Below are 56328 nucleotides of genomic sequence, written 5' to 3' on the forward strand. Positions count from 1 at the left end.
ACTCGTTCGAAAGCTATCGTTGGTAAGCTCTTCAACGACCTGGGCAAGCGTTACGCTACCCGTGAGGGTGGCTACCTGCGCATCCTCAAGTGCGGTTTCCGCACTGGCGACAACGCGCCTATGGCGTACGTCGAGTTGGTTGATCGTGCTACTGCTGGCGAAGCTGTATCCGCCGAGTAAGACGTCAGTCTGAAACAAAGAACCGGGCCTAGTGCCCGGTTTTTTGTGTCTGCAAGAAAATGCGCTGTTCGTACAAGCTTCTGACCCTGTTCTGTTGTCACTATGTGCTGGGAAACATAATTAGTAATTTTCTATCGATACGCACAAGTTAATGAATTTGTGGCTGTCACATTGATGATCAATACTTCCCATCAAGCCGATTAGCCGGCAGTTTCAAGACTGACAGAGGAAGAAGACCGTATGAGCCAGATCAAAACGCTTACGACCGCCAGTGGCGCACCTGTCGCTGATAATCAGAATTCTCGCTCCGCCGGCCCGCGTGGCCCGTTGCTTCTCGACGATTTCCATCTGCTTGAGAAGCTCGCACACTTCAACCGTGAAAATATTCCAGAGCGTCGCGTACACGCCAAAGGCTCGGGCGCTTACGGCACGTTTACCGTCACTCGTGATATCACCGATTACACCAGCGCCAAGCTGTTCGAATCGGTTGGCAAGCAAACCCCGACGTTCCTGCGCTTTTCCACCGTGGGTGGCGAGCGTGGTTCGGCCGATACCGAGCGCGACCCTCGCGGTTTTGCCCTCAAGTTCTACACCGAGGAAGGTAACTGGGACATTGTTGGCAACAACACGCCGGTCTTCTTCATTCGTGATCCGCTGAAATTCCCTGATTTCATCCACACGCAAAAGCGTCTGCCGCAGAGCAACCTGAAAAGTGCGCAAATGATGTGGGACTTCTGGTCGCATTCGCCTGAAGCGCTGCATCAGGTGACCATCCTCTTCTCCGATCGTGGCATTCCTGACGGTTACCGTCACATGCACGGCTTTGGCAGCCACACTTACAGCCTGATCAGCGCTCAAGGCGAGCGTCACTGGGTGAAGTGGCACTACAAGACCAAACAGGGCATCAAGAACCTCGCACCAGCGGATGCTGCTCGTATTGCTGGCACCGATCCGGATTACGCCCAACGTGACCTGTTTGAAGCGGTCGAGCGCGGTGATTTCCCGAAATGGCGCGTGTGCATCCAGATCATGACCGAGGCTCAAGCGGCGGCACACTACGAGAACCCTTTCGACGTAACCAAAACCTGGTCGCAGAAAGAATTCCCGTTGATCGAAGTCGGCGAACTGGAACTGAACCGCAACCCGCAGAACTACTTCGCTGAAGTCGAGCAGGCAGCGTTTGGCCCGAGCAACATGGTGCCAGGTGTAGGTCTGTCGCCAGACCGCATGCTGCAAGGTCGCGTATTCGCTTACGCTGACGCCCATCGCTACCGCGTCGGCACCAATCACCAGCAATTGCCGGTGAACGCGCCACGTAGCCCGGTAAACACTTACCAGCGCGACGGTTCAATGGCATTCGGCAGTAATGGCGGCGCAGCACCGAACTATGAGCCGAACAGCTACATAGAAACGCCGAAACAAACTCCGCACTACGCTGAGCCTGCGCTGGCTCTAAGCGGTGCGGCCGATCGCTACGATCACCGCGAAGACACCGATTACTACAGCCATGCCGGTGCGCTGTTTCGGTTGATGAGCGACGAACAGAAAGCTTTGCTGGTGAGCAACATCGCCGGTGCAATGGCAGGTGTTTCCAGTGATGTAGTCGACCGCCAATTGCAGCATTTCTACAAAGCCGATCCGGCGTATGGAGAAGCAATCGCAAAGCTGCTCAACGTACAGCTTAACGAAGTCTAAACGAGAAGCAGAACCGCCCTCATTTGGGCGGTTTTTGCGTTATTTAGGCTGCTTTTCTAAGAATATCTTCGCTTTTATTGCGCGTAACGGGTGACCTTCCAGTCAGCTTGGTTCAAACTACAGACTTTCAAGTAGGGAGATGTAGGGCGATGCAAGGCCACCCAGACGTAATCGATTACCTCAACACGTTGCTGACCGGCGAACTGGCCGCGCGTGACCAATATTTCGTTCATTCGCGGATGTATGAGGACTGGGGGTTCACCAAGCTCTACGAGCGAATCAACCACGAGATGGAAGAAGAAGCGGGTCACGCTGATGCGTTGATGCGCCGGATTCTGATGCTTGAAGGCACGCCACGCATGCGTCCGGATGACCTCGACGTCGGCACCACGGTGCCGGAGATGCTCGAAGCAGATCTGCGCCTCGAGTACAAAGTTCGCGCCGCGCTGTGCAAAGGCATTGAGTTGTGCGAGCAGCACAAAGACTACGTCAGCCGCGAGATCCTGCGGGTTCAGCTCAATGATACCGAAGAAGATCACACCTACTGGCTGGAAAAGCAGTTGGGCCTGATCAAGCTGATAGGTCTCGAGAACTACCTGCAATCCCACACGTCCTGATTGCAGCAGATACAAAAAAGCCCCTGTCACTGTTGAAGTGACAGGGGCTTTTTCATGCTCGCCGTTTAAGCCCGATCACGGATCAGCAGTGGCTTGAGGTAGTGGCCGGTGTGAGATTGCTTCATCTCGGCCACTTCTTCCGGCGTACCGGTGGCAATGATCTGGCCACCCTTGGAGCCACCCTCCGGCCCGAGGTCGACCAGCCAGTCGGCCGTCTTGATAACGTCGAGATTGTGCTCGATCACCACCACCGTGTTGCCGTGGTCACGCAGACGATGCAGTACATCGAGCAACTGCTGAATATCCGCGAAGTGCAAACCGGTGGTCGGCTCATCGAGGATGTACAGGGTCTTGCCGGTGTCACGCTTGGACAGCTCGCGAGACAGCTTGACTCGCTGTGCCTCACCACCCGACAACGTGGTCGCCGACTGACCGAGCTTGATGTACGACAGACCAACATCCATCAAGGTCTGCAGTTTGCGCGCCAGTGCCGGCACCGCGTCGAAGAATACCCGGGCTTCCTCGATGGTCATTTCGAGGGTTTCGTGGATGCTCTTGCCCTTGTATTTGATCTCAAGGGTTTCGCGGTTGTAGCGCTTGCTCTTGCACACGTCGCACGGCACGTAGATGTCCGGCAGGAAGTGCATTTCCACCTTGATCAGGCCATCGCCCTGGCACGCTTCGCAGCGACCACCCTTGACGTTGAACGAGAAGCGCCCCGGGCCATAACCGCGGGAGCGCGACTCGGGCACACCAGCGAACAGTTCACGGATCGGCGTAAACAGCCCGGTATAAGTTGCCGGGTTGGAGCGCGGTGTACGACCGATCGGGCTCTGGTCGATGTCGACGACTTTGTCGAGATGCTCAAGGCCTTTGATGCTGTCGTGCGCGGCCGCTTCCAGAGTGGTTGCGCCGTTGAGAGCCGTGGCGCTCAGCGGGAACAGCGTGTTGTTGATCAGCGTCGATTTGCCCGAGCCGGACACGCCGGTCACGCAAGTCAGCAAGCCGATAGGAATGTCCAGATCAACATTGCGCAGGTTATTGCCGCGCGCGCCTTTAAGCGACAGATTGAGCTTCTTGTTGCGTGGCGTGCGTTTGGCCGGCACTTCAATCTTCACCCGGCCCGACAGGTATTTGCCGGTCAGGGAATCCGGGTGCGCCATGACTTCTGCCGGTGTGCCTTCGGCAACTATTTGCCCACCATGCACGCCTGCGCCCGGGCCGATATCCACAACGTAATCGGCCAGGCGAATTGCATCCTCGTCGTGCTCGACCACGATTACCGTGTTGCCGATATCGCGAAGATGCTTGAGCGTGCCGAGAAGTCGGTCGTTGTCGCGTTGGTGCAAACCAATCGACGGTTCATCGAGAATGTACAGAACGCCGACCAGACCCGCGCCGATCTGACTGGCCAGACGAATCCGCTGCGCCTCGCCACCCGACAGCGTGTCAGCACTGCGATCCAGCGACAGGTAGTCGAGACCGACGTTGACCAGAAACTGCAGACGCTCGCGGATTTCCTTGAGGATCTTGTCGGCGATTTCGCCGCGTCGACCAGTCATCTTCAGCTGGCCGAAATACTCGCAAGCGTCACCGATCGGCAGGTTGGTCACTGCTGGCAGTGTCTTCTCGCCAACCCACACATGCCGCGCTTCACGACGCAAACGGGTACCACGGCAATCCGGGCACGACTGAGTGCTGAGGAACTTGGCGAGCTCTTCGCGCACGCTCGCCGACTCGGTCTCGCGGTAGCGACGTTCCAGGTTTGGCACGATGCCTTCGAACGGGTGCGAGCGTTTGACGATATCGCCACGGTCGTTCAGGTATTTGAAGTCGACGTTCTGCGAGCCGCTGCCGTGCAGGATGGACTTCTGCTGATCGGCCGGCAGATCGTTGAACGGCACTTCCAGGCTAAAACCATAATGCGAAGCCAGTGACCCCAACATCTGGAAGTAATAGACGTTGCGCCGGTCCCAGCCGCGAATCGCGCCTTCGGCCAGCGTCAGCTCGCCGTTGACCAGTCGTTTGATGTCGAAGAACTGCTTCACCCCCAGGCCATCGCACGTCGGGCAGGCGCCGGCCGGGTTGTTGAAGGAAAACAGCTTGGGTTCCAGTTCGCTGATCGCGTGGCCGCAGATCGGGCAGGCGAAGCGCGCGGAGAAGATCATCTCTTCGCCCGGTTCATCGTCCATCGGTGCGACCAGGGCGATGCCGTCCGCCAGTTTCAGCGCGGTCTCGAAAGACTCGGCCAGACGTTGCTGCAGGTCTGCGCGCACCTTGAAGCGGTCGACGATCACATCGATCGAATGCTTCTTTTGCTTATCCAGTTTCGGCAGTTCGTCGAGTTCGCAGATCCGGCCGTTGACCCGTGCGCGGACGAAACCTTGGGCGCGCAGCTCTTCGAAGACCGACAGGTGTTCACCTTTGCGCTCGCGGATCACCGGCGCCAGCAGCATCAGTTTGCTGCCTTCCGGTTGCGCCAGCACCAGGTCAACCATCTGACTGACCGTTTGCGCTTCCAGCGGAATATCGTGATCCGGGCAGCGCGGCGTACCCACGCGTGCATAGAGCAGGCGCAGGTAGTCGTAGATTTCGGTGATGGTGCCGACCGTGGAGCGCGGGTTGTGCGAGGTCGACTTCTGTTCGATGGAGATCGCCGGCGACAGGCCTTCGATGGTGTCGACGTCGGGTTTTTCCATCATCGACAGGAACTGGCGGGCGTAGGCCGACAGCGATTCGACATAGCGGCGCTGACCTTCGGCGTACAGTGTGTCGAAGGCCAGGGACGACTTGCCGGATCCGGACAGGCCGGTGATGACGATCAGCTTGTCCCGTGGCAGGGTCAGGTCGATGTTCTTCAGGTTGTGGGTACGGGCCCCACGTATCAGGATCTTGTCCAAAGTGGCCTCGCTCGGCGGGCGTCGAAAACGTAGGAGTATACGGCCAAATACTGGATGGATGCACACTATCAAACGAAGGGTTTTTTACCCTGGATGAAGAGAGTTTCATCTATACGCGTCAAAGCGTCGCGATCTACCCCGTCTTTCGATGGGACTGGTAGAATCGCCGCCGGTTCACACGAGGTTTTTCCATGCACGATCCCCACAGCGAACGCATGAGTGGCAGCGAGACCCGCGCGGCGAGCGGTCTGGCCCTGGTGTTCGCCTTCCGTATGCTTGGCATGTTCATGGTGTTGCCGGTACTGGCGACCTACGGCATGGATCTGGCGGGTGCGACCCCAGCCCTGATCGGTTTGGCCATCGGCGCCTACGGCCTGACCCAGGCAATTTTCCAGATTCCGTTCGGGATCATTTCTGACCGCATCGGCCGTCGCCCGGTGATTTACCTCGGGCTGATCGTCTTCGCCCTCGGTAGCGTCCTCGCGTCGCAAGCCGATTCGATCTGGGGCGTGATTGCCGGACGAATCCTGCAAGGTGCCGGCGCCATTTCTGCTGCAGTCATGGCCTTGCTTTCCGACCTTACCCGCGAACAACACCGCACCAAAGCCATGGCGATGATCGGCATGACAATTGGTCTGTCGTTCGCCGTGGCCATGGTCGTCGGGCCTTTGCTGACCCGCGCGTTCGGCTTGTCCGGGTTGTTCCTGGCCACCGGTGGCATGGCATTGGTGGGGATCGTCATCGTCATGTTCATGGTGCCGAAATCCACAGGGCCGCTGACGCATCGCGAGTCCGGTGTGGCGCGTCAGGCGTTGATGCCGACGCTCAAGCATCCAGACCTGCTGAGACTCGATCTGGGCATCTTTGTGTTACATGCCATGTTGATGTCGAGCTTCGTCGCACTGCCTCTGGCGCTGGTGGAAAAAGCCGGTTTGCCCAAGGAGCAGCACTGGTGGGTCTACCTCACCGCGTTGCTGATTTCGTTCTTCGCCATGATCCCTTTCATCATCTATGGCGAGAAGAAACGCAAGATGAAACGAGTTTTGCTCGGCGCCGTCCTGACGCTGATGCTGACTGAGCTATTCTTCTGGCAGTTCGGCGACAGCCTGCGGGCTCTGGTGATCGGCACGGTGGTGTTTTTCACCGCGTTCAATCTGCTGGAGGCTTCATTGCCGTCGCTGATCAGCAAGGTTTCACCGGCGGGTGGCAAGGGCACGGCCATGGGCGTGTATTCCACCAGTCAGTTCCTCGGTTCGGCACTCGGCGGGATACTCGGCGGCTGGTTGTTTCAGCATGGCGGTCTGTCGGTTGTGTTCCTTGGATGCGCGGGTCTGGCTGCCATCTGGCTGGCCTTTGCTGTTACCATGCGTGAACCTCCCTACGTGACGAGCCTGCGCTTGCCGTTGTCGCCCGAGGCGATCCGCGAAGCGGGTCTGGTCGAGCGCCTCAAGGCCCTTGTAGGGGTAACCGATGCAGTGATAGTTGCTGACGAAGCGGCTGTTTACATCAAACTGGACAAAGAATTAGTGGATCGCGACACCCTCGAACGCCTGGTGAACAACCCGGCCGAGGCTGCTTGCGAAGCCTAGGAGAACGTTATGGCCCGTGGGGTTAACAAAGTCATATTGGTCGGCACTTGCGGCCAGGATCCCGAAGTTCGCTACCTGCCTAACGGTAACGCCGTGACCAACCTGAGTCTGGCAACCAGCGAACAGTGGACCGACAAGCAAACCGGTCAGAAGGTCGAGAAGACCGAGTGGCACCGTGTTTCGATGTTCGGCAAGGTTGCGGAAATCGCCGGCGAATACCTGCGTAAAGGTTCGCAGGTCTACATCGAAGGCAAGTTGCAGACCCGCGAGTGGGAAAAAGACGGTATCAAGCGTTACACCACCGAAATCGTGGTCGACATGCAAGGCACCATGCAACTGCTCGGCGGCCGTCCACAACAGGGCGACCAACAAGGTGGCGGCAACAACTACCAGCAGTCCGCACCGGCTCCACGCCAGCAGGCTCCGCGTCCGCAGCAGTCGGCTCCGCAACAGCGTTCGGCCCCGGCTCCACAGCAGGCCGCACCGCAGCCAGCTCCGGATTTCGACAGCTTTGATGACGATATTCCGTTCTGATCCGATGTTGTAACCGCTGCAAATAAAAAGGCCCGTCGCATCAAGCGACGGGCCTTTTTTGTGCCTGCATAAAACACGCGCCCTGTAGGAGCTGCGGCACGCTGCGATCTTTTGATCTTAAAAACAAAGTCAAAAGATCGCAGCGTGCCGCAGCTCCTACACGGAGGGCGTTTCAGTCAAGAATCAGGTGCGGCAGGAAGCGGCTGGAGTCCTTGGTGATCAAACTGTTGTCTTCCCGCACACCAATCCCCGCCGCCTGATCGCCAATCACCCACGAGCCGATCAGCGTGTAGCTGTCGCCAAACTTTGGCAGCGGCGCAAACTCCTGCAGGATAAATGGCGCATCGGTGTACGGCCCGTCCTCTTTGACGATCAGACCGTCAGCCGTCTGCAGTTCAATGTTGGCGCCTTCGCGGGAAAAGTACGGCTTGCGTACCCAGCCCTTGGGCACAGCACTGGCCGGATCTGGATCAAGATGCGCGGCCAGCAGGTTCGGATGGCCCTTGTGCATTTCCCACAGCAACGGCAATACGCCTTTGTTCGACAGGATCGCCTTCCATGCCGGTTCGAAAAACTGCGTGTCGCACTCGGCAATCGCCGCACCGAACGGCTCCTGGAAGATGAATTCCCAGGCGTGCAGCTTGAACAGGTGCGGGATCCAGCGATCTTGCAGATCAACAAAGCGACCTTCAGCCGTCAGGCCGATGTCTTCGATGTCGATGTGCCGCGATTCGATACCGACTTTCTCGGCGATCAATCGCAGGTAATCGGTGGTGCCTTTGTCCTCGACCGAGTCCCGCATCGACGCAAAGTAGAACGGCCGCTTCAGTTGCAACTCGGCAAAAGCCTGATGCAGTTTGGTGTCGATGCTGTTGAACTGGTCGGCATGGCGCGGCAGCGTACCGCGTTCGATACTTTGCTCAAGCCAGCCCCACTGGAACGCCGCCGCTTCGTAGAGGCTGGTCGGCGTGTCGTAGTTGAGCTCCAGCAGTTTCGCCGGGCCGTTACCGCTATAGGAAAAGTCCATGCGCCCGTACAGATGCGGATGACCTTCCAGCCAGGAGGTGCGGATCATGTCGTAGTACGACGGCGGGATGCTCAAGCGGTCGAGCAACTCTTCGCTGCGCACGACGCGGTCGACCAGGTCCATGCACATCTCGTGCAGTTCGGTGGTCGGATCCTCGAGATCGTTTTCGATCTGCGCCAGCGAGAACTGGTAGTAGGCGCTTTCGTCCCAGTACGGTTCGTCGTCGATGGTATGGAACATGAAGCCGAGGCTCTCGGCGGTCTGTTTCCAGTCGGGGCGCTCGGCGCAGTGGATCTTTTTCATGATCAGCTGCTCGAACGACCGGAACTGCTGCCCCAGCCACCCCAACCGCTACGGGCACTGGACTGACTGCCGAAACCACCACGGGAAGTCGAGGACGCGACGTTCACCGGCTTGCTCTTGCTGCTCTCGTAGTCAGGCTGGCTGCGCGTGACCGGTGCCGATTCGACTTTGCGGTACTGCGTCGAGGTGTTGTAGGTCTGGCGTGTGTCGCGATCGCGATAAACCGTGCGATTGGAATTGTTACTCATCGCATTGCCGATCAGCCATCCGGTGAGCAGGCCGCTGGTCGAACTGCCGGAAGAGTGGCTCGTGGCCTGTGCAGCCTGTGCGGCGTTGGCGTCACCGGCGGGCATTTGCGCATCGGCAAGCGCATCAAGATTCTGCGGCGCTTCAGCGTTCTGGCGGATCTTGAAGCCGCCCAGTTTCGGCACGAATTTGCCGGACGAGTTTTTCTGGCACCAGTCGGCGGCAAAGTCGGCGTCGCACTCGGCCTTGTCATCGTACGCCGGGGCGATGCGCCGGTGTTCGGTCAGGGCGGCGACGTAGGCGTTCGAGCAGACATCGGCGGCGACTTCGGCATCGACACACTGCTCGACACTCTGGAAGCTGCGTGGCTGATCGATTGCTGCCGCTTCGCCGGAAATGGCCAGGGCCACCGAAGCGGCGAGGGACAACTGAACGTATTTACTGCGTTTCATCGAGGGCTTCCTGCCGGTCAGTTGGACGGTGTCATGCACGCGGCATTGAGCATGCCGACGCTGATCGCCACCGCAGCGACGTAAATGCCGGAAGCCACTTCACCGTTGGCGATGCGTTGCGAAGTGCCTTTGAGGACCAGGCCTGTGGCGAGAAACGCCAGCAGTTGTACAACCGCCGCGATCACCGCCCAAAGCACGAAGTCGACGACGTTGACCGAAAAGGCGATCACGTTACTGGCCGGAATCGCAAAACCGATGATCGCACCAGATAAAGCAATTGCGGCGGCGCTGTTGCCGGCGCGGATCAGCTCGAATTCCTTGTGCGGGGTGATGCGCGTGTAGACGAATTGAAACAGCATGAACAGCAAGACGGCGCCGATCAGGTAGACGACGAAACCGACCAATGCGGTCTTGTTGAGGGAAACGGCCAGCACTTCCAGCATGAAAAACTTCCTTTTTAAATGGTGCCGATATCAGTCGTGTACAGCGAGATGCCCAGTGAGGTGCTCAGGCTGACGGTGCCTTCTTCGTCCTGTTCGACGGAGAACAGCAGCAATTCGCGGCGATCGGTCAGGCCGGTGTCGCGGGCGTAAAGCATCGAATGATGTTCGATGGTGTAGCTCTCGTCCGGATTGATCACTTGTTCGGTCATCGGTACGAGTTCTGTCTGGTCTTGTTCAGTGCCCCATTCACGGGTGTACTCGACACCTTCGTGGCTGTAGGTCGGCAGGCCGATCGGGCTGCTTGGGCCGGCGAGGCGCTGCAGTTCGGCGTCACTGTTGACGGTCACGTAGCTGAGGTAGTTGAACAGGGTGACCGACTCGATCTGGTCGTCACCGGTGACGTGGATCTGAACCCAGAAATCCTCGTCGTTCATGTAATAGCGGTGCAGTTTGTTGGACTGGCCAAGGTCGACCCAGCCGGCGCTCCAGATCGCCTGGTCGAAGGGCACGCGCACCGAGGTCGAACCGTCGAGCAGCAGCGCCAGAGTCGTATCGAACCTGACGGCTTTGCCCTGGGCCATCCCGAGTGGGCCACTGGCAACGGTTGGCGTTGGCGCAGCGGTCTGCCAGTTACTGGTGCCCAGCAAATCTTTAAACCATCCCATGGGTACGTTCCTTGAAGCGGGTGGAGGTGTTCGTCGGCAAAAAAACGTCGCTAGTGTACCGGGCCGGGACCCCATGTAGGAGCTGCCGAAGGCTGCGATCTTTTGATTTTGTTTTTAAAGACAAGATCAAAAGATCGCAGCCTTCGGCGGCTCCTACACAGGGTAGGTTGCGTTGTTACTGAGCGGACTTCTGCTTCAGGCGCTCAAGAATCGCGTTGGCGCTGCCTTCGTTCGGCGTGATGCCGGCGTCGCGCAGTTTGCGATCGAGGTCGTTGCCGGACGATGCATCCGCCAGCTCGTCGGCCGCACTCAGCTCGGCAGCGCGTTGCTGCTGCTTGGCTTGCAGGCGGTTGAGGGTGCCCACCGCGGTTTCCAGTTTGCCGTTGGCGCCGCCGCTGGCAATCGATGCACTGACCTGGGCTTTCTGCACGCTTTCACGCGCCTTGGCCATGTCCACTTGCTGGCGCAGGCTCTTGATACGGGCTTCGGCCTTGTTGATGTCTTTGCGCATGTTCTCGGCGTAGGTGCCGAACTCATCGCTTTGTTTTTTCTCGGCATCGAGGTCGTTGGTCAGCGTCGAGATCGCTTCGGCCACTTCCAGCGCCAGGTCTTCGCGACCGGCACTCAGGGCTGCGACAGCCTTGGCTTCGAGATCCTTGATCTTGGCGTCGTACTCGCTCACGCGGTCGGCGGCCAGTTTGTGCTTGGCCATGATCGTGACCAGTTCACGGCGGGCATTCGACAGCGCGGTGTCGGCGTCGCGAATTTCCTGATCGAGGATACGCAGGGCCTGCTGGTCGACGATGGCTTCGCCGACTTCATTGGCGCCGCCGCGCAGTGCGGTGAACAACTTGCTCCAGATGGACTGAGTCATTGGATATTCCCTGTTGATTACTTGAAGAAGTGTTCGAAAGCTTCACTCGCGCGCTGCACGTTGTCGACCAGGGTTTTCACCTCGGTCACCACGTTGGTCAGGCTCGAGTCGGCGCTGAGGGCGCCAAACATGTTGTAAACGGTCTGCCCGTTCGGCATCGACTCGATACCGATCGACGACAGCGGGAACATTTCCCGGCTGCGCAGCACGGCGTCGTTGAAGGCGCGCACGTCAGTGATCGAATCGATGTCCACCAGCACGGTGTCGACGATGATCTGCTGGCCGGCCACGGCGATGTGAATCGGCAGACCGCCGAATTCATTCATTTCCAGCTTGATGCTGGGTTCGGAACTCTGGATCAGCGACAGCGTGATTTCTTGCGAAGCCACCTCGTCCAGGGCCTTTAGGGCGTTGAAGAGGCTATCGATATTCCAGTTGTTGCCTGCGCTCATGTAATTCTCCGACATGAAAGAGCCAGCCAGAATCGGTTGGCGTAGCTGTTGCTCCATTTGCTTGAGCAAGCTTCGGTTTTCGGGAAGCACCCAAGTTTCGTGTTTCACATAACCGGCGGCGGCCAGGCCCGCGCGCATCTGCTTCATATAGAAGCTCGATGGTTTCTTCGCGGACACTTTTGCGCGCTCTCCCTTGGGGCTTTCCGATTTCGATGTGGGAGAACGGCTTTTCATGGCATTGACTCGGTTATGAATATCTCACGCGTGAGCCACACTACAACCAAATCAAAGTGCCATCAATGGCTCACGCGTGAGATTTTTAAGGCAAACGAAAAAAGGCCCGCAACCAGGCGGGCCAAGACATTTAACAAAGTGTGTCTTAATGGCTGGAGGCCAGAAACTCATCAGTCGAGACCACACTGGCATAGGCAAAACCCAGCGCCGACATGAAAGCGGCGTGTACCTGCGCGGCAGGCACGGTCATGCCGTTGAACTCCAGGTCGCGGCTGGCGCAGGCATCGTGAATTACCGTGACGGTGTAGCCGAGGTCAGCCGCCGCACGGGTGATGCCGTCGACGCACATGTGGCTCATGCTGCCAACCACCACCAGCTCCTTGATGCCTTGTTCATCGAGGATCGCTTGCAGTTCGGTTTCGCGAAACGAATTGACGAAGTGCTTGAGCACGACGGGCTCGTCGGCGCGGTTGAGCACTTTCGGATGCAGCTTGGCGCCCTCCGATCCGGGAATGAAAAACGGCGCATCGTTCGATGTGAACTCGTGACGGATGTGCACCACTGAATCACCCGTCTCGCGGAACGCTGCAAGCAGTCGCGCGGCGTTGTCAGCAGCGGCGTCGGCACCGGCCAACGGCCACTTGCCTTGGGGGAAGTAGTCGTTCTGGATATCGACTACGATGAGCGCTTGCTTGGCCATGGGTGTGTCCTCGATGGATTGGCTGGAAGTGGCTTCAGTATTGGCGACGGCCGACGATTCGGGGATTGGCCGCACCGACAATAGACAGGGGAAAACTGACAATGGGCGCAGAAAGGGCCGCTGTCGCTGAAATGGGCATCTTGATTTACCCCGGTGCGCAGATGGCGGCGGTGCATGGCCTGACGGATCTGTTTGCGGTGGCCAACCGGATTGCTGACGAGCATCAGGCTGCGCAACTGCCGCTGCTGCGGGTCAGTCATTGGCAGGTCGAAGGTGACCAGCCGCCGCAGCGGGTTCACGACAGTTATCCGCAGGCTAACAGTGCTTTGCTGGCGGTGCTGATTCCGCCGTCCATCGGTGGTTTTAGCGCGGGGCAAATGTCCCCCGCCCTGGCGCAATGGCTGCGCGCTCAGCACGCTCGCGGCGCCACGCTGGGCGGCGTCTGCGTGGGTTCGCTGCTGCTGGCGGAAAGCGGTCTGCTTGATGGCCGCAGCGCTACCACCCACTGGACGTCGGCCAAGGCTTTCGCCGAGCGTTATCCGAAAATCAAACTCAAGGCAGATACACCGATTGTCGATGACGGCGACCTGATAACCACGGCCGGGTTAATGGCCTGGTCGGAGTTGGGGCTGCGCCTGGTTGATCGTCTGCTCGGGCCGAGTATCGCTTCAAGTACGGCACGATTTCTGGTGGTCGAACACAGCGACAGTGCCAGTGAATGCGGCAGTAATTTTGCGCCGATCCTCAGTCACGGCGACGCCGCGATTCTCAAGGTTCAGCATTGGTTGCAAAGTACCGGCGCCACCGAGGTTTCGCTCACGACCATGGCCGAGCGTGCGGGGCTTGAGGAGCGCACCTTCCTGCGCCGCTTTCGTGCGGCGACCGGGTTGAAGCCAACGGAGTATTGCCAGCATCTGCGGGTGGGCAAAGCTCGCGAGATGCTTGAGTTCAGCAACGGCACCATCGATCACATCGCGTGGACGGTGGGTTATCAGGATCCGGGGGCGTTTCGCGCGATCTTCAGAAAAATCACCGGGTTGGCGCCGAGTGATTATCGGGCACGGTTCGGCGTAACCCCGAACCCGAAAGCCACAACGTTTTAATGTAGGAGTGCCGTCCGGGATCGTGCAATTTGCCGGGGTTTAGCGCATGGTCGTGCAGATTGAAACAGGCGTGATGCCAGCACGATTCCGGCAAGTTTCTGATTAACCAAGGATTTCCATAGAGCAGCGGTTGGCCTGATCTCTGCACCTCTCACCGCTACAGTCATCGAACCGATGGAAGGGGGACGCATGACCCCGACACCCCGCAGAAAAACCGTCGTCGCCCATTCGGTACGCGCCGACGCGCCGCAACATGAAGTGCAAACCAACAAGGCGCTGGCCCGCTGGCTGGCGCAAATTCTCGGATTGAAGTTCGGTGGCAGCTACGACCCGGAAAAACACCGTGGTCGTGATCTGTATCTGTTGCCAACGCAAACCATCGTCGGCGCCGGGCACGCTCAGGCGCTGGGGATCAACGGTCCGGATGATCTATGGGGCGGGTTTGTCGAACACGATTTCATCTGCACCAAAGCCATCAGCCACGGCCTGCGCAGTCATCTCGCGCATGCGCCCCAAGGCTGGTCGCCGCTGTTCAGCGAACGCACGCGTAACGTGGTGCTCGATGGTTTGAGTGTGTTTGCCCTCGAAGATGCGCGGGCCGCCGCCGAACACTTGTTGTACAGCGGGCCGATCCGCCTGAAGCCGATCCACGCCTGTGCCGGGCGCGGTCAGGAGGTGATCAAGAGTCTGGACGCCTTCGATGAAATGTTCGCCCGCCCGGATACCGCAAAGCTGTTCAGCGAAGGTGTGGTGCTGGAACAGGACTTGCGCGACGTCATCACCCACAGCGTCGGCCAGTCATTCATCGGCGACAAAGTGCTGAGCTACTGCGGTGATCAATACTTGACCAAAGACGCTCACGACGAAGATGTCTACGGCGGTTCGAACCTGCTGGTGGTGCAGGGCGGATACGAAGAACTGCTGGCGCTGGAATTGCCCGATGATGTACGTCTGGCCATCGAGCAGGCGCAGATTTTCGACAGCGCCGCCGACGAAGCCTACCCACGTTTCTACGCCTCGCGCCGCAACTACGACATCGCCCAAGGCCTGGACAGCAACGGCAAGGCACGCAGCGGCGTCCTCGAACAATCCTGGCGCATGGGCGGTGCCAGCAGCGCCGAAGTCGCGGCGCTGCAAAGTTTCGTCAACGATCCGGGAATGCGCGCGATCCGCGTGTCTTCGGTGGAAACCTACATCGATCAGCCGTTGCCGGCGGATGCCATCGAGGTGTATCGCGGCCCGGCTGAGAACAGCGAGTTTCTTCTCAAATACGTAACGGTCAAATCCTATGACGGCTAGAAGCGAAAGCATTCAAATCGACATTGATGATGAACAGATGAGCGGGACGTTTCTCAGTCCCAAATCGAAAGTCCCGGGGGTGTTGTTTGTCCACGGTTGGGGCGGTAGCCAGGAGCGCGATCTTGAGCGCGCGAAAGGCATCGCCGGTCTAGGTTGTGTGTGTCTGACATTCGACTTGCGCGGGCACACTGGCGGCACCGGGATACCACTGACCCGAATTACCCGCGAAGACAATCTGCGCGATTTGCTCGCGGCCTATGATCGATTGCTGGCGCATCCGGCGCTCGACACCTCGGCCATCGCCGTGGTAGGCACCAGTTATGGCGGCTATCTCGCCTCCATCCTCACGTCATTGCGCCCGGTGCGCTGGCTGGCGTTGCGCGTGCCGGCACTGTATCGCGACGAGCAATGGCACACCCCCAAGCGTGATCTGGACAAGGCGGATTTGCGTGATTATCGCAGCACGCTGGTGCGCGCTGACACTAATCGGGCATTGCACGCGTGTTCGCAATTCACTGGCGATGTATTGCTGGTCGAATCGGAAACCGATGATTACGTCCCACATGCGGCGATCATGAGTTACCGCGCGGCGTGTCAGCAGACGCACTCACTGACGCACCGGATTATTGATGGCGCCGACCATGCGTTGAGCGAACCGGTGTCGCAGCAGGCGTATACCTCGATATTGGTGGACTGGATTACCGAGATGGTCGTTGGCGAACGGTTGAGCATTATTCAATCCTGAAATCAAAAGATCGCAGCCTGCGGCAGCTCCTACAGAGATCTCTGTAGGAGCTGCCGCAGGCTGCGATCTTTTGCTCTTAATGCCTCGGCGTCTTTTCGATCCGCAACGCCTTGGCTTTTGCCTCCACCACCAGATACATCACCAGCGTAATCAACAACGGCAACAGAAAATAAATCGCCCGATACGCCAGCAATCCCGCCACCAGACTCCCACGCGAAGCCTCGTGCTGCAGCAGCGCGACAAACACTGCCTCCAACACCCCAAGCCCCGCCGGAATATGCGTGATGACCCCGGCAATCGCACTGATCAACAACACCCCCAGCACCAACGGATAGTCGAGCTTGCTCGGCAACAAAGTGAAAATCACCGCTGCCATCAACGACCAGTTCAACGCCCCAAGGAGCAATTGCAGGACCGCCATGCGCAGCGACGGCAGATTGATTTCCACGCCGCGAATCGACCACTCGCGTCGCTTGGAAAACTGACACGCCGCGAGGTAACCGGCGCTGACCAGCAGCAACAAAACCCCGATGCCCTGCAACGCACCGCTGCTGACTTTCCAGCCTGGCGGCATGCTCACCAGACCACTGCTGAACACCACACCGGCAATGGTCATGTAGCCAAACCAGTTGGTCGCCAGGCTCAGGCCAAGAATCTTGGCAATATTCCCCTTGCTCACGCCCAGTCGCGAATACAGCCGATAACGCATGGCGATGCCGCCGACCCAGGCACTGAGATTGAGGTTGAACGCGTAGCTGATGATCCCCACCGGCAGGATCTGTTTCCAAGTCAGATCCTGACGAATATAGGTGCGGCCGATCAGGTCGAAACTGGCGTACACGAGAAAACTCAGCAGCGTCAGGCTGGCGGCAATGATCAGCGTGCGCACCTTGAAGTCAGCGAGGGTTTGCAGCACTTCGGCCCATTCAATGCGCGTGGCGAACAGCGTCAGCATGACAATCAGCGCGAGGAAAAACAGCAGCGTCAGCGGACGTTTCCAGCGACTCCATTTCGAGTGAGTCGCTGGCACGGCATGAGCATTCGGATGCACCTCGGAATGGCTCATGAGCGATTACCTCGAAACGGCTTGAGCCGCGGTTTGTGCGCCGGCAGCCAACCGGCCATCGCCGGGAAATGCCGCAGAAAGTGGAACACCAGAAATCCTACGGTCATGTGCCAGATGCGGCCGCGCGGGGACTTGCTGGCGTCCATGGCTTTGCAATGGTTCTGGCTGAGATCTTCGAGGCGCTCGAACAAGTGCTGATTGAACGCGCGATCACGGATCAGCACGTTGGCTTCCAGATTCAGTGACAGGCTCAACGGGTCGAGATTACTCGAACCCACGGTGCTCCATTCGTCATCGACCAGCGCGACTTTGCCGTGCAGCGGGCGCTGGCAATATTCGTGAATCTGCACCCCGGCCTTGAGCAAATAATCGTAGGTCATGCGCGCGGCGAGCTTGGCCACCAGCATGTCCGGCTGGCCTTGCAGGATCAGTCGGACATCGACGCCTCGGCGCGCGGCATTGCGCATTTCGCGCAGCAGACGATAACCGGGAAAGAAATACGCATTGGCGATGACCACCCGACGTTTGGCGCGGCGCAATACCTGCAAATAGACATCTTCGATATCGGTGGGGTGCTGATCGTTGTCGCGGAACACCAGGCGCACCTGGCCGTCGTGGTCGTCGAAAGCCATCTCGGCGCGACGCTGGCGCCGGCGTTGCCACCAGAACCGCGCGCGGCCTGGCCTGCCACTTTGCAGCAGGGCAAAATGGTGGATGTCGGCGACCGCCGGACCTTGTACTTCCACCGAATAGTCCTGCTTGGCCTCGGGGCCGAAATCGGCGAGGTGATCACCGGAAAAGTTGATTCCGCCGATGAATGCAATCAGGCCGTCGACCACGACGATCTTGCGGTGCAGGCGGCGAAACCAATTGGTGCGAATGCCCAAGTGCTTGGGCGCCGGGTCGAAGATCTGCAAATGCACCCCGGCCTCGCTCAGCGCGGCGAGATAGGCGGTGCTCAACTCACCGCAGCCGAAGCCGTCGAGGCTGACGGTGGTGCGCACGCCGCGCTTCGCCGCATCAATCAGAACCTCCTGCAGTTCGGCGCCGACCTTGTCTTCGAAGACGATGAATGTCTCCAGGAGGATTTCACTTTTCGCCGCGCGCATCGCCGCGAATACGCGAGGGAAATACTCCTCGCCGTTTTCCAGCAATTGCACATGGTTGCCGCCCTGCCAGCGGTACTCGACGTCGACCTGGCCGGGCTCGCGTATCGGCGGGTTGATGCTGATGGGTTCCACGGCGGATTTCTCCAGCGGCGCGCTGTTCATAGTTCGATCTCCACCGATAACGGTGCGTGGTCGGAAAGGTGTGACCAAGGGCGGTTGGCGAGGACTTTCGGCTGGCTGGCCTTGAGGTTGCGCACGTAGATGCGATCGAGCCGCAGGGTCGGCAGGCGTGCGGGGAAACTGCGTGCAGGCTTGCCGTGGTGCTCGGCGAACACTTCACGCAGGCCGCAAGGATTGAGCAGTGCATCGGCACGCTGGCGCCAGTCATTGAAGTCGCCGGCGACGATCACTGGTGCGTCGTCGGGCAATTCGGCAAGTCGTTCGCCGAGCAGTTTCAACTGTGCGTTGCGATGACTTTCGCGCAAGCCCAGATGCACGCAGATCGCATGGATTTCGGCGCCGTCGCCGGGCAGGCGCAGCACGCAATGCAGCAAGCCTCGGTTCTCGTGGCCGCTGATCGACACGTCGAGGTTGTCGTGGCGGATGATCTGGAATTTCGACAGCAACGCATTGCCGTGATCGCCGTCCGGGTACACCGCGTTGCGCCCATAGGCGAACTGCGGCCAGAGACTGTCGGCGAGGAATTCGTACTGCGGCATCGTCGGCCAATTGCTGTAGCGCTTGTGATGATGCTCGTGGGTGCCGTGGACTTCCTGCAGGAACACCACGTCGGCGGCCACGCTGCGCACGGCTTCGCGCAATTCCGGAAGGATGAAACGTCGGTTGAGTGCGGTGAAGCCCTTGTGGGTATTGACCGTCAACACGGTGAACGTGCGTACCGAAGGCGCGACGTCCGAGCCTTCATCGGTGAAGCCGACCGGTTCTGGAATACTCATGCCAGCACTCCTTCGCCAGCGGGTTCGCCGGGGGTGGTGGCGAGGTCTTTATCCAGCTCGAAACGCTGCAACAGATCACGGGCGTCGTAGGGCGCGCGGACTTTGATGTCGTTATCGAAATAGCAGAACACTTCGCGGGATTTGCGTGCGCGTGGCTTCAGGCGTGGCGCGATCAGATGGGCATCTTTAGGTTGCTCGCCGTGATGCCAGGCGTCGATGCGCTCGGCCCAGCGCTTGAGGGCTGGCGCGGTGTATCCGCTGGCGTAGAGCTCTTCGGCACCGTGCAGGCGCAGGTAGACAAAGTCGCTGGTGAGGTCTTCGCGGTACGGCCATTTACCGCCGGTGTCGGCGATCACCAGCGCGGTGTTGTGGCGTTTCAACAGGCGCACGAAGTCGGGATCAATGAAGCTGTCGTTGCGAATTTCCACGGCGTGGCGCAACGGTTTTTTGCCGTAAGCCTTCATGCTCGCATGGCCGTGCAGGTGGGCATCGTGCTGATGGGCGAGGGCGGCTGCGGTTTCGGTGTTGCGGGGCAGTTGGGCGAGGAAGTGTTCGAAGCGTTCGGGTTCGAATTTGAAGTTCGGCGGAAATTGCCAAAGGATCGGCCCGAGTTTTTCCTTCAGTTCCAGCACCCCGGAGGCGAAGAAGTTCGCCAGCGGTTTTTCGATCTCGCGCAAGCGGCGGATGTGGGTGATGAACCGTGGCGCCTTGACGCTGAAGACGAAGTCGTCGGGCGTTTCGGCGTACCACTGGGCATAGCGCTCAGGGCGTTGCAGGGCGTAGAACGATCCATTGATTTCGATGCTGTTGACCGCCCGCGACGCGAATTGCAGTTCGCGCTTTTGCCCCAGTCCCTTAGGGTAGAAGTCCCCGCGCCACGGTGCGTAGCGCCAGCCGGAAATACCGATGTGAATCGTCGCCATGCCACCCTCCCGTTGAAAAAGCCCTCGTTTTGCCGCTGTCTTTTGATGACTGCGCGCGGTTGGGGAAAGTTTCGATGGCGTTACGGACGGTTACGTCCAAGGCGAAGATCAAAAGCCCTCCCCCTCACCCCAACCCTCTCCCCCAAGGGGGCGAGGGGGAAGGGAGCAGATCTGCGTGGTTTTGAAGGCCTGAGTTCGACTGTAGACCTTCAGGTCGATGCATCAAGACCAGTCAACTCGGTCAGTTCCCTCTCCCTCTGGGAGAGGGCTAGGGTGAGGGGGCTCTTGAACTTGCCGCACAAATATCGATCAGTTCCTTACAGGTTCAGCCACGGGAGATCGGAGTTTTGATCAAGTTCAGGATCGCCATTCTGCTGGGAGCATTGCTGTTTCTCGGTGCCAGTGAAATCGACGCCGCCGCGCTGCCGGGCGTTCCGGCCACCGCTGAAAAAGCCGCTGAACCCGAGCCGCTGGTGCAGGGCGGTCTGCTCGGTGCGATCAGTTCGAGCATCGACGACGTACAGGACAAACTCGACATCAACGAACATCTGGTCGACGCCTGGCGCCTGCGCGCGGACCGTGCGGCCGATGAAGTCGACAAACTGGTCAACCAACCCTCGAACCGTTCGGGCTGGAGCGTCGCCGGGGATTTCCTTACGCTCTCAGGCACTTGGCTCGGCAGTTTTGCGCTGCTCACCGTACTCGGCAGTTTGTTGGCCAACCGTATGCGTGGAGGCCGCTGGTTACGCACCCGCCAACGCAGTCAGGATCTGATGGGTTATTTGTTGCCCTACACGCTGCCCGCACTGATCTGCCTGCCATTGACGCTCTACGTCAGCCATTTTCTGCAAGCATCGGTGGGGCGCGCGCTGGCGCTGTGTCTGGCCTACGCCACCAGCAGTGGCATCTTCTCCACCTCGATATTTTTGTGTGTGGTGGTGATGTTCAATACCGGGCACAAACGTCCGGCGGCGAAGATTATTCGTGATTACTGTCCAAAACCCTTGTTCCTGATCGGCTTCCTCGCCGCCCTCAGCGATGCGCTGACCAGCCCGCAGATCGCCCGGCAACTGGGCGGCAATATCACCAGCAGCGTTGCGGTATTTACCGGCCTGATCGCCTCGGTGATTTTCGGATTACTGGTGATTAGACTGCGCCGTCCGGTGGCGCATCTGATCCGCAATCGCTCGCTGAGCCAACGCCTGAAACAACCTTCGTTGCAGGAGTCGCTGCGGATTTTTTCCGGGCTGTGGTACTGGCCGATTGTGTTGATGGTGCTGGTCTCAGTGGTGAGTTTGATCGGTATCGGCGAGGACAATCAAAAGGCCCTGCGCTGCGCGTTGTTCACCACCGTATTACTGATCGGCACGGTGTTTCTCAGCACGATCCTGCAGCACCTGTTCAAGTCGCGAAAAGCCGGAGCGATCCAGCGCAGCAGCGCTTACAAGGAGCGCTTTCTCAGCCTGTTGCATGCCTTGCTGCGGATCGTCATCGCGATTGCTTTCATCGATATCCTCGGGCGGATTTGGGGCGTGTCGCTGCTCGATTTCGCTCAGAGCAGCACAGTCGGGCGCGCGATCAGTGACGCGTTGAGCCGCATCGGCCTGATCTTTCTGGTCACGTGGCTGCTGTGGGTGGTGCTCGACACGGCGATTCAGGAAGCCCTGAAACCACCGGTCAGCAAACGCGCGGCACGCCAGCCGAGCACGCGGGTGAAAACCATCCTGCCGCTGCTGCGCAACGCGATCAAAATCATCCTCGTGGTGATCTGCGCAATCACCACCATGGCCAACCTGGGAATCAATGTCGCGCCGTTGCTGGCCGGTGCCGGGGTGGTCGGCCTGGCCATCGGTTTCGGTTCGCAGCAACTGGTGCAGGACGTGATCACCGGGTTGTTCATCATCATCGAAGATACCCTGTCGATTGGCGATTGGGTGGTGCTCGATTCCGGGCATGCCGGTACGGTTGAGGGACTGACCATTCGCACGCTGCGGTTGCGTGACGGTAAAGGCTTTGTGCACTCGGTGCCGTTCGGCCAGATCAAAGCGGTGACCAACCAATCGCGGCAATTCGCCTATGCGTTTTTCTCGGTGCAATTCACCTATGACACGGACGTGGACAAGGCCATCGAGCTGATCCGTGAGACGGGCGATTCGATCCGAGAAGACCCGTTCCTCAAGTACAACCTGCAAGGGCCGCTGGATGTGTTTGGCGTGGACAGGATGGATTTGAATGGCGTGGTGCTGACGGCGCAGTTCAGGACGGTGTCGGGTGGGCAATATGCGGTGAGCCGGGCGTTCAATCAGCGGTTGAAGAAGCTTGTGGATAACACCGAGACGGTGCATTTCGCGCAGACTTATCCACAGCAGGTATTGTTGCCGAAGCGGCAGGTGCACGAGGGCGAGGTGGTTGCGGCCGAGGTGCCGCAGGGATCGAAGACTTAACGCAGGTCTCGTGTTGGTAATACTGGCCTTATCGCGAGCAGGCTCACTCCTACAGGGGAACGCATTCCAAAATGTAGGAGTGAGCCTGCTCGCGATGAGGTCAGAACTGCCACCCTCAATGCCGGATCAGCTTGCCGCGCACCTGCTCCATGGCAATCTGGTCCAGCTCCAGCCAAAACTGCTGCTTGCCGGCAATCTCCGCCGCCGCCGGCAACCCATCCCGATACACCAAACGATTACTCACCAGCGCCGGCACTTTCACCCCCGGCAACAACGTCCCGGCCAGGTTCAGCGGATCAACCCCGCACACCGCCACCAGACTGCCGTCATGCGGCCGCCGACGGACTTCGCGCAGCAACGGAATCGCCTCCGGCAAGGCGAACTGCTCACCGGCCAAACCACTGACAAACCGTCCACCACGAATCTCGCCGCGCGCTTCCAGCCGATGAAACGTGCGCAGCAATTCCCGCCAACTCGGTAACCAGTCTGCCTCACGCTCCAGCAAGCGCCAGAACACCACGCCGTAACGGCGCAGCAAGGTCATGGCGACGTGCTCCAGCGTCTCGCTGTTATCCACAACTGCCCCGCGCCGCAGCAACGCCCAGCGCCCGGCATCGTCCATCCCGCCAACAAAAGCCCCGCGTCCGCGCCGACTGCTGCGCTGCTGGCGCTTGCTCGCCGGGGTGATCAACGCGCGTAAACCGGCGAAGCTGTCAGCGTTCACCAGGCCCGCGCCGACCAGTTCCTGCAAGGCGATTTCCAGCTCTGTGCGCAGCAGATGCGCTTCATGAATCAGCTCATCAAAAAACAGCGCACCGTGCTGACTCAAGGCTTCAAAAACCTTTTGAGTTTTCGGTGAGAGTTCGTTCACGGGCGTCTGTTCGGCCAACGCGCTCCACAAACCCACCTGACTGCGCGGCAGCAACACAATCGGCGTACTGCGCAACGCCGTGCCGCTGACTTTTTGCCGGGCACTCAAGCGTGTCCACACCAGTTTGCCGTTGCGGCACAGATCATCCAGCCAGCTCGGCGAATAGTCTTTCAGGCGCGCCGGAAGGATGTCGCTGTCCCACGCTGAGGCCGCCGCCGCGTAGCCTTCGAACTGGCCGACAATCGCCGGCAACACCGCGCTGCCTTGGCCACGAGTCGACGGCGAAAGATGCTGCCAGTCAAACAAAAAACGCATGAAATCCTGCAACGCCACCGGTTCGATTTCCCGGCGTAGACGCTTGACCGTGTAGCGATGAATGCGTGCGAGCAGATGCCGTTCGCACCATTCCTCGAGGTGCAGTTTCGGCGTGAATTGGCCGCGCAGCACATAACCTTCGCGCTCCAGTTGAGCGAGTGCTTGATTGACTGGAGCCGTCGGCAGCGACAGAGGTTCGGCTATGGCGGATAACGGCAGTGGGCCGAACGCACCGAGGCGCGCGCGGATCACTTCGACCAATGCCTCATCGAACGTCCAGGCTTCATCGAATCCCGGCAACGCCTCCAGCTCGGGTTGCAATTTGGCCTGTGGATAAACTGCTTGCAGACACGTCAGGCGTTCGCGGGCCAGCCATAAACAATGCTCGGGATCGACCTGCAATTGGCAGGCGCGACCGCTGCTGGCCAAGGTCTCCAGCCATCCACGCCAACCGGCGTTCGCTTGCACTTCAGCCTCGCTGATACACGCCAGACTCATCAGCGCCTCATGCATTTCATCCACAGCGTTCGGCGTCGGCCAGGCTTCTTCGCGCACGGCAGCAATCGCGTCGGCATCTAAAGCACCGAGATCATCAGTCGATTGCGGATCGCTCCAGCGCCGGTTGATCACCGCTTGCGTGCGACGTTCTTCCAGCGGTGCATCGTCGAGAAAGGTGTACGGCCGCGCACTGAGAATTTCTGCCGCGAGCGGTGAGGGCGCTGGCAGGTCGCGACTGATCAAGCGCACCTCGCCACGCTCCATGCGTCGCAGCAGATTGAGCCAGCCTTCGCTGTCCATTGCTTCGTGCAGACAATCGTCAAGGGTTTGCTCAATCAAGGGATGCTCGGGAATTTCCCGTTCGCCGGCGAGGTTTTCCAGGCAGGCAATCTGATCGGGAAACACGCTGGCAATCAGGTCTTCGCTTTTCATCCGCTGCAACTGCGGCGCCACTTTGCGCCCGCCGGTAAACCGCGGCAACGCCAGCGCCACGCCGGCATTCCAGCGCCAGCGCACGCCGAACAGCGGCGCGTCGAGCACCGCTTGAATAAGGATGTGCTCGGCACTGTTGCTGTGCAGGTAGCGCCAGATCTCATCCAGCTCAAAGCTGTGGCTGGTGGACAGCGACAGCACGATCGCATCTTCGCTGGCGGCCGCCTGCAATTCAAAGTTGAAGGTGCGGCAGAAACGCTTGCGCAGGGCCAGGCCCCAAGCGCGGTTTATACGGCTGCCGAACGGTGAATGGATGATCAGTTGGGTGCCACCGGACTCGTCGAAAAACCGCTCCATGAGCAGCGTGTCCTGCGAGGGCAGGGCGCCGAGGGTCTGGCGGGCGCGGGCGAGGTATTCGACCAGTTGTTCGGCGCTGGCGAGGTCGAGGCCGAGGGTCTGCGTCAGCCAGTCGAGCGCCGGTTGCAGATCGCCGGGGCTGGCGCCAAGCAACGCGTCGAGCTGCGCTTGCAGGCGCGCCACGGCGAACGACAGTTCATCGCTGCGCCCCGGCGCTTCGCCGAGCCAGAACGGAATGGTCGGCGGTTGGCCGTGGGCATCCTCGACGCGCACCTTGCCGGTTTCCACGCGCAGGATCCGGTAGGAGGTATTGCCGAGCTGGAACACATCGCCGGCAATGCTTTCCACGGCGAAGTCTTCGTTGACGCTGCCGATGTTCAGGCCTTGCGGCTCGAGCATCACGCTGTAATCGGCGTTGTCGGGAATGGTGCCGCCGCTGGTCACGGCGGTCAGTTGCGAGCCACGGCGGCCACGCAAGGTGCGGCTGACGGCGTCGCGGTGCAGGTACGCGCTGCGGATGCCCTGGCGACCGTTGTAGCCTTCGGCGAGCATCGTCAGCAGAGCTTGATAGTGTTTTTCGTCGAGATCGCGATACGGCGAGGCTTTGCGGAACATCGCGAGCAAAGCATCCTCCGACCATTCCTGACAGCTGACTTCAGCGATGATTTGCTGCGCCAACACATCCAGCGGTGCTTCGGGGATGTGCAGCGTGTCGAGTTCGCCACGGCGCACGCAGTCGAGCAGGGCGGCGCATTCAATCAAGTCATCGCGGGTGGTGGCGAACAACCGACCCTTGGGCGTGCCGCCCACCTGGTGTCCGGAACGGCCGACGCGTTGTAGAAATCCGGCGATTGAACGCGGCGAGGCGATCTGACAGACCAGATCGACTTCACCGATATCGATGCCAAGCTCCAACGACGCGGTGGCGATCAACACTTGTAACTCACCACGCTTGAGGCGTTGTTCGGCGTCGAGGCGAAACTCCTTGGCCAGACTGCCGTGATGCGCCGCCACCGCGTGCTTGCCGAGGCGCTCGCTGAGGTGCCGGCTCAGGCGTTCGGCCAGACGCCGGGTGTTGACGAAAATCAGTGTGGTGCGGTGCTCGCGGGCCAGTTCGGCGAGGCGGTCGTAAACCAGTTCCCAGACATCGTTGGCCATGACGGCCGACAACGGCACGGGCGGCACCTCTATGCCGAGATCCCGTGGGCGAGCGTGACCGATGTCGATGATTTCGCAGGGGCGATCATGGCCGACGAGGAATTGCGCCACGGCTTCGACCGGTTTTTGTGTGGCGGAGAGGCCGATGCGGGTCAGCGGTTCGGCGCACAGTGCTTGCAGGCGCTCAAGGCTCAAAGCCAAGTGGCTGCCGCGTTTGCCGGCGGCCATGGCGTGGATTTCGTCGATGATCACCGTGCGCGTGGTGCCGAGCATTTTTCGTCCGGATTCCGAGCCGAGCAGCACGTAAAGCGATTCCGGCGTGGTCACCAGAATGTGCGGCGCGGTCTTGCGCATGGCGGCGCGTTCTCTCTGCGGGGTGTCGCCGGTGCGCACAGCGGTGGTGATGTGTATTTCTGGCAGGTTCATCTGCTGCAGCTGTTCGGTGATCCCGGCCAATGGATTTTGCAGGTTGATGCGGATGTCGTTGGACAGCGCTTTCAATGGCGAGACGTAGACCACCAGGGTTTCGTCGGGCAGACCGTCGGGGTTTTCCAGGCCACGGTGGACAAGATCGTCGAGCACGGCAAGGAACGCGGTCAGGGTTTTGCCCGAGCCGGTGGGCGCCGCGATCAGTGTCGAGCGGCGCTGGCGGATCAACGGCCATGCACGGGCCTGGGCGGCGGTGACCGTCGCGAATGTGTTGCTGAACCAGGCGCTGACGGCGGGGTGAAAGCCTGCCAGGGCGCTGTCGGCGGGGAGGGGCAGATTCATGGCATAAGTTATGCGGTCGCAGGGGGGAAGATGCAAGTACCGTTCGGGCCTCATCGCGAGCAGGCTCACTCCTACATTTGAAATGCGTTCCCCTGTAGGAGTGAGCCTGCTCGCGATGGCGCCAGTCGTGGCACTACAAATATCCGGGATGAACACTTTACGGATGACGGTTGCGCACTAAACCCGCAAAATGCAACGATTCCGGCAATTATCGGCGACGGATCCACAAGATCCGTCGCTAAAGCCATCGTTCCAATCAGACTGGGCCTGCTGACTCTATGCGAATGCGCCTTATGTTACTGGGCGGCGGAAATGCCCTTGGGCAGGCGCTGATTCGCCTCGGTGCGGAGGAAGACATCGGTTTCCTCGCCCCCCGCCCGCCCGAAAACGGCTGGGATGCCGCGAGCCTGACCCAATTGCTCGACGACACCCGTCCCGACGCGTTGATCAACCTCGCCTACTATTTCGACTGGTTCCAGGCCGAGGCCGTCAGCGAAACCCGGATGACCGGACAAGAGCGTGCGATCGAGCGCCTGGCGGAACTGTGCCAGCACCACAACATCGTCCTCGTGCAGCCCTCCAGTTATCGCGTGTTCGACGGCTCGCGTGCCACCGCTTACAGCGAAAAAGACGAGCCAGTGCCGTTGGGCCTGCGCGGTCAGGCGTTGTGGCGCATCGAGCAGAGCGTTCGCGCCACCTGTCCGCAGCATGTGTTGCTGCGTTTTGGCTGGCTGCTCGATGACAGCCCGGACGGCACCCTCGGGCGTTTCCTCGCCCGCGCCGAGCAACCGGAAGAATTACTCCTGGCCGATGATCGCCGCGGCAATCCGACCCCGGTCGACGACGCTGCGCGGGTGATCATCTCGGTGCTCAAGCAACTCGATTGCGCCGCGCCGCTGTGGGGCACTTACCACTACGCTGGCCACGAGGCGACCACACCGCTGGCGTTGGGTCAGGCGATTCTGACCGAAGCCCGCAGCCTGCACGCTCTGGCCATCGAAGCGCCGACCGCGCAAGCCCACGCCGCGCGTCCGGACGCAGCCGAAGAGCCGCAACACGCGGTGCTCGCCTGCAAGAAAATTCTGCACACTTTCGGGATCAAACCGCGCGCCTGGCGTGCCGCGCTCCCGGCTTTACTGGATAGGTTTTATCGTCATGGCTGAAGGCCCTGTTTTAATCACCGGCGGCGCCGGTTTCATCGGCTCGCACCTGACCGATGCCTTGCTCGCCAAGGGCCATTCGGTGCGCATTCTCGATGATCTGTCGACCGGCAAACGCGCCAATCTGCCGCTGGACAATCCCAAGGTCGAACTGATTGTTGGCGATGTCGCCGATGCGGCGCTGGTCGCTCAGGCGATGCAAGGTTGCAGCGCCGTCGCTCATTTGGCTGCCGTGGCTTCGGTGCAGGCCTCGGTGGATGATCCGGTGAAGACTCACCAGAGCAATTTCATCGGTACGCTGAATGTTTGCGAAGCCATGCGTCAGGCCGGGGTCAAACGTGTGCTGTTCGCCTCCAGCGCGGCGGTGTACGGCAACAATGGCGAGGGCGAGTCGATTGACGAAGACACGCCGAAAGCGCCGCTGACACCGTATGCCTCGGACAAACTGGCGGGCGAGCATTACTTCGATTTCTATCGCCGGCAGCACGGTCTGGAACCGGCGATTTTCCGTTTCTTCAATATCTTCGGCCCGCGCCAGGATCCGTCCTCGCCGTACTCCGGGGTCATCAGCATCTTCAGCGAACGCGCACAGAAAGGTTTGCCGATTACCGTGTTTGGCGACGGCGAGCAGACGCGCGATTTCCTCTACGTCGAGGATCTGGTCGATGTGCTGGTGCAGGCGATTGAAAAGCCGCACGTCGAAGAGGGCGCAGTCAATGTCGGCTGGAATCAGTCGATGAACCTCAAGCAGATGCTCGCGGCGTTGCAGACGGTGGTGGGTGAGTTACCAGCGGTTAGCTATGGGCCGGCGCGTTCCGGTGACATCCGCCATTCACGGGCCAACAACGCTCGTTTGCTGGAGCGTTTCAAGCTGCCACAGCAAACGCCGATGAGTGTTGGCCTGGCGCGGTTGTTGGGGCGTTCCTGAAAAGCCCCCTAACCCTAACCCTCTCCCGGGAGAGGGGACTGACCGAGGTGTTCTTTCGAGTTACACCGACGTGAGATACCGAGTCGAACTCGGATTTGAAAAGCACACAAATCGGCTCCCTTTCCCCTCTCCCTGAGGGAGAGGGCTGGGGTGAGGGGGAGATCCAACTCACGCCAAACATTTGTGGCAGACATGAAAAAGGCGCCCTTTGACAGGCGCCTTTTTCACGGCCGGAATTTATCGCGATCCCTGTGGCGAGGGGATGTTATCCCCCGATCAACTGCATACGGTTGCCGTCAGTTCTATGCCTGCCCACCACCAAGCCTCATCCACCACCACGTGAACGTTCGGTAAAAATCAGCTTAGAACTTGTAGCCCAGACCCACCATGTACACAAATGGATCGACATCAACATTCACTTTGGCCCGAGTGCCCGGTGCCACCGCGTTGTTCTCGACAGTCGCGCGGGTATCGATGTCGATGTAACGCACCTGGGCGTTGAGCATGATGTTGTCGGTCAGCATGTAATCGGCGCCGACCTGCCAGGCCAGACCCCAGGAGTTTTTCGCCTTGAAGTTGCTGAAGCCGTTGGATTGGGCTTCGCTGCCGACGTGTTCGTCGTAGATCCAGGTGTAGTTGATACCGCCGCCGACGTACGGCTGGAAGGCCGACTTCGAATCCAGTGGGTAGTAGACGACGCTGAGGGTCGGCGGCAGGTGTTTCAAGGTGCCAAGCTTGCCGTTGGCCGCTGGCAGGGCGGTGCCCTTGAGCTTCACGTCATGTTCGAACGGCGAGGCCGCCAGCAGCTCGATACCGATGTTGTTGGTGACCATATAGGCGAAGTTCAGGCCCAGTTGGGTGTCACTGCTCATGGTCGCCTTGCCGCCCAGATTGGTGCCGCTCAGCGGACCCTGATCGACCTTGACGCTGGAGCTGTCGGCCTTCGGGTTGACGGTGATCGCACCGGCGCGAACGATGATGTCACCGGCATCGTGGGCATGGGCGAGCGGGGCTGCGAGCGCGAGGGCAAACAACGAAGCGCTGAGCAAGGACTTGTTCATGGGGGCTCCAAAAGGACGTTAAAAGTTTCTGATGTCCTATGGTACGAAGCCAACTGATACGGTCTTTTGACTCAGCTCAATGAAACAGTGAAGTCCGCAAAGGATCGCAGCCTTGGGCAGCTCCTACAGAGAAACATGATCCCCTGTAGGAGCTGCCGAAGGCTGCGATCCTTTGATCTTGAAACTACCGGGATTCACTCCGGCAGCTCATACACATAAATCTTGTCGGCCTCCATCTGATACCCGGCATCCGCCAGCTCACTGCTCGACGCCTTGACCTGCAACGGCCCCTCGACCCAGTACGGCTGATACAACTCATCGAGCTTCACGCCCAGCTCGCTTTTCACATGCACGATCTGGTTCGACGGCGGTGGCGGCACATGGATGCAAGCGCCGAAATACGGCACCAGCAGGAAGTCGGTGGTGCGTCCTTCTTCATTCACTTCCAGCGGCACGATGTAGCCCGGCAAGCGAATGTTCTGCCCGTCGAGCGCTTGCACCACTGGCGCATTCGGCAGGTCCTGCTTCGCCGCTGGCGCCGACTCGGCAGACAGCGCATCGCTCATCTTCGACATGTCATGCAGCGGGGTCATGTTCGGCACTTCCGGCGCAGCATCCGGCGGGATCATCTCCGACCACGTCAGGTCTTTCGGCGCCGCTGCCCACACGGGCAGGGCGACCAGCAACAGCAGCGCAAGCAAGGCGCGGGGCATGGTGAACATCCTCATAAACGGATCGACAGGCCATCGGCCAGGGATTGGCGATACGCCCGCCAGGCCGGCACGCTGCCCATCAGCAGCGCGGCTGCCAGAATGCCACCGAGCAGCGTCCATTCATACTCGCTCGGCCACGCCAGCGGCAGGAACAAACCGTAATTGGCCTGCACGTAACCCTGCGCTGCAGCGATGCCGATGTACAGCAACGCAACGCCGGCGATCACCCCGGTCAGCGCCAAAGCAAACGCTTCCAGCACCAACAGACTCGCGATGTGCCACGGTCGCGCGCCAACCGAACGCAGAATCGCCATCTCGCGACGACGTTCGTTGAGGCTGGTGAGAATCGCCGTGAGCATGCCGATCAACCCGGTCAGCACCACGAACAGTGAAACCACGAACAACGCTTTTTCCGCGGTGCTCATCAAGCTCCACAACTCCTGCAACGCCACGCCTGGCAGGATCGCCAGCATCGGCTCACCACGGAACTCGTTGATCTCGCGTTGCAGCGCAAAGGTGGAAATCTTGCTGTTGAGGCCGAGCATGAACGCGGTAATCGCTTGCGGCGTCAGATCCATGTTGCGCGCCTGATCAGCGCTGATCCGCCCATTGCCTCGGGCCGGCACGCCGTTGTGCCAGTCGATGTGAATCGCTTCCATGCCACCGAGACTGATGTGCAACGTGCGATCGACCGGAGTGCCGGTGCGCTTGAGAATACCGACCACGGTGAACGGTTTGTCGTCGTGCTTGACCAGACTGATCGCCGCCACGCCGTGGGCCAGCACCAGTTGGTCGCCGAGCTTGTAATGCAGCGCGTCAGCGACTTCGGCACCGAGCACCACTTCAAACGGATCAGTGGCAAACGCGCGACCGTCGGCCAGTTGCAGATGCTGCTGGCGCCCGTATTGGTAGTGTTCGAAATAGGCTTGCGTGGTGCCCATCACCCGGTAACCGCGATGGGAGTCGCCGAGGGACATCGGGATCGCCCATTTCACTTTCGGGTTGTTGGCGAAGTGCTCGAAGCTGTCCCAGCGAATGTTGTTGGTGGCGTTGCCGATGCGGAACACCGAGTACAGCAGCAGATTGACCGAACCGGAACGGGCGCCGACGATCAGGTCGGTGCCGCTGATGGTGCTGGCGAAACTGGCTTTGGCTTCGGTGCGCACCCGTTCAACGGCGAGCAACAGGCACACCGACAGGGCGATGGCGAAAGCGGTCAGCAGTGCGGTAAAGCGGCGGTTGGCCAGGCTGGCCATGGCCAGACGAAACAGATACATCTCAGACCTCGTCAGACGTGGCGGCGCGATTGAGTTCGGCCAGGGACAGGTGACGGTCGAACAGCGGCGCCAGACTCTGGTCGTGGCTGACGAACAGCAGACTCGAGCCGGCCTCGCGGCATTCGGCAAACAACAAGCGAATGAAGTTTTCCCGGGCGTCGTAATCCAGCGCCGAGGTTGGCTCATCAGCGATCACCAACTCTGGCTGGCCGATCAACGCGCGCGCGGCGGCGACCCGTTGCTGCTGACCAATCGACAGCGAATCGGCGCGACGGCTGAGGATGCTTTCATCCTTCAAACCCAAGTGTGCGAGCAGGGTGGCGGCGGCCTGGTCGACACTGCCGTGACGCTGTTTCGCCCGTTGCGCGCGCAGCTTGGAAAAGTGACACGGCAGCTCGACGTTCTCGCGCACCGAGAGAAACGGCAGCAGGTTGAACTGCTGGAAAATGTAGCCGGTGTGATCGACGCGAAAGGTGTCGCGGGCGCCGGCGGAGAGTTCGGTCAGCTCCTGGCCCAGCAGACGAATGCTGCCGCGACCGGGCTTCTGCACGCCGCCGAGCAGGCCGAGCAGGGTGGTCTTGCCACTGCCGCTGGGGCCTTTGAGGAACAGGGTTTCGCCGGCTTCCAGACGAAACGCCGGGATGTCCAGCAGCGGCGGGTGACCGGGCCAGTTGAAGCCCAGGTCGGACAGTTCGATGAGTGCTTGGGTCATGACACCAGTTTCATGAGTTTTCATAGCCCCTGTAGGAGCTGCCGCAGGCTGCGATCTTTTGATCTTTTTGAAAGCAAGATCAAAAGATCGCAGCCTGCGGCAGCTCCTACATTGGATTACGGTGTTTCGGTGTGATCAGAATTTCAGCGAGGCAGCCTTGGCCGTCACTTCGGTGCCTTGCTGGCCGTTCGCGCTGATCAGTTGTACCTGAATTTTCTGCGTCGCCGGGAAGGTATTGAAGATGTTCGCCAGATCCAGGGTCTTCAGTGCACCCGGTGTGGCGCAGGTGAATTGATAGTGCGCGTGGATTTCGCTGTGGTCGTGGTGATGCTCGTGACCATCCTTGTCCGCTTCATCGTCGTCGTGATCCTCGGCATCCGGCTTGTCGCCGAACAGCGGGCTTTGCAGTTCCTGGCTTGCGACTTTGCAACCGGCGGCCGCTGGCAGGCTGAACAGGGCCAGCGGGTTTTCCAGTTGCGCACGAGCGGCGGCGACCTTGGCCTTGTCGGCATCGCTGGTGGCGAGGTGTTCGAAGCCGACCAGGTTCATCGCCGGGCTTTCCAGCTCCAGCTCCAGGGTCTGGCCATCCAGCGCCGCATTCAGGCGACCGACGCCGTGTTCATGCGCGCCGAGGCTGCCGTGTTCATGGTCGTGATCGTGCTCATCGGCAGCGTGGGCGATGGCCAGCGGCAACAGGGCAAACGGCAAAGCGAGCAGCAGACGACGCATGGTGGTCTCCGGGAAGTAAAGTGAAGAGTTTGTTATGTAATCTTATAACGAAAGTCTGCAGAGTTTGCCCGTGCGCTTGGCGTTGCACAAGTCCCGTGGGAGCATGCAGGTCAGAAATGTGCAGGAGCGAACGCAATGTTGCGGATACGTGGAACCGTCGGCGACGTGCCGGTGGATTTGACTGTTGAACTGGATGACAGTGATTGGGCCAGGCTCGGTTCGGCGCTGAATACGCAGGCGCCAATCGGCCAGCCCGAAGCGGCGTCGGCGCCAGCGGCGAAACCGTTGAATCAGGACGATGCGGTGTGGCAGGTGGCCAAGGATCTGTTGCGCAAGGCCGGGCAGCTCAGCGGGCCGGATCTGCTGGAACAGCTTGAAGGATTGACCGGCAGTGCGGCGGCGGGCAAACGCTTGCTGGTGCGTTTGCGCCATAGCTCGGAGGTGAAAGTGGTGAGCGCTGGGGATACACCGCTTTACAGCTGGATCGAGTAAACCGCAAAAGATCGCAGCCTGCGGCAGCTCCTACAAGGGTGCATACGATCCCCATGTAGGAGCTGCCGCAGGCTGCGATCTGTTGATCCTAATAAAGCGCAGCAAACATCTTGCGGCGGTAAACGCTGACCAGCGGATGATCGTTGCCCAACAACTCAAACACCTGCAGCAAGGTCTTGTGCGGCAAGCCCTCGGCATAATTGCGATTGCGGATAAACAGCTTGAGCATCGCCTCAAGCGCCGCTTCGTATTGCTGACGCGCCAGTTGCTGGATCGCCAGTTGATACACCGCTTCATCATCCTGCGGGTCTTTCGCCAGGCGCGCTTTCAAATCGGCGGCATCCGGCAGATCACGCGCCAGACCGAGGAACTTGATCTGCGCCTTGGCCCCGGCCAGCGCGGCTTTGTGTTCATCGCTTTTGACCGCATCCAGCACGGTTTGCGCTTCGCCCAGTTCGCCGCGCTCGGTCAGGCAGCGTGCATAGAGAATCAGTGCTTTCGCGTTGGTGTTGTCTTCATTGAGCATCACCACCAGCGCTGCTTCGGCATCGGCGTAACGCCCGTCATCGAACAAGGCCTGAGCCTGCTCAAACGGATCGGCCGCAGCCGGCGGCGGCATTTGCACATGCGGTTCGAGCAGCGCACGGACGGCGGATTCCGGTTGCGCACCGGCAAAGCCATCGACCGGTTGGCCGTCCTTGAACAGCACCACGGTCGGCAGGCTGCGAATGCCGAAGCGGGCGACGATGTCCTGCTCGATGTCACAGTTGACCTTGGCCAGCAGCAACTCGCCTTGATAGCTCTCGGCAATGGTTTGCAGCATCGGCATCAACGCCTTGCACGGCGCACACCATTCGGCCCAGAAATCCACCAGCACCGGTTTGCTGAAAGAAGCCTCGATCACCGACTGGTCGAAATCGGCCGTCGTGGCGTCGAAGATGTACGGCGTTTGCTCACTCATGGGGGATCTCGTCAAAGCGTTAATGAACGCACTATAAGCGGTGGCGCAAAAGATCGCAGCCTTCGGCAGTTCCTACACGCGGATACGCATTGCACCTGTAGGAGCTGCCGAAGGCTGCGATCTTTTAAAGCTTTTAATCAGCGCCGCGCATGGTAAAGGCTGACATGCCGAAATTCCTCAGGCTCCGCCAGATCCGGCAAGGTCATCGCCTCATGTATTTCAATGCGCTGATACAACGGATGGCGAAAATCCCGAACCCGCGAATCCGCCACCAGCGCCTCGCGGCCACGGCTTAAAAACGCATCGAGCAACGGCAGATTGGCCCGGTCATACAACACGTCCGCCACCAGAATCAGATCGAACCGATCGGCCTCGGCAAAGAAATCCGTCGAATAACTCATCTCTACATTATTCAACGCAGCATTCGCCCGGCACGCGGCAATCGCCAGCGGATCAAGATCGCAGGCCACCACCTCCAGCGCTCCGGCTTTCACCGCCGCGATCCCGGCAATCCCGGAACCGGCACCGAAATCCAGCACGCGCTTGCCGCGCACCCACTCGGGGAACTCCGCCAGATAGCGGGCCACCGCCAGACCACTGGCCCAGCAGAAACCCCAATAGGGTGGTTCGTGCAGGATTCGCTGAATTTCTTCCTGGCTGAATTCGCGACCCATGTTGTCGCCATCAATCAGCCACAGCTGCAAATCAGTGTCTGGCAACGCACAGACCTTGAGTCTGGCGTCGCCGAGCAATTCACCTAACGCCTGTTGCAGGTCGTGCGGTGCATTCATGGTGCTTTGACAAATTGCAGCTGGCCCAACGCCTGAGTGGTCGGCTGAGTGATGGTCTGCGACGGCAGATGCAGGATCAACTGGCCGGATTGGCTGGCGCGGCCACGCAATTCAACCCGTGCTCCGGCCGGGAAGGCGTCCGGGTTGAAGCGCAGACGAAATGGCAGAACCTGGTTGTTGCCGATCAGGCTGGAACTGGCGAGCAATTGTTGCGGGCGATCCTTTTCATCGATCACCAGCAACGCCAGTTCGACTTCGGCACCGGCCGGCACGCCTTGCAGGGTGCCGCTCAGTTCGCGCTGATAAGCCGGCAGCGGCCCGAGGTCGGCGGCTTCCTTGGCTTTTTTCTGCGCCTGTTGCGGTGCAGGGCCAGGCGTTGGCGGCTGGGGCTTGGGTGCATCGCTGCCACAGGCCACCAGCAGGCTGAAAAGACTGAGCAAAACGAGCGGACGTAACGGCATTGGATGCTCCAGCAAATTGAAATCCATGGATCAAACGATCATGCCGTTCTGTATACCGCAAACCCTATGGCTTGTCTTGCCACCGGGATGCGCTACCATGGCCCTCCCTTTTTTTGTTGCCAGCCACCATGCACTGTCCCTTCTGCGGTGCCAACGACACCATGGTCATCGACTCGCGCCTGGTCGCCGTGGGCGAACTGGTGCGCCGCCGGCGTGAATGCCTGGCCTGCGGCGAACGTTTCACGACGTTCGAGACGGCCGAACTGGTGTTGCCGCGCCTGATCAAAACCGACGGCAGCCGCCAACCGTTCGACGAAGAAAAACTCCGCGCCGGTATGCAACGCGCCCTGGAGAAACGTCCGGTGAGCGTCGAGCGCCTCGAATCCTCTCTGGTTCACATCAAGCACAAGCTGCGCGCCACCGGCGAGCGCGAGGTCAAATCCCTCGTGGTCGGCGAACTGGTCATGGCCGAATTGCAGAAGCTTGATGAAGTCGCCTACATCCGCTTCGCTTCGGTGTACAAGCGCTTCCAGGATCTCAATGAATTTCGCGAAGAAATCGACCGCCTCGCCCGCGAACCGGTGAAAGAATGACCACCACCGCCGAGCAGGCCATCCTCGACGCCCACTTCATGGCGCGTGCGCTGGAACTGGCGCGCAAAGGTCACTACACCACTCATCCCAATCCTCGAGTCGGCTGCGTGGTGGTGCGTGATGGGCAGATTGTCGGCGAAGGCTGGCATGAGCGCGCCGGCGAACCGCACGCCGAAGTCCACGCCCTGCGCGCCGCCGGTGAGCTGGCCCGTGGCGCCACCGCTTACGTGACCCTCGAACCGTGCAGCCACCATGGCCGCACGCCGCCGTGCGCCGATGCGCTGGTGAATGCCGGCGTCAGTCGTGTGGTGGCAGCGATGCGTGATCCGAATCCGCAAGTTGCCGGACGTGGTTTGCAGCGCTTGGCCGATGCCGGCATCGCCACTGAAAGCGGCGTGCTCGAAGCGCAGGCGCGCCAGCTCAATCAAGGCTTCCTGAAACGCATGGAACACGGTTTGCCGTTCGTGCGGGTCAAGTTGGCGATGAGTCTCGACGGTCGCACGGCGATGGAAAACGGCGAGAGCCAATGGATCACCGGCCCGGCCGCACGCTCGGCGGTTCAGCGTTTGCGTGCGCAGGCCAGCGTAGTGCTGACCGGCGCCGACACGGTGCTGGCCGATGGCGCGCGTTTGACTGTGCGTGCTGACGAGTTGGGGCTGGATAGCGAGCAAACCGCGCTGGCCATGAGCCGGCCGCCGCTGCGCGTGCTGATCGACGGGCGTCTGCGCGTGCCGCTGGAGGCACCGTTCTTCAAGGCTGGTCCGGCGTTGGTCGCCACGTGTGTCGCGATCGAAGAGCAATACGCTCACGGCCCTGAATGCCTGATCGTGCCGGGTGATGACGGTCAGGTCGATCTGCATCAATTGCTGATCGAACTGGCTGGTCGTGGCGTCAACGAGGTGCTGGTCGAGGCCGGGCCGCGATTGGCCGGCGCTTTTGCTCAGCTCGGTCTGGTCGACGAGTTCGTGATCTTCATCGCCGGCAAGTTCCTCGGCTCCACGGCGCGTCCATTGCTGGACTGGCCGCTGGTCCATATGAAGGATGCCCCTGAGCTGAAAATCACTGAAATTCGTGCGGTAGGTGATGACTGGCGAGTCACTGCCATCCCTGTGCCACCGGCGAGCGTATAATTCCCGGCCATCGTTATTACGCTGGCTTAGTTCTCAAGGAGAACCCCATGTTTACCGGCATCATCGAATCCATCGGCAGTATCCGCGCACTGACCCCAAAGGGCGGTGATGTGCGGGTACACGTCGCAACCGGCAAGCTCGACCTGAGCGACGTCAAACTCGGCGACAGCATCGCGGTCAACGGCGTCTGCCTGACCGCCGTCGAGCTGCCGGGCGACGGTTTCGCAGCTGACGTCAGCCGCGAAACCCTCGACTGCACCGCCATGAACGACCTGAAAAGCGGCAGCCCGGTCAATCTGGAAAAAGCCCTGACCCCGACCACCCGTCTCGGTGGGCATCTGGTCAGCGGCCACGTCGACGGTGTCGGCGAAATCGTTTCGCGCAGCGACAATGCCCGCGCCGTGGAATTTCGCATCCGCGCGCCGAAAGAGCTGGCCAAGTACATCGCCCATAAAGGTTCGATCACTGTCGACGGCACCAGCCTGACCGTGAATGCAGTCGATGGCGCTGAATTCATGCTGACGATCATTCCGCACACCCTGAGCGAAACCATCATGGCGTCGTACACGCCAGGTCGCCGGGTGAACCTGGAAGTCGACTTGCTGGCGCGTTATCTGGAGCGTCTGCTCTTGGGTGACAAGGCTGCAGAGCCGGCGTCCGGCGGCACGATCACCGAAAGCTTTCTGGCCCAAAACGGCTACCTCAAATCCTGAAGCTCTAAATTCGAAAGAAGGGGGGTGCCTTGTGGCGCTCAATAGCATCGAAGAACTGGTTGAAGACATCCGCCAAGGCAAGATGGTCATCCTCATGGATGACGAAGACCGCGAGAACGAAGGCGACCTGATCATGGCCGCCGAGTGCTGCAAGGCCGAGCACATCAACTTCATGGCCAAGCACGCCCGTGGCCTGATCTGCATGCCGATGAGCCGCGAGCGCTGCGAAACCCTGAAGCTGCCGCTGATGGCACCGCGCAACGGTTCCGGTTTCGGCACCAAGTTCACCGTCTCGATCGAAGCTGCCGAAGGCGTGACCACCGGCATCTCCGCCGCTGACCGTGCGCGCACCGTGCAAGCGGCTGCTGCCAAGGATGCCAAGGCTGAAGACATCGTCAGCCCGGGCCATATCTTCCCGCTGATGGCGCAGGCCGGCGGCACCCTCGCTCGCGCGGGCCACACCGAAGCCGCTTGCGACCTCGCGCGCATGGCCGGTTTCGAGCCGAGCGGCGTGATCTGCGAAGTGATGAACGACGACGGCACCATGTCCCGTCGCGCTGAACTCGAAGAGTTCGCTGCTGAGCACAACATCAAGATCGGCACCATCGCCGACCTGATTCACTACCGGATGATCCACGAACGTACCGTTCAGCGGATTGCCGAGCAGCCACTGGACAGCGAACTGGGCCAATTCAACCTGGTGACCTATCGTGATTCGGTGGAAGGCGACGTGCACATGGCACTGACCCTGGGCACTGTTTGCGCCGAAGAGCCAACGCTGGTTCGCGTGCACAACATGGACCCGCTGCGCGACTTGCTGATGGTCAAGCAACCGGGGCGCTGGAGCCTGCGCGCCGCGATGGCTGCGGTTGCCGAGGCCGGCAGCGGCGTGGTGCTGCTGCTTGGTCATCCGCTCGATGGCGACGTACTGCTGGCGCATATCCGTGAAACCGGCGATCAGCCAGCGCCGAAAAAACCGACCACCTACAGCATCGTCGGTGCCGGTTCGCAGATCCTGCGTGACCTCGGTGTACGCAAAATGCGCTTGATGTCTGCACCAATGAAATTTAATGCGATATCCGGTTTCGATCTGGAAGTTGTAGAATACGTGCCCTCCGAATAATGACCCGCAGATTCGTATTGCTGTTGTACACCCATTGTTGCGAGGGGATTTATCCCCGTTGGACTGCGTAGCAGTCCCAAAATAGGGGCCGCTGCGCAGCCCAACGGGGATAAATCCCCTCGCCACAGGATGTAATCGAACGGCAATGCGGTGTCTGCGATCATGTGTTCGTGGCTAATATCACTGAGGGACGCGTACGAGACGCGTCCCGGCTCTTTAAGAGAACTGACGAATGACCCTGAAGACCATCGAAGGTACCTTCATCGCCCCAAAAGGCCGCTACGCTTTGGTAGTAGGCCGTTTCAACAGCTTCGTGGTTGAAAGCCTGGTCAGCGGTGCAGTTGATGCCCTGGTTCGCCACGGCGTGAGCGAAAGCGACATCACCATCATCCGCGCACCTGGCGCCTTCGAAATCCCGCTGGTTGCGCAGAAAGTCGCCCAGAAAGGCGAGTTCGCAGCCATCATCGCCCTCGGCGCGGTCATTCGTGGCGGTACTCCGCATTTCGAATACGTCGCTGGCGAGTGCACCAAGGGTCTGGCCCAAGTGTCCATGGAGTTCGGCGTGCCGGTCGCTTTCGGCGTCCTGACCGTTGATTCCATCGAGCAAGCCATCGAACGTTCCGGCACCAAGGCCGGTAACAAAGGTGCCGAAGCTGCCCTGTCCGCTCTGGAAATGGTCAGCCTGCTGGCACAGTTGGAGGCCAAGTGATTAGCGACGAAAGCGATCGTTTCAATCCGCGCGAACCGCGTCCAACCGACGCCGGCAAGCCTTCGAAAAGTGAAAAGCGCCGCGCTGCCCGTCAGTTGGCGACGCAAGCGTTGTATCAGCGCCACATGGCCAAGACTTCGCTGAACGAAATCGAAGCGCAGTTTCGCGTCGACAACGATTTCACCTTCGCCGATGCCAGCTACTTTCACGACATCCTGCACGGTGTTCCGGCCAGTCTGACCGAGATCGACACTGCGCTGGCGCCGTGCCTGGACCTGACCATCGAAGAGCTGGACCCGGTTGAACTGTGCGTACTGCGCCTGTCCACCTGGGAGCTGCTCAAGCGCGTCGACGTGCCGTACCGCGTGGTGATCAACGAAGGGATCGAACTGGCGAAAGTCTATGGTTCCACCGACGGTCACAAGTTCGTCAACGGTGTGCTCGACAAGCTGGCCCCGCGTCTGCGTGAAGCTGAAGTGAAGGCGTTCAAGCGCTAACCGGCGCTTGAATCCTTTGTCTCAGCCATGGGCGAGTTTGAGCTGATCCGCAATTTCTTCGCCGCCGCGCCTTGTGCGCAGGGCGGCGAGGGCGTTGCTCTGGGAATCGGCGACGACTGCGCCTTGCTCGCTGTTCCCTCCGGGGAACAGTTGGCGATTTCTACCGATACGCTGGTGGCCGGTGTGCATTTCGCCGACCCCTGCGATCCGTTTCTGCTCGGTCAGCGCTCGCTGGCCGTCGCGGTCAGCGATCTGGCCGCCATGGGCGCCACGCCCGTTGCCTTTACCCTTGCCCTGACTGTACCGACGGTGACCGCCGATTGGTTGCAAGCCTATGCCCGCGGTTTGAACCGTATGGCGCAGAGTTGCGGCGTTGCCTTGGTCGGCGGCGATACCACGCGCGGACCGTTGAGCCTGACGGTCACCGTGTTCGGTCGCGTGCCTGCCGGTCAGGCGTTGACCCGCAGCGGCGCACAACCGGGTGACTTGCTGTGTGTCGGCGGTGAGCTGGGCAATGCTGCCGGCGCGCTGCCGCTGGTGCTCGGTCAACGTGATGCTGAAGCGCATATCGCGCAACCGCTGCTCGATCATTACTGGTCGCCACAACCGCAACTCGCTCTCGGTCAGGCCCTGCGTGGCAAAGCAACCTCGGCGCTGGACATCTCCGATGGCCTGCTCGCCGACTGTGGCCACATCGCACTGGCGTCGAAGGTGCGGCTCGAGATTGAACGCGAGCGCGTACCGCTGTCGGATGCTTTAGTGGCGTTTCTCGGCCAGCGTGGTGCCGAGCGCGCGGCGTTGAGCGGTGGCGATGATTACGTGCTGGCGTTCTCGCTACCGTCCGTCGAGTTGCCGGCGCTGTTGGCCAATGGCTGGCCGATCCATGTGATCGGTCGCGTCGCAGAAGGGCAGGGCGTAGTCTTGCTGGATCGAGAAGGGCACGACATCACCCCGCAAATCCGGGGCTATCAACATTTTCAGGAGACACCGTGACAGATCACCCGAAACAGGTTCCGGCCGAATTCGTTCCGCCGTCGGTCTGGCGCAATCCCTGGCATTTCCTCGCGTTCGGCTTTGGTTCCGGCACCTTGCCGAAAGCGCCGGGCACGTGGGGCTCGTTAGTTGCGCTACCCTTTATTCCGTTGTGGCAGATGTTGCCCGACTGGGGTTACTGGCTGATGCTCGGGATCACCATGCTGTTCGGCTTCTGGCTGTGCGGCAAAGTCGCCGACGATCTGCGGGTACACGACCACGAAGGCATCGTCTGGGACGAAATGGTCGGGATGTGGATCACCCTGTGGCTGGTGCCGGAAGGCTGGTACTGGTTGCTCGCGGGTTTCCTGATGTTCCGCTTCTTCGACATTCTCAAGCCGTGGCCGATCCGCTGGATCGACCGGCATGTCCACGGCGGCGTCGGGATCATGCTCGACGACGTGCTGGCCGGCGTATTTGCCTGGCTGGCCATGCAAGGGCTGGTGTGGGTTTTCGCCTGATCCAAGGGGTGATCAGGTTCAAGCAAGGGGACTAGGGATGGCTGGACGCTGGTTGGCGCTGGTAGTTTTTGTGTTGCTGAGCACTGTTGCCAGTGCGCAGGACGCTGCGCCGACGCCTGCGGTCATCCATCTGGCCAGCGAAGACTGGGAAGACTACACCGCTGCCGACGGCCATGGCCTCGGTTGGGATGTGCTGCGCAAGGTGTTCGAACCTGCCGGGGTGAAGCTGGAAATCCGCACGGTGCCGTACACCCGTTCGGTCGGGCTGGTGCAATTGAAGGAAGTCGACGCGCTGGTCGGTTCCTACCGCGATGAAGCCGAGCAAGTGCTGTACCCGCACTGGAATTTCGATTCCGATCACATCTACGCGCTGGGCCTGGCGAGCAATCCTGCACCCACCCAGGCAACGCTGGGCAAATACCGACTGGCCTGGGTGCGTGGCTATCGCTACGAAAACTACCTGCCGAACATCAAGCGCTACAACCAGATCGAGCGGCGTACCGGCATTCTGTTGATGCTCAAGCAGGGGCGCGCGGATTACTACATCGATGCGTTGACCGAGATTGAAGCGGTGATGAAAACCGCGGGCGATCCGGCCCAGTATCGCTATTCGCATCTGGCCGAGCTGCCGTTGTTCCTCGGTTTCGCTGATACCCCGCAGGCGCGTGCGCTGATGGCACTGTATGACCAGCGCATGGAGCAACTGGTGAAAAGCGGTGAGCTGAAGCCGATCTTCGAGAAGTGGAAACAGCCGTATCCCTTCACCACCAATCCCCTGTAGGAGCTGCGGCACGCTGCGATCTTTTGATCTTGATTGTAAAAACCAGATCAAAAGATCGCAGCCTCGTTTCACTCGTCAGCTCCTACAGGAATCCATGTTGTCCGGGCAGTTATCAAACTTTTTGATCGTTATGCCCGATAATTCAGCCTAAGCGTCTGTAGGAACCTGCTGTTACAATGCCCGCCTGCGAATTTTCAGACTCTTTAGATCAGGAGCACACCGGTGCCTGTCGTCTTTGTCGCCGCTTCCAAGCTGCCAACACCTTTTGCGCAATTCACCATGCACGGTTTTCTCGATGAAGCCACCGGCCGCGAGCACGTGGTGCTGAGCCTGGGTGAATTCGCCGACGGCGCCCCGGTTCTCGGCCGATTGCACTCCGAATGCCTGACCGGCGATGCCCTGTTCAGCCAGCGCTGCGACTGCGGCTCGCAACTGGAAGGCGCACTCAAGGCGATCGCTCGTGAAGGCCGAGGCGTGTTGCTGTACCTGCGTCAGGAAGGTCGCGGCATCGGTCTGTTGAACAAGATCCGTGCTTACGAGCTGCAAGACGGCGGTGCCGACACCGTTGAAGCCAACGAACGTCTGGGCTTCGCCGCCGACCAGCGTGACTACGCCATGTGCCTGCCGATGCTTGAGCATCTGGGCGTGAAATCCCTGCGCCTGATGACCAACAACCCGCGCAAGGTCAAAGCCTTGACCGACATGGGCATTACGGTCGCCGAGCGTGTGCCGCTGCACACTGGCCACAATCCGCACAACAAACTCTACCTGGCAACCAAGGCCAGCAAGCTCGACCACATGATGGGCAACGAGCACCAGGGCGAGGTAGATCGCGCGTGACTCGCGGTCAGGTGCGGCGCCGGTTGTCAGTTGATTGGTGGAAATACCTCGCACTGGCGCTGCTGCCGCTGTTCGTGCTCAACGCCTTGTTCGGTCAGGGCGAAGGGCTTCTGCCGGTTCTGGCGATGCCGTTATTCATTGCCGGTGTGGCGTCGATGTTTGTCAGCCTGAAGTTTTTCGGCCGCTACAAACATGCGTTGATCGCCACACAAAAAGCCCTCGATACTCCAGATGAACCGGCAGCGTGGATCGCCCTCGCGGCGCGCCGTCGCACTGCGTTTCTGGCGGCAGCTTTGCCGGCGTGGATCGGCGCACTGGCGGTGTTTGTCGGTCTTGAAGCCGTACCGTTGATGCTGCTGGCGTTGTCCACGGCAGTGCTGTTTTATCTCTACCGTATTCCGCGTCAACTCGGCTGATGCGCCGTCTGTGGCTGGCGCTTCTGCTGCTGGCCGTCAGCGCGCCGGCGCTGGCTGCATTGCGCGTGGTCAGCCTCGCACCGTCCCTTTCCGAAATCGTCGTTGAGCTGGATTCGGCCGACCTGCTGGTCGGTGTGCTGGATGCCGGTGAGCGTCCTGCTGAAATCGCCAACGTGGCGTCAGTCGGCCGCTACGGCCAGCTCGACATGGAGCAACTGCTGAGTCTCAAGCCCGATTTGTTGTTGCTCTGGCCCGGTAGCGTCGGCCCGGCGCAGCGTGATCAGCTCAAGCGCCTGGGCATCCCGACCTTTGTCGCTGAACCGCACTCCTTTGAACAACTCTCTGCACAGATTGAAGCCATTGCCACGCAATTGGGCCGGCCCGAGCGAGGGCTGAAACTGGCGGCTGACCTGCGACAAAAACTCGCCGAGCTGCGCCAGCGCTATCACCGCGATGCGCCGTTGCGGGTGTTTTATCAGGTATGGGACAAGCCGCTGTACACCGTCGGTGGCGGGCAGATCATCAGTGATGCACTTGAGGTGTGCGGGGCGCGGAATGTGTTTGGCGACCTGACCTTGCCTGCACCGCAAGTCAGCATCGAATCAGTGTTGCAACGTGATCCCGAAGTCATTCTGGCCAGCGACCAGTCCCAGCTCAACGCCTGGAAAAACTGGCCGCAGGTCGCCGCTGTAAAGCGGGAAAACTTGCTACTGATCACCGACAAAGGCCTCGAACGCCCAAGCGGCCAAATGATCGATGCCACCGCCAAACTCTGCCAACTCATCCAGCCCCACCGATAACTCCTGTAGGAGCTGGCGAAGGCTGCGATCTTTTGACTTTTCTTTGTGGCTGAGTCGGGATTGCCGAAGATCAAAAGATCGCAGCCTGCGGCAGCTCCTACAGGGTGTCGGGGGTCCAGGTGACGCCGAACATCCACGTTCGGCCTTCCTCGCGATAACCATACTGGCTGCCGTCGTAGCTGTAGTTCGCGCGGCTGTAAGCCTTGTCCAAGAGGTTATCCACTTTCAGATCCAGCTTGATCTCACGGTTCAGCGCCCAACTGCTGCGCAAGCCGAACAGCGCATAGCCGCCCAATGGCTGCTGGTTGTTCAGGTCGTCATAACTGCTGCTCACCGCCTGCCAACTGGCGCCGAGGTTGAGCTGGTCAAACTGGCGATCGAGATCCCAGCTCAACGTGCGCCGTGCACGTCGGGCCAGCGTATGTCCGGTGTCTCGATCGCGTGGGTCGATAATCGCCACGCCGAGGTTGCTCTGCCAGCCGAACAGCTCCTGCTTCAGCGCCGCTTCAAAGCCGTTGATTCGTGCGGAAGCGACGTTCTCCGGACGTGAATTGCTGCCGAAGATGATCGCGTCTTCCAGATCTGTGCGGTAAATCGAGGCTTCCAGACGGCTGCTGTCGGTCAACTGGCTGCGCCATTGCAGCTCATAGCTTTTCGAGGTTTCCGGTTTCAGGTCCGGGTTGCTGAAATCCGGGTAGTAGAGGTCATTGAAAGTCGGGGCGCGGAAACCTTCGCTGTAGCTCAGCAACAGATCGTTGTCCGGATTCAGCGGCAGGGTGAACGTGCCGCTCCAGGTGTTCTGGCTGCCGAACTGCTGATTGTCGTCATGGCGCAGACCCAGTTCCGTGGAGAAACTGTCGGCCTGATAACGATGCTGAATGAAGGCAGCGCGGTTCCAGCGGCTGTCTTCGTCAAACGCGGTGCTGCTGTTGACCCGGTCTTCGTACCAGTCGCCGCCAAGGATCAGGCTGTTACGTGCATCCAGGGTCAGATCGTTTTGCCAGTTCAGCGAATCGCGGTAGGTGTTGAACACCGTGCGTTCGTCGCTGAGCTTGTCGAGGGTCTTTTCGCGGTTCTCGGTGTGGCCGAATTCGACGCGGGTTTTCCAGATATCGTTGACCCGCGCATCGACGTAACTGCTGACGCTGCTGACGTCGAAATCGCTGTAGGGCTGCTGTTGCACAGACTCGAAAGTGTTGGTGTCAAAGCGACCGAACGGGTTGTCGAACTCGCTCTTGCCACGGTTATCCAGCAGATTGGCGCCGACTTCGATGTCATCGGTCAGCGCGTGGCTGAGGCTCAGGCTGACGGACTTGTTGCGGTAGGCGTCGTGGTCGCTGTCGCTCGGATACGACTCGTGGGTGCGATCGATCCCGGCGGTTTCATCGAGGCTGGCGCCAAGATTGAAACGGGTTTTTTCATCGCCACCGGACACGCCGAGGCTGCGCTCCCAGGTCTGGTTGCTGCCGAAACCGACGTGCAGCCGTGGCTGCAAACCCTGCTCGACGCCGCGTCGGGTGAAAATCTGAATCACCCCGCCAATCGCGTCGCTGCCATAAATCACCGAACGCGAACCGCGCAGCACTTCCACGCGCTCGATCTGCTCGATGTTCAAGTGTTGCAGATTGCTGTCGCCGGAGGTCGAGCTGCCGATGCGCTGACCGTCGACCAGCACCAGGCTCTGCGCTGACTGCGTACCGCGAATGTACACGCCGGGCAGGCTGCCGCGCCCACCGGTCTGCGCCACTTGCACGCCGGGCACGCGCCGCAGCAGGTCCGGCACGTCGCTCGGTTGCAGACGGTCGATGTCTTCGCGGGTGAACACGGTGTTGGCGGCGCTGCTGTCGTTGCGCGCTTCAACCTGGCGGTTGGCGGAGATCAGCACATCCGGCAGCTTCAGCGCCTGATCACGTTCAAACGTGTCGGCGAAAGCGTTGGCAGTTGGCAGCAGCAGAAAGGGCAGGGCAAGGCGCGAAAAATTCATGGCAATCCATGGTCTGTGCAAAACCCTGTAGGAGCTGCCGAAGGCTGCGATCTTTTGATTTTGCTTTTTTGGAAGGTCTGGAGCCGCCGAGAAGCAGGATCAAAAGATCGCAGCCTTCGGCAGCTCCTACAGGGGGGAACGCTTAGCGGTCGAGTACGGCCAGACGCTCGCGAATCGATGCTTCGATCCCGGCCTCGTCCAGCCCGCACTCGGCCAGCATCTGCGCAGGCTTGGCGTGCTCGACGTAGACGTCCGGCAAGCCCAGATGCAGCATCGACTTGAGGATGTTCTCGCGCGCGAGGAACTCGCTGACCGCGCCACCGGCGCCGCCCATGATCGCGTTCTCTTCGATGGTCACCAGCAACTCATGGCTGCCGGCAATCTCGCGCACCAGCGCTTCATCCAGTGGTTTGACGAAACGCATGTCGACCACAGTGGCATCGAGCTTCTCGGCGACTTTCAGCGCTTCGGCCAGTTGCACACCGAACACCAGCAGAGCGACTTTGCTGCCTTGGCGACGGACGATGCCCTTGCCGATTTCGATTGGCTGCAGGTCTTTCTCGATGGTTGCGTTCGGGCCGTTGCCGCGTGGATAACGCACTGCCGCCGGGCCGTTGTAGAGGTGGCCGGTGGTGAGCATTTTGCGCAGTTCGTTTTCATCGCTCGGGGTCATGATGACCATGCCCGGGATGCAACGCAGGTACGACAGATCGAAGCTGCCAGCGTGGGTCGGGCCGTCTTCGCCGACCAGACCGGCACGGTCGATAGCGAACAGCACGTCGAGGTTCTGCACCGCGACGTCATGCACCAGTTGGTCGTAACCACGCTGCAGGAACGTCGAATAGATCGCCACTACTGGTTTCGCGCCTTCGCAAGCCATGCCGGCAGCGAACGTCACTGCGTGTTGCTCGGCGATCGCCACGTCGAAGTAGCGCAGCGGGAAACGTTCGCTGAATGCGACCAGATCCGAGCCTTCCTTCATCGCCGGGGTGATCCCGACCAAGCGTGGGTCAGCAGCGGCCATGTCGCACAGCCACTCGCCAAACACTGCCGAATACTTCGGCCCGCCAGCTTTCTTCGGCGCAGCGGCCGGAGCGTCCAGTGGTTCCAGTTTGGTGATGGCGTGGTAACCGATCGGGTCGACTTCCGCCGGGGCGAAACCCTTGCCTTTCTTGGTGACGATGTGCAGGAACTGCGGGCCTTTGAGGTCACGCATGTTGCGCAGCGTCGCGATCAGGGTCGGCAGGTCATGGCCGTCGATCGGGCCGATGTAGTTCCAGCCCAGCTCTTCGAACAGCGTGCCGGGAACCAGCATGCCCTTTGCGTATTCTTCGGTACGACGGGCGATTTCCCAGGCGCCGGGCAGGCGCGACAGGACCTTTTTGCTGCCTTCACGCATGCTCGCGTAGGTGCGGCTGGAAAGGATCTTCGCCAGATAATTGGACAGGCCGCCGACATTGCGCGAGATCGACATGTCGTTGTCGTTGAGGATCACCAGCATGTTGGCGTTCACTTCCGGCGCGTGGTTCAGCGCCTCGAAAGCCATGCCGGCGGTCAACGCACCGTCGCCGATCACGGCGATTGCCTTGCGATCACTGTTCTGCAGGCGGGCGGCAATGGCCATGCCCAGCGCGGCGCTGATCGAGGTGCTGGAGTGGCCGACGCCAAAGGTGTCGTACTCGCTCTCGGCGCGACGCGGGAAAGCGGCAATGCCGTCCTTCTGGCGCAGCGTGCCCATGCGCTCGCGGCGACCGGTGAGGATCTTGTGCGGATACGCCTGATGCCCGACGTCCCACAGCAGACGGTCGTCCGGCGTGTCGAAGACGTAATGCAGCGCGATGGTCAGCTCGATCACGCCCAGGCCGGCACCGAAATGCCCACCGGTCTGACCGACCGTGTAGAGCAATTCCAGGCGCAACTCATCGGCCAGGGTTTCCAGCTCGGCTTCGCCTAACCGGCGCAGGCCGTCCGGCGTATTCGCGCGGTCGAGCAGGGGCGTGGTCGGGCGCTTGCGGGGAATCTCATGAAACGTCGTGGGCATCAGGCGAATCGTTATAGGTATAGAAGATGCGGCAGTTTACCTGATGCATCGCCCCCTGCCCACGCGTTGGTCTTTTTTGGCGGATTCGCCGTCAGCTGCGGCGCTCGACGATATACCGGGCCAGCTCGCGCAAGGGCTCGGCTGCCGCGTCAAACGGTCGCAGGGCATGCAGGGCCTGATCGCGCAGTTCCAGCGCGTAGGCTTTGGCGGCGTCGAGACCAAGCAGGGCCGGGTAGGTCGGCTTGTCCCGGGCAATGTCGGCGCCCTGGCGTTTACCGAGGGTTTCGGTATCGCTTTCGACGTCGAGGATGTCGTCCTGCACCTGAAAGGCCAGACCGATGGCCTGTGCATAAGTCTGCAGGGCCTTGAGTTCATCCTTTTCGGCACGACCGCTAGCGAGGGCGCCGAGTTTGACGCTGACTTCGATCAGCGCGCCGGTCTTGTGCCGGTGCATCTGTTCGAGGGCTCGTTGATCGAGCTTGAGGCCGACCGAACCGAGGTCGATGGCCTGACCGCCGACCATGCCCGCCGGGCCTGCGGCGTGAGCCAGCGCGGTGACCATTTGCAGGCGGATGTCGCTGCTGCAATCGCTCAGGCGCGGATCGAGCAGGGCGCTGAACGCCAGACTCTGCAACCCGTCGCCGGCAAGAATCGCGCAAGCTTCGTCGAATTTTTTGTGGGTGGTCGGCTGGCCGCGGCGCAGATCGTCGTCGTCCATCGCCGGCAAATCGTCGTGCACCAGCGAATAAGCGTGGATCAACTCGACTGCGCAGGCGGCGCCGTTGGCTTGCTCAGCCTTGCCACCGAGCGCTTCGCACGCCGCGTAGGCCAGCAGCGGTCGCACGCGTTTGCCGCCGTTCATCACGCTGTAGCGCATGGCTTCGTAAAGCCGCGCCAGCTCCGGCAGCGGCGCATTGAACAGGGTTTCCAGCGCTGCGTTGACCCGGGTCTGGCTGCTCGCCGTATACGCCGCAATCATTCTGGCTGTTCCGCGTCGAAGGGTTCCTCGGCGAGTTCGCCATCGCGCTCCAGCAGCACTTGCACCTTCTGCTCGGCTTGCGCCAGCGCTGCCTGGCAGTCACGGGTCAGACCGATGCCCTGCTCGAAAGCGGTCAGCGAGTCTTCCAGCGACAATTCACCGTTCTCCAGACGCTCGACCAATGTTTGCAGGTCGGCGAGGGACTGTTCGAAATCCAGTGCAGCTTTTTTGCGGGCCATGGCGGCGATTTCCGGTTGACGTTAAACCGGCGCGACACTAGCAGATAGGGGGGTTGTGGGCAAATGAGCAGGGCGATGCGCGCCAGAACAAATGATCCTTTGTGCAGGATAAAGATCCCCTATGAATGAAAAGATCCCTTGTGCAGAGCAAAGATCTGGGCTGAATACAAAGATCCCTTGAGAGAACAAATCCCATGTGAAAACAAAGATCCAATGTGAAAACAAAGATCCAATGTGAAAACAAAGATCCAATGTGGCGAGGGGATTTATCCCCGTTCGGCTGCGCAGCAGTCGTAATCAATGCTGACTCGGTAGACCTGGAAATAGGTGCTCGTAGCTTTTGGGGCTGCTGCGCAGCCCAACGGGGATAAATCCCCTCGCCACAGGTGGGCATTGTCAGTGCTAATCCGGATAACGAATTTGATAGCGCGTGCTCCGACCACCTCCCGGTAAGCGTTGCAGGCAGCCTTTCTCCAGCAACTCCGCGAGGTGGCGGGTCGCTGTGGCCTTCGACACTTTCGCCACTGCTTGATATTGCCCGGCACTGATGCCGTGCTCAAAGCCCCGCTCGCCGCCGTCGAGCAGGCGGTTAAGCACTTTGACCTGTTCCGCCGAAAGTTCAGACTCGCGGTGTGCCTGCCAGAAACGCGTCTTGCCCAGCACGCTTTCAATCCGGGTGATGGCTTCTTGCAGACTACGTAGCAACGTTTGCAAAAACCATGTGAGCCACTCTGTGATATCCAGTGTGGCTTTTTGACTCGATTCCAGAATCCGATAGTAGCCGGACCGATCATCCAGAATGCTCGCCGACATGGCGTAGAAACGGATGGCTTGCGCTTCGCCCTGTGCCAGCGCCAGATCAGTGATGGTGCGGGTCAGGCGACCGTTGCCATCGTCAAACGGATGCAAAGTGACAAACCAGAAATGGGCGATGCCCGCGCGTAGCATCGGGTCCAGTGCTGTCTGATGCTGGCTGGCCTCGAACCATTGGAGAAATGGGTCGAGCTGCTGCTCAAGACCTTGGCGAGGTGGCGCCTCGAAATGAACCGTTGGACGATCAATGCGACCCGATACCACCTGCATTGGCTCATCACCGCGCAGCGCACCCACATGCATTGAGCGCGCAGTAAGGCCGGCTTCTTGATCGGGAAACAGCCATTGGTGCCATTCCAGCAGGCGTTCCAGCGTCAACGGTTCGGCAAATCGACGGGTGGCATCAAGCATGAGCTGCGCCAGACCTTCACTGCGTTGACTGACTTTATCGCCGTCGATCAACTCCAGGCCCAAACGTCGCGCCAAGGACGACCGTACGGAGCCAACATTCAGTTGCTCACCTTCGATGGCCGAAGACGTCACGATATTCTGCAAAAGGGCATCCAGTTCGGTCTGAGCCCCCAAAGAATCGCCTACTGAACCGGCCATACCCATCAACTGACCTTGTGCCTGTACACACTCGCGCAACAACGGTGCCAGGCGTTCTGCCTGCCAGTTGAAGTCGGGCCAGTCGGGCTGTTGCCAGATCCAGTGAGCTGCCATTTATACCTGCCGTGAGTCCGTGAGCCGAATAGAAAAGCTATTCGGCTCATTTTGTGAGCCGAATATGACGCCTATTCGGCTCACCGTCCACCGGGTTGGCTGGATTCCCACCGCAAAAGCACATGTATCCGATTGTTAAAAAACCACCGAATCGCTAATCTTCGCGCCTTCTACGACCCTATAGTCACGGGTCTTTCAGACGAAACGCAGTTTCACCGCTGTGAAGTACCGAGGATCGGGTGCAAGGTTTCGTTCAGGCATGGCAGGAGGCATCACATGCGTTCATTTCTTTTGCTGCTGATCGGGTTGGCCTGCGCGCCCGCGCTGCTGGCCGCGCCGAGTGCCGAACTGGCGGAGCCGGTGGGTGGCTGGCGCTATCACGGCTTGCTCGATCGCACGGAAAACCCGCAAGTCGCCTACCCGACGCCGCTGATCGATCGCGGCATCCAGCGCAATCGCACGATGATCCAGGGCCAGCTCAAAGCCATCGGCCATATGCGCCCGCCGCACAGCCTCGCCGTGAATGGCAATCCACTGAATCTGTACACCGACGACCAAGGCCGTTTTGCCCGGCCGTATGCGTTCGGCGCTGGCTCCAACAGTGTCGAGGTGATCAGCGCCGAAGGCCAGTCGCTGAAACGCGTGCAATTTTATGAAGCAAATAACTTGCGCACGCCGGCGCGGATTCGTCTTGTCTTGGGATGGGACGATCCGAAGGCCGAACTCGATCTGCACATTGTCACGCCCGACGGTCAGCATGCCTTTTGGGCGCAGCCGGCGCTGAGCAATGGCGGTGGTCTCGACCCGGATGGTGTCGATGGCCCCGGCCCGGAAATGTTCACCATGACCGCGCCGCTGCATGGCACCTATCTGGTTTACGTCAACTATTGGGGCAACTTCGGCAACGGCGGCTATAACTTCGAGGAGACCAGCAACCAGAACGAGGTGATCACCTCGCAAATCACGCTGGTGCTCAACGAAAACACCGTCAACGAACAACGCGAAACGTTCATCGTGCCCCTGCGGGCGATCGGTGATCTGCTGCTGGTCAAGACTTTCAACTATTAAGCATCCCGCCACGGATGAAATCGGGTTTTGTTAACGATGAGTGATAACACTGTGACTCCAGCTGCCGAAACGCCAGCGACTCCACCTTCCCGCAAATGGCCGTTGCTGCTGGTCGGGCTGTGCCTGGTGGCCGGGGTGGCGGGCGGTCTTGGCTGGTTTTTGCACAAGCCCAAAGCGCCGCCGGCGGAACTGGCCAGTGACAAGCTTGGCTTGAGCCGACCGGATGCCTTGCTGGAAACCCGCTCCTTGAGCCAGTTGCCCAAGGATCTGCTGACGGTGCCGTTCCTCAAAGCCACGCTTACCGAAGATTTCGTCTTCTATTACGAGACCCATGCCGATCGTCTCGGCTTGATCGGCAGCCTGCGCCGGATCATCTACGAGCATGACCTGAAACTGCAGGACAGCCTGATCGAACAGCTTTTCGACCAACCGGCCGATGTCGCACTGTGGCGCGGGGCTGACGGTCGCTTGAAGGATTTTCTGTTGGTGATGGATCGCGGCGGGTTGGCCAAATTGCTTGAGCCATTGGCGAAGGTTGCGCTGGATGACACGCAGCTCAGTCAGATGGGCGAACTCAAGGTCGGCGGCGATAGCGTGCCGCTGTACCAACTGACCTACAACGCCAGCAAAGCCCTGTTGTTCGCCTCTCATGGCGACAAACTGGTGGTGTTGTCCAATCCGGCCAAGTATTACGACCCGGAAAGTGGCGTCTCCGAAGAGTCGGGCCACGTTTCACCACAAGCGCTGGCGGCGTTGCTCAATGGCGAAAAACTCTTCCCTGAGGCGTTCGGTCTGCCGGCGAAAACTCCGGAAACCAAACAGCGTCTGTCGGTGAATTCCAGCGTCCTCGCCATGGGTTATCAGCGCTTCATCCCGAACTTCGCCGGGCTGCGTTTTGACATGGACGACAAGGGCTGGCACAGCTATCTCGCCATGGACGAACTGGAAAACCAACCCGACTTCGACTTCAAACCGGTCTGGCAAGCCATGCCGCTCGGCGCCAGTGCTTGCGTAACCCTGCCCGTGGCTGCCGAGCCGCAAAAGCCATTGCTGGTGAAACTCGGCGCCGAAGAAGCCGTGGCGCAAACCCTCACCGAACACGTGGCCGGCGCGGCGGGCCTGTGCTGGTACGCCGATTCGCGTTTGTACACGCCGCTATTGGTGGCCAGCCTTAAAGATGAGGACAGCAGCAAACTCGACGGCGACCTCGGTAAATTGTTCGGCTCGATGGTCGGAGCGTTCGAAGCCAATGTCGACGAAAACGTCTTCCCGGTGGTCGAGAAACAAGAAGGCCAGAACCACGTCTGGCAGCGTCAGGTCAGCTCCAACTTCGGCCCGTATGCGGCGAAGACTGCGGAGAACCCGGATGCCATTTCCGGCAAGGCGTTCATGAAAGTCAGCCTGGCCCGTCATGGCTCGACGCTGCTGTTTTCCCTCGACGACAAACTCGTCGACAAAGCCCTCGGCACCCTCGACAAGCGCTTCCCGCCAATGGCCGACGTGCTGCCCAAAGATGTGCTGATGCCAATCTACTTCGGCCCGGATTCGATGGCGCAGTTGATGCAGCAGGAAACCCTCGACAGCCTGCCGCAGGACATGGAACCGGTGTTCTACAACGCCGCGCAAACCTACCTGATCCCGAAACTGCGCACCCTCGGCGGCTACGGCAAATATGCGCTGACCCTGCCTGAAGGCAGCGAGCCCGACGGCCACTGGCAATGGCTGCCGCTGGAATGGAAAGCGCTGTGACCGCACTGATCCGCAGCCTCGGCCTGCTCGCGCTGTTACTCAGCGCGGGCGCCCGCGCCGTTGAAGCACCTGCACTGGATCCGGCGCAATCCCAGGTGTTTCGCGCCTGGTTCGTGCGCATCGCCCAGGAGCAACTGAGCCAGGGTCCGAGCCCGCGCTGGTATCAGCAGGATTGTGCCGGGCTGGTGCGCTTTGCCGCCAACGAAGCATTGAAAGTCCACGACGACAAATGGCTGCGCAGCAATGGTCTGTCCAACCGCTATTTGCCGCCGGAATTGTCGCTCAGCGATGACCAACGCAAGCTCGCCCAGCAATGGCAGCAGGGCGGCGGCAAGGTCGGGCCGTACGTCAATGCGATCAAACTGATTCAGTTCAACAGCCATCTGGTCAGCCGCGACGTGTCGCAGGCGCGACCCGGTGATTTGATGTTTTTCGATCAGGGCGACGACCAGCACCTGATGATCTGGATGGGCCGCTACATCGCCTATCACACCGGCACCACCACCCCGACTGACAACGGCATGCGTTCGGCAAGCCTGCAGCAACTCATGACATGGAAGGACACCCGATGGATACCCGACGCAGCCAACCCCAACTTCATCGGCGTCTATCGACTGAACTTTCTCTCCCAATGACCGGTGCCCGCATGTTGCGACTCTGTTCCCGAATTCCTTTGCTGCTGGCGCTGTTGCTGCCAATGGCCACCGTCAGCGCCGAAGATTCGGTCGAGCCGAGCGGCTATACGCCGGTGTCTGGTGAAAGCTTTTTCCTCCTGGCCGACAGCAGTTTCGCCAGCGACGAACAGGCAATGGTGCGCCTCGAAGCGCCGGGCCGTGATTACCGTCGTTTCCGTATGGAACCGTATGGCGGCGCCGACATTCGTGTGTACCGCATCGACAAGCCGCTGGATTTCCTCAAGCGCCAGAAGAACCTGCACCGCGTGGTCAGCGACGGCCAGTTCAAGGGCGAAGGTCTGTCCAACACCCTCGCGTACCTGTGGGACAACTGGTACCGCAAATCCCGTCGGGTGATGCAGCGCGCGTTCTCTTATGAGTCGCGCAAACAAGTCACCGAGGAAGTGCCGGAACTGAAGATGGGCAACGCCATCGCCGCACCGACACCGTACGACGCGCAGCCGCAATTTGCGCTGATTCCGGGTCTGCCGGTGGTCAGCCAGTTCCGTTATCCGTTGTGGCAGGCCAAGCCGATTGAGCCTCCGGCCGGGGTCAATCTGGCCGGTTCTTCCAGCGACTTCGTCAGCGTCGCGCCGGGCAACGTTTACATTCCGCTGGGCAATCTGAAACCGGGTCTGTATCTGGTCGAAGCGCTGATCGGCAAGTACCGCGCGACCACCATGGTGTTCGTCTCCAACACAGTCGCGGTGAGCAAGATTG

At 60.2% G+C, this 56328-nt stretch carries 54 protein-coding genes (1 of these 54 only partly in view); 28 read left to right on the top strand and 26 right to left on the bottom strand.

What is annotated here, in order from left to right:
• The 3 genes from ACIPZE_RS10825 to bfr all read left to right on the top strand — a co-directional run.
• Window positions 1-180 (top strand): bL17 family ribosomal protein (locus tag ACIPZE_RS10825; RefSeq protein WP_400772805.1); only part of this gene is annotated, 180 nt, incomplete at its 5' end.
• Window positions 181-420: 240 nt separating this feature from the next.
• Complete coding sequence (locus ACIPZE_RS10830; protein ID WP_400772807.1) at window positions 421-1875, top strand: catalase; 1455 nt, start codon at window positions 421-423, stop codon at window positions 1873-1875.
• Window positions 1876-2024: 149 nt separating this feature from the next.
• On the top strand, window positions 2025-2492 hold the full coding sequence (bfr, locus tag ACIPZE_RS10835; protein ID WP_007918444.1) for a bacterioferritin: 468 nt from the start codon (window positions 2025-2027) through the stop codon (window positions 2490-2492).
• 65 nt (window positions 2493-2557) lie between these two features.
• Here the strand turns inward: bfr and uvrA are convergent, their stop codons facing one another.
• Window positions 2558-5392, bottom strand: coding sequence for an excinuclease ABC subunit UvrA (gene uvrA, locus ACIPZE_RS10840; RefSeq protein WP_283438841.1), 2835 nt, complete (start codon window positions 5390-5392; stop codon window positions 2558-2560).
• A 191-nt stretch (window positions 5393-5583) separates the two neighbouring features.
• Here uvrA and ACIPZE_RS10845 point away from each other — a divergent pair, with 191 nt between their 5' ends.
• Together ACIPZE_RS10845 and ACIPZE_RS10850 are read left to right on the top strand one after the other, a co-directional pair.
• Window positions 5584-6981 (top strand): MFS transporter, encoded by a 1398-nt coding sequence (locus ACIPZE_RS10845; protein ID WP_129395729.1) that lies wholly within the window; start codon window positions 5584-5586, stop codon window positions 6979-6981.
• 9 nt (window positions 6982-6990) lie between these two features.
• Window positions 6991-7515 (top strand): single-stranded DNA-binding protein, encoded by a 525-nt coding sequence (locus ACIPZE_RS10850; RefSeq protein ID WP_008081898.1) that lies wholly within the window; start codon window positions 6991-6993, stop codon window positions 7513-7515.
• Window positions 7516-7687: 172 nt separating this feature from the next.
• On the opposite strand, the gene ACIPZE_RS10855 is transcribed toward ACIPZE_RS10850, so the two are convergent.
• The 7 genes from ACIPZE_RS10855 to ACIPZE_RS10885 form a co-directional block, all read right to left on the bottom strand.
• Complete coding sequence (locus tag ACIPZE_RS10855) at window positions 7688-8845, bottom strand: glutathionylspermidine synthase family protein (RefSeq protein ID WP_283438840.1); 1158 nt, start codon at window positions 8843-8845, stop codon at window positions 7688-7690.
• 2 nt (window positions 8846-8847) lie between these two features.
• Window positions 8848-9543, bottom strand: coding sequence for a DUF1190 domain-containing protein (locus tag ACIPZE_RS10860; protein WP_400772810.1), 696 nt, complete (start codon window positions 9541-9543; stop codon window positions 8848-8850).
• Window positions 9544-9560: 17 nt separating this feature from the next.
• Window positions 9561-9986 carry a DUF350 domain-containing protein gene (locus ACIPZE_RS10865; protein ID WP_283438838.1) on the bottom strand — a complete coding sequence of 142 codons (426 nt, stop codon included), beginning with the start codon at window positions 9984-9986 and terminating at the stop codon, window positions 9561-9563.
• A gap of 14 nt (window positions 9987-10000) precedes the next feature.
• Complete coding sequence (locus ACIPZE_RS10870) at window positions 10001-10651, bottom strand: DUF2491 family protein (RefSeq protein WP_129395725.1); 651 nt, start codon at window positions 10649-10651, stop codon at window positions 10001-10003.
• Between the two features lie 175 nt (window positions 10652-10826).
• Window positions 10827-11525: a PspA/IM30 family protein gene (locus tag ACIPZE_RS10875; protein ID WP_129395724.1), complete on the bottom strand. Its 699-nt coding sequence runs from the start codon at window positions 11523-11525 to the stop codon at window positions 10827-10829.
• A gap of 17 nt (window positions 11526-11542) precedes the next feature.
• Window positions 11543-12124 carry a YjfI family protein gene (locus ACIPZE_RS10880; RefSeq protein WP_227698851.1) on the bottom strand — a complete coding sequence of 194 codons (582 nt, stop codon included), beginning with the start codon at window positions 12122-12124 and terminating at the stop codon, window positions 11543-11545.
• A 232-nt stretch (window positions 12125-12356) separates the two neighbouring features.
• Window positions 12357-12911 (bottom strand): cysteine hydrolase family protein, encoded by a 555-nt coding sequence (locus ACIPZE_RS10885; protein ID WP_129395722.1) that lies wholly within the window; start codon window positions 12909-12911, stop codon window positions 12357-12359.
• 101 nt (window positions 12912-13012) lie between these two features.
• Here ACIPZE_RS10885 and ACIPZE_RS10890 point away from each other — a divergent pair, with 101 nt between their 5' ends.
• The 3 genes from ACIPZE_RS10890 to ACIPZE_RS10900 all read left to right on the top strand — a co-directional run bounded on the left by ACIPZE_RS10890 (window position 13013) and on the right by ACIPZE_RS10900 (window position 16058).
• Window positions 13013-14014, top strand: a complete 1002-nt coding sequence (locus tag ACIPZE_RS10890) for a GlxA family transcriptional regulator (protein WP_400772812.1) — start codon at window positions 13013-13015, stop codon at window positions 14012-14014.
• Window positions 14015-14203: 189 nt separating this feature from the next.
• A complete protein-coding gene (locus ACIPZE_RS10895; protein WP_400772814.1) occupies window positions 14204-15313 on the top strand; it encodes a DUF3182 family protein in 1110 nt (369 codons plus the stop codon).
• Window positions 15303-16058, top strand: coding sequence for a S9 family peptidase (locus ACIPZE_RS10900; RefSeq protein ID WP_283438835.1), 756 nt, complete (start codon window positions 15303-15305; stop codon window positions 16056-16058). Before ACIPZE_RS10895 ends, ACIPZE_RS10900 begins: the two co-directional genes overlap by 11 nt.
• A gap of 76 nt (window positions 16059-16134) precedes the next feature.
• Here the strand turns inward: ACIPZE_RS10900 and ACIPZE_RS10905 are convergent, their stop codons facing one another.
• From ACIPZE_RS10905 to ACIPZE_RS10920, 4 genes are read right to left on the bottom strand one after another with little or no spacing between them, the layout of a single operon-like run.
• Window positions 16135-17124 (bottom strand): lysylphosphatidylglycerol synthase domain-containing protein, encoded by a 990-nt coding sequence (locus ACIPZE_RS10905; RefSeq protein ID WP_400772816.1) that lies wholly within the window; start codon window positions 17122-17124, stop codon window positions 16135-16137.
• A complete protein-coding gene (gene clsB / locus ACIPZE_RS10910; RefSeq protein WP_400772818.1) occupies window positions 17121-18395 on the bottom strand; it encodes a cardiolipin synthase ClsB in 1275 nt (424 codons plus the stop codon). Before clsB ends, ACIPZE_RS10905 begins: the two co-directional genes overlap by 4 nt.
• A complete protein-coding gene (locus tag ACIPZE_RS10915; RefSeq protein WP_400772820.1) occupies window positions 18392-19189 on the bottom strand; it encodes an endonuclease/exonuclease/phosphatase family protein in 798 nt (265 codons plus the stop codon). The genes clsB and ACIPZE_RS10915 overlap by 4 nt, the downstream gene beginning before the upstream one ends.
• Entirely contained in the window at window positions 19186-20112 is a 927-nt protein-coding gene (locus ACIPZE_RS10920; protein ID WP_283438831.1) for a DUF72 domain-containing protein, read from the bottom strand. The genes ACIPZE_RS10915 and ACIPZE_RS10920 overlap by 4 nt, the downstream gene beginning before the upstream one ends.
• 347 nt (window positions 20113-20459) lie before the next feature.
• Between ACIPZE_RS10920 and ACIPZE_RS10925 the strand changes: the two genes are divergently transcribed.
• Complete coding sequence (locus tag ACIPZE_RS10925; protein WP_283438830.1) at window positions 20460-22556, top strand: mechanosensitive ion channel family protein; 2097 nt, start codon at window positions 20460-20462, stop codon at window positions 22554-22556.
• Between the two features lie 115 nt (window positions 22557-22671).
• Here the strand turns inward: ACIPZE_RS10925 and ACIPZE_RS10930 are convergent, their stop codons facing one another.
• Window positions 22672-26958: a DEAD/DEAH box helicase gene (locus ACIPZE_RS10930; RefSeq protein ID WP_400772822.1), complete on the bottom strand. Its 4287-nt coding sequence runs from the start codon at window positions 26956-26958 to the stop codon at window positions 22672-22674.
• 278 nt (window positions 26959-27236) lie between these two features.
• Between ACIPZE_RS10930 and ACIPZE_RS10935 the strand changes: the two genes are divergently transcribed.
• Window positions 27237-28121, top strand: a complete 885-nt coding sequence (locus ACIPZE_RS10935; RefSeq protein ID WP_283438828.1) for a sugar nucleotide-binding protein — start codon at window positions 27237-27239, stop codon at window positions 28119-28121.
• A complete protein-coding gene (locus ACIPZE_RS10940) occupies window positions 28114-29046 on the top strand; it encodes an NAD-dependent epimerase/dehydratase family protein (RefSeq protein ID WP_283438827.1) in 933 nt (310 codons plus the stop codon). Before ACIPZE_RS10935 ends, ACIPZE_RS10940 begins: the two co-directional genes overlap by 8 nt.
• A 362-nt stretch (window positions 29047-29408) precedes the next feature.
• Here the strand turns inward: ACIPZE_RS10940 and ACIPZE_RS10945 are convergent, their stop codons facing one another.
• From ACIPZE_RS10945 to ACIPZE_RS10965, 5 genes are all read right to left on the bottom strand, one after another.
• Window positions 29409-30107, bottom strand: coding sequence for an OmpW family protein (locus ACIPZE_RS10945; protein WP_008081866.1), 699 nt, complete (start codon window positions 30105-30107; stop codon window positions 29409-29411).
• A gap of 194 nt (window positions 30108-30301) precedes the next feature.
• A complete protein-coding gene (locus tag ACIPZE_RS10950; protein WP_400772825.1) occupies window positions 30302-30820 on the bottom strand; it encodes a DUF3299 domain-containing protein in 519 nt (172 codons plus the stop codon).
• An 11-nt stretch (window positions 30821-30831) separates the two neighbouring features.
• Window positions 30832-32097: an ABC transporter permease gene (locus ACIPZE_RS10955; RefSeq protein ID WP_283438826.1), complete on the bottom strand. Its 1266-nt coding sequence runs from the start codon at window positions 32095-32097 to the stop codon at window positions 30832-30834.
• Window position 32098: 1 nt separating this feature from the next.
• Window positions 32099-32809 carry an ABC transporter ATP-binding protein gene (locus tag ACIPZE_RS10960; protein ID WP_283438825.1) on the bottom strand — a complete coding sequence of 237 codons (711 nt, stop codon included), beginning with the start codon at window positions 32807-32809 and terminating at the stop codon, window positions 32099-32101.
• Between the two features lie 135 nt (window positions 32810-32944).
• A complete protein-coding gene (locus tag ACIPZE_RS10965; protein WP_129395707.1) occupies window positions 32945-33538 on the bottom strand; it encodes a DUF2796 domain-containing protein in 594 nt (197 codons plus the stop codon).
• A 135-nt stretch (window positions 33539-33673) separates the two neighbouring features.
• Between ACIPZE_RS10965 and ACIPZE_RS10970 the strand changes: the two genes are divergently transcribed.
• Window positions 33674-34030 (top strand): hypothetical protein, encoded by a 357-nt coding sequence (locus ACIPZE_RS10970; protein WP_283438824.1) that lies wholly within the window; start codon window positions 33674-33676, stop codon window positions 34028-34030.
• A gap of 88 nt (window positions 34031-34118) precedes the next feature.
• Here the strand turns inward: ACIPZE_RS10970 and trxA are convergent, their stop codons facing one another.
• The 3 genes from trxA to ACIPZE_RS10985 all read right to left on the bottom strand — a co-directional run bounded on the left by trxA (window position 34119) and on the right by ACIPZE_RS10985 (window position 36243).
• The gene (trxA, locus tag ACIPZE_RS10975; protein ID WP_283438823.1) at window positions 34119-34991 is read right to left on the bottom strand and encodes a thioredoxin; all 873 of its coding nucleotides are present in this window, start codon (window positions 34989-34991) and stop codon (window positions 34119-34121) included.
• Between the two features lie 137 nt (window positions 34992-35128).
• Window positions 35129-35782: a methyltransferase gene (locus tag ACIPZE_RS10980; protein ID WP_283438822.1), complete on the bottom strand. Its 654-nt coding sequence runs from the start codon at window positions 35780-35782 to the stop codon at window positions 35129-35131.
• Window positions 35779-36243, bottom strand: a complete 465-nt coding sequence (locus tag ACIPZE_RS10985; protein ID WP_122592817.1) for a YbaY family lipoprotein — start codon at window positions 36241-36243, stop codon at window positions 35779-35781. The genes ACIPZE_RS10980 and ACIPZE_RS10985 overlap by 4 nt, the downstream gene beginning before the upstream one ends.
• A 128-nt stretch (window positions 36244-36371) precedes the next feature.
• Between ACIPZE_RS10985 and nrdR the strand changes: the two genes are divergently transcribed.
• From nrdR to ACIPZE_RS11045, 12 genes are all read left to right on the top strand, one after another.
• Window positions 36372-36836 (top strand): transcriptional regulator NrdR, encoded by a 465-nt coding sequence (gene nrdR / locus ACIPZE_RS10990; protein ID WP_400772828.1) that lies wholly within the window; start codon window positions 36372-36374, stop codon window positions 36834-36836.
• Complete coding sequence (gene ribD / locus ACIPZE_RS10995; RefSeq protein ID WP_400772829.1) at window positions 36833-37966, top strand: bifunctional diaminohydroxyphosphoribosylaminopyrimidine deaminase/5-amino-6-(5-phosphoribosylamino)uracil reductase RibD; 1134 nt, start codon at window positions 36833-36835, stop codon at window positions 37964-37966. Before nrdR ends, ribD begins: the two co-directional genes overlap by 4 nt.
• Window positions 37967-38013: 47 nt before the next feature.
• A complete protein-coding gene (locus ACIPZE_RS11000) occupies window positions 38014-38679 on the top strand; it encodes a riboflavin synthase (RefSeq protein WP_283438820.1) in 666 nt (221 codons plus the stop codon).
• 31 nt (window positions 38680-38710) lie between these two features.
• The gene (gene ribBA, locus ACIPZE_RS11005; RefSeq protein WP_129395702.1) at window positions 38711-39802 is read left to right on the top strand and encodes a bifunctional 3,4-dihydroxy-2-butanone-4-phosphate synthase/GTP cyclohydrolase II; all 1092 of its coding nucleotides are present in this window, start codon (window positions 38711-38713) and stop codon (window positions 39800-39802) included.
• Window positions 39803-40034: 232 nt separating this feature from the next.
• Window positions 40035-40511 carry a 6,7-dimethyl-8-ribityllumazine synthase gene (gene ribE / locus ACIPZE_RS11010; protein WP_003228649.1) on the top strand — a complete coding sequence of 159 codons (477 nt, stop codon included), beginning with the start codon at window positions 40035-40037 and terminating at the stop codon, window positions 40509-40511.
• Entirely contained in the window at window positions 40508-41008 is a 501-nt protein-coding gene (gene nusB / locus ACIPZE_RS11015; protein ID WP_016984114.1) for a transcription antitermination factor NusB, read from the top strand. Before ribE ends, nusB begins: the two co-directional genes overlap by 4 nt.
• 27 nt (window positions 41009-41035) lie before the next feature.
• Window positions 41036-42001, top strand: coding sequence for a thiamine-phosphate kinase (gene thiL / locus ACIPZE_RS11020; RefSeq protein WP_129395701.1), 966 nt, complete (start codon window positions 41036-41038; stop codon window positions 41999-42001).
• Complete coding sequence (locus ACIPZE_RS11025; RefSeq protein WP_127651238.1) at window positions 41998-42501, top strand: phosphatidylglycerophosphatase A; 504 nt, start codon at window positions 41998-42000, stop codon at window positions 42499-42501. Before thiL ends, ACIPZE_RS11025 begins: the two co-directional genes overlap by 4 nt.
• A gap of 37 nt (window positions 42502-42538) precedes the next feature.
• Window positions 42539-43282, top strand: a complete 744-nt coding sequence (locus ACIPZE_RS11030) for a substrate-binding periplasmic protein (protein ID WP_400772830.1) — start codon at window positions 42539-42541, stop codon at window positions 43280-43282.
• A gap of 222 nt (window positions 43283-43504) precedes the next feature.
• Window positions 43505-44122, top strand: a complete 618-nt coding sequence (ribA, locus tag ACIPZE_RS11035) for a GTP cyclohydrolase II (protein WP_008081835.1) — start codon at window positions 43505-43507, stop codon at window positions 44120-44122.
• The gene (locus ACIPZE_RS11040) at window positions 44119-44538 is read left to right on the top strand and encodes an MFS transporter (protein WP_283438817.1); all 420 of its coding nucleotides are present in this window, start codon (window positions 44119-44121) and stop codon (window positions 44536-44538) included. Before ribA ends, ACIPZE_RS11040 begins: the two co-directional genes overlap by 4 nt.
• Window positions 44538-45338, top strand: a complete 801-nt coding sequence (locus ACIPZE_RS11045) for a cobalamin-binding protein (RefSeq protein ID WP_283438816.1) — start codon at window positions 44538-44540, stop codon at window positions 45336-45338. Before ACIPZE_RS11040 ends, ACIPZE_RS11045 begins: the two co-directional genes overlap by 1 nt.
• Window positions 45339-45435: 97 nt before the next feature.
• Here the strand turns inward: ACIPZE_RS11045 and ACIPZE_RS11050 are convergent, their stop codons facing one another.
• The 5 genes from ACIPZE_RS11050 to ACIPZE_RS11070 all read right to left on the bottom strand — a co-directional run bounded on the left by ACIPZE_RS11050 (window position 45436) and on the right by ACIPZE_RS11070 (window position 52117).
• Window positions 45436-47322 (bottom strand): TonB-dependent receptor domain-containing protein, encoded by a 1887-nt coding sequence (locus ACIPZE_RS11050; protein WP_400772831.1) that lies wholly within the window; start codon window positions 47320-47322, stop codon window positions 45436-45438.
• Window positions 47323-47464: 142 nt separating this feature from the next.
• Window positions 47465-49363 (bottom strand): 1-deoxy-D-xylulose-5-phosphate synthase, encoded by a 1899-nt coding sequence (gene dxs, locus ACIPZE_RS11055; RefSeq protein WP_283438814.1) that lies wholly within the window; start codon window positions 49361-49363, stop codon window positions 47465-47467.
• 91 nt (window positions 49364-49454) lie between these two features.
• Window positions 49455-50342 (bottom strand): (2E,6E)-farnesyl diphosphate synthase, encoded by an 888-nt coding sequence (gene ispA / locus ACIPZE_RS11060; RefSeq protein ID WP_400772832.1) that lies wholly within the window; start codon window positions 50340-50342, stop codon window positions 49455-49457.
• Window positions 50339-50581 carry an exodeoxyribonuclease VII small subunit gene (locus ACIPZE_RS11065; protein ID WP_003228627.1) on the bottom strand — a complete coding sequence of 81 codons (243 nt, stop codon included), beginning with the start codon at window positions 50579-50581 and terminating at the stop codon, window positions 50339-50341. Before ACIPZE_RS11065 ends, ispA begins: the two co-directional genes overlap by 4 nt.
• Window positions 50582-50983: 402 nt before the next feature.
• The gene (locus ACIPZE_RS11070) at window positions 50984-52117 is read right to left on the bottom strand and encodes a Fic family protein (RefSeq protein ID WP_400772834.1); all 1134 of its coding nucleotides are present in this window, start codon (window positions 52115-52117) and stop codon (window positions 50984-50986) included.
• Window positions 52118-52393: 276 nt separating this feature from the next.
• Here ACIPZE_RS11070 and ACIPZE_RS11075 point away from each other — a divergent pair, with 276 nt between their 5' ends.
• The 4 genes in view from ACIPZE_RS11075 to ACIPZE_RS11090 are tightly spaced (at most 36 nt apart) and all read left to right on the top strand, a layout consistent with a single transcriptional unit that may run on beyond the window.
• The gene (locus tag ACIPZE_RS11075) at window positions 52394-53185 is read left to right on the top strand and encodes a YfaP family protein (RefSeq protein WP_400772836.1); all 792 of its coding nucleotides are present in this window, start codon (window positions 52394-52396) and stop codon (window positions 53183-53185) included.
• Between the two features lie 36 nt (window positions 53186-53221).
• A complete protein-coding gene (locus tag ACIPZE_RS11080; RefSeq protein ID WP_400772838.1) occupies window positions 53222-54934 on the top strand; it encodes a DUF2138 domain-containing protein in 1713 nt (570 codons plus the stop codon).
• Window positions 54919-55569 (top strand): DUF1175 domain-containing protein, encoded by a 651-nt coding sequence (locus ACIPZE_RS11085; RefSeq protein ID WP_129395691.1) that lies wholly within the window; start codon window positions 54919-54921, stop codon window positions 55567-55569. The genes ACIPZE_RS11080 and ACIPZE_RS11085 overlap by 16 nt, the downstream gene beginning before the upstream one ends.
• Window positions 55566-56328 carry the start of an alpha-2-macroglobulin family protein gene (locus ACIPZE_RS11090; RefSeq protein ID WP_400772840.1) on the top strand. Its footprint extends 3812 nt past the window's final position, so only the first 763 of its 4575 coding nucleotides appear in the window; it begins with the start codon at window positions 55566-55568; its stop codon lies beyond the right edge, outside the window. Before ACIPZE_RS11085 ends, ACIPZE_RS11090 begins: the two co-directional genes overlap by 4 nt.

This window comes from Pseudomonas sp. NPDC089741, from assembly GCF_044748825.1.
Taxonomy (GTDB): domain Bacteria; phylum Pseudomonadota; class Gammaproteobacteria; order Pseudomonadales; family Pseudomonadaceae; genus Aquipseudomonas; species Aquipseudomonas helmanticensis.

Excerpts from the sequence above, each read along its gene's own strand:
- ACIPZE_RS10870 (WP_129395725.1), bottom strand. The coding sequence starts at position 10,651 with ATGGGATGGTTTAAAGATTTGCTGGGCACCAGTAACTGGCAGACCGCT.
- ACIPZE_RS11070 (WP_400772834.1), bottom strand. The coding sequence starts at position 52,117 with ATGGCAGCTCACTGGATCTGGCAACAGCCCGACTGGCCCGACTTCAAC.
- ACIPZE_RS10860 (WP_400772810.1), bottom strand. The coding sequence starts at position 9,543 with ATGAAACGCAGTAAATACGTTCAGTTGTCCCTCGCCGCTTCGGTGGCC.
- ACIPZE_RS10935 (WP_283438828.1), top strand. The coding sequence starts at position 27,237 with ATGCGAATGCGCCTTATGTTACTGGGCGGCGGAAATGCCCTTGGGCAG.
- thiL (WP_129395701.1), top strand. The coding sequence starts at position 41,036 with ATGGGCGAGTTTGAGCTGATCCGCAATTTCTTCGCCGCCGCGCCTTGT.
- ACIPZE_RS10980 (WP_283438822.1), bottom strand. The coding sequence starts at position 35,782 with ATGAATGCACCGCACGACCTGCAACAGGCGTTAGGTGAATTGCTCGGC.
- ACIPZE_RS10845 (WP_129395729.1), top strand. The coding sequence starts at position 5,584 with ATGCACGATCCCCACAGCGAACGCATGAGTGGCAGCGAGACCCGCGCG.
- ACIPZE_RS10900 (WP_283438835.1), top strand. The coding sequence starts at position 15,303 with ATGACGGCTAGAAGCGAAAGCATTCAAATCGACATTGATGATGAACAG.
- ACIPZE_RS11030 (WP_400772830.1), top strand. The coding sequence starts at position 42,539 with ATGGCTGGACGCTGGTTGGCGCTGGTAGTTTTTGTGTTGCTGAGCACT.
- ACIPZE_RS10940 (WP_283438827.1), top strand. The coding sequence starts at position 28,114 with ATGGCTGAAGGCCCTGTTTTAATCACCGGCGGCGCCGGTTTCATCGGC.
- ribE (WP_003228649.1), top strand. The coding sequence starts at position 40,035 with ATGACCCTGAAGACCATCGAAGGTACCTTCATCGCCCCAAAAGGCCGC.
- ACIPZE_RS10930 (WP_400772822.1), bottom strand. The coding sequence starts at position 26,958 with ATGAATCTGCCCCTCCCCGCCGACAGCGCCCTGGCAGGCTTTCACCCC.
- ACIPZE_RS10890 (WP_400772812.1), top strand. The coding sequence starts at position 13,013 with ATGGGCGCAGAAAGGGCCGCTGTCGCTGAAATGGGCATCTTGATTTAC.
- ACIPZE_RS10865 (WP_283438838.1), bottom strand. The coding sequence starts at position 9,986 with ATGCTGGAAGTGCTGGCCGTTTCCCTCAACAAGACCGCATTGGTCGGT.
- ACIPZE_RS11085 (WP_129395691.1), top strand. The coding sequence starts at position 54,919 with ATGGAAAGCGCTGTGACCGCACTGATCCGCAGCCTCGGCCTGCTCGCG.
- dxs (WP_283438814.1), bottom strand. The coding sequence starts at position 49,363 with ATGCCCACGACGTTTCATGAGATTCCCCGCAAGCGCCCGACCACGCCC.
- ACIPZE_RS10885 (WP_129395722.1), bottom strand. The coding sequence starts at position 12,911 with ATGGCCAAGCAAGCGCTCATCGTAGTCGATATCCAGAACGACTACTTC.
- ACIPZE_RS11000 (WP_283438820.1), top strand. The coding sequence starts at position 38,014 with ATGTTTACCGGCATCATCGAATCCATCGGCAGTATCCGCGCACTGACC.
- ACIPZE_RS11080 (WP_400772838.1), top strand. The coding sequence starts at position 53,222 with ATGAGTGATAACACTGTGACTCCAGCTGCCGAAACGCCAGCGACTCCA.
- ACIPZE_RS11045 (WP_283438816.1), top strand. The coding sequence starts at position 44,538 with ATGCGCCGTCTGTGGCTGGCGCTTCTGCTGCTGGCCGTCAGCGCGCCG.
- ACIPZE_RS11075 (WP_400772836.1), top strand. The coding sequence starts at position 52,394 with ATGCGTTCATTTCTTTTGCTGCTGATCGGGTTGGCCTGCGCGCCCGCG.
- trxA (WP_283438823.1), bottom strand. The coding sequence starts at position 34,991 with ATGAGTGAGCAAACGCCGTACATCTTCGACGCCACGACGGCCGATTTC.
- ACIPZE_RS10875 (WP_129395724.1), bottom strand. The coding sequence starts at position 11,525 with ATGACTCAGTCCATCTGGAGCAAGTTGTTCACCGCACTGCGCGGCGGC.
- nrdR (WP_400772828.1), top strand. The coding sequence starts at position 36,372 with ATGCACTGTCCCTTCTGCGGTGCCAACGACACCATGGTCATCGACTCG.
- ACIPZE_RS10880 (WP_227698851.1), bottom strand. The coding sequence starts at position 12,124 with ATGAAGCAGATGCGCGCGGGCCTGGCCGCCGCCGGTTATGTGAAACAC.
- ACIPZE_RS10895 (WP_400772814.1), top strand. The coding sequence starts at position 14,204 with ATGACCCCGACACCCCGCAGAAAAACCGTCGTCGCCCATTCGGTACGC.
- ACIPZE_RS10970 (WP_283438824.1), top strand. The coding sequence starts at position 33,674 with ATGTTGCGGATACGTGGAACCGTCGGCGACGTGCCGGTGGATTTGACT.
- ACIPZE_RS10985 (WP_122592817.1), bottom strand. The coding sequence starts at position 36,243 with ATGCCGTTACGTCCGCTCGTTTTGCTCAGTCTTTTCAGCCTGCTGGTG.
- ACIPZE_RS11065 (WP_003228627.1), bottom strand. The coding sequence starts at position 50,581 with ATGGCCCGCAAAAAAGCTGCACTGGATTTCGAACAGTCCCTCGCCGAC.
- ispA (WP_400772832.1), bottom strand. The coding sequence starts at position 50,342 with ATGATTGCGGCGTATACGGCGAGCAGCCAGACCCGGGTCAACGCAGCG.
- bfr (WP_007918444.1), top strand. The coding sequence starts at position 2,025 with ATGCAAGGCCACCCAGACGTAATCGATTACCTCAACACGTTGCTGACC.
- ACIPZE_RS10830 (WP_400772807.1), top strand. The coding sequence starts at position 421 with ATGAGCCAGATCAAAACGCTTACGACCGCCAGTGGCGCACCTGTCGCT.
- ACIPZE_RS10920 (WP_283438831.1), bottom strand. The coding sequence starts at position 20,112 with ATGGCGACGATTCACATCGGTATTTCCGGCTGGCGCTACGCACCGTGG.
- ACIPZE_RS10945 (WP_008081866.1), bottom strand. The coding sequence starts at position 30,107 with ATGAACAAGTCCTTGCTCAGCGCTTCGTTGTTTGCCCTCGCGCTCGCA.
- ACIPZE_RS10955 (WP_283438826.1), bottom strand. The coding sequence starts at position 32,097 with ATGTATCTGTTTCGTCTGGCCATGGCCAGCCTGGCCAACCGCCGCTTT.
- ACIPZE_RS10965 (WP_129395707.1), bottom strand. The coding sequence starts at position 33,538 with ATGCGTCGTCTGCTGCTCGCTTTGCCGTTTGCCCTGTTGCCGCTGGCC.
- ACIPZE_RS10950 (WP_400772825.1), bottom strand. The coding sequence starts at position 30,820 with ATGCCCCGCGCCTTGCTTGCGCTGCTGTTGCTGGTCGCCCTGCCCGTG.
- clsB (WP_400772818.1), bottom strand. The coding sequence starts at position 18,395 with ATGAACAGCGCGCCGCTGGAGAAATCCGCCGTGGAACCCATCAGCATC.
- ACIPZE_RS10855 (WP_283438840.1), bottom strand. The coding sequence starts at position 8,845 with ATGAAAAAGATCCACTGCGCCGAGCGCCCCGACTGGAAACAGACCGCC.
- ACIPZE_RS10850 (WP_008081898.1), top strand. The coding sequence starts at position 6,991 with ATGGCCCGTGGGGTTAACAAAGTCATATTGGTCGGCACTTGCGGCCAG.
- ACIPZE_RS10960 (WP_283438825.1), bottom strand. The coding sequence starts at position 32,809 with ATGACCCAAGCACTCATCGAACTGTCCGACCTGGGCTTCAACTGGCCC.
- ribD (WP_400772829.1), top strand. The coding sequence starts at position 36,833 with ATGACCACCACCGCCGAGCAGGCCATCCTCGACGCCCACTTCATGGCG.
- ACIPZE_RS10915 (WP_400772820.1), bottom strand. The coding sequence starts at position 19,189 with ATGAGTATTCCAGAACCGGTCGGCTTCACCGATGAAGGCTCGGACGTC.
- ACIPZE_RS10905 (WP_400772816.1), bottom strand. The coding sequence starts at position 17,124 with ATGAGCCATTCCGAGGTGCATCCGAATGCTCATGCCGTGCCAGCGACT.
- ACIPZE_RS11050 (WP_400772831.1), bottom strand. The coding sequence starts at position 47,322 with ATGAATTTTTCGCGCCTTGCCCTGCCCTTTCTGCTGCTGCCAACTGCC.